Annotated in this window: 49 protein-coding genes (2 of these 49 cut by a window edge); 24 read left to right on the forward strand and 25 right to left on the reverse strand. The window is 62.9% G+C overall.

What is annotated here, in order from left to right; genetic code table 11:
* The 3 genes from rpsD to GWE18_RS05455 all read right to left on the reverse strand — a co-directional run.
* Positions 1-561, reverse strand: partial view of a 30S ribosomal protein S4 gene (gene rpsD / locus GWE18_RS05445; RefSeq protein ID WP_275184780.1) — the 5' portion only. 57 nt of this gene lie to the left of the window's left edge; only the first 561 of its 618 coding nucleotides appear in the window; the start codon lies at positions 559-561; its stop codon lies off the left edge, out of view.
* 330 nt (positions 562-891) lie between these two features.
* Positions 892-1,671, reverse strand: coding sequence for an acyltransferase (locus GWE18_RS05450; RefSeq protein ID WP_275184781.1), 780 nt, complete (start codon positions 1,669-1,671; stop codon positions 892-894).
* Positions 1,672-1,869: 198 nt separating this feature from the next.
* Positions 1,870-2,649, reverse strand: coding sequence for an aldolase/citrate lyase family protein (locus GWE18_RS05455; RefSeq protein WP_275184782.1), 780 nt, complete (start codon positions 2,647-2,649; stop codon positions 1,870-1,872).
* Between the two features lie 377 nt (positions 2,650-3,026).
* Here GWE18_RS05455 and GWE18_RS05460 point away from each other — a divergent pair, with 377 nt between their 5' ends.
* Both GWE18_RS05460 and GWE18_RS05465 read left to right on the forward strand, forming a co-directional pair.
* Entirely contained in the window at positions 3,027-4,274 is a 1,248-nt protein-coding gene (locus tag GWE18_RS05460; RefSeq protein WP_275184783.1) for a serine hydrolase domain-containing protein, read from the forward strand.
* A 328-nt stretch (positions 4,275-4,602) separates the two neighbouring features.
* Positions 4,603-5,070, forward strand: a complete 468-nt coding sequence (locus GWE18_RS05465; protein ID WP_275184784.1) for a heme-binding protein — start codon at positions 4,603-4,605, stop codon at positions 5,068-5,070.
* Positions 5,071-5,117: 47 nt separating this feature from the next.
* On the opposite strand, the gene murI is transcribed toward GWE18_RS05465, so the two are convergent.
* Both murI and GWE18_RS05475 read right to left on the reverse strand, forming a co-directional pair.
* Complete coding sequence (murI, locus tag GWE18_RS05470; RefSeq protein ID WP_275184786.1) at positions 5,118-5,906, reverse strand: glutamate racemase; 789 nt, start codon at positions 5,904-5,906, stop codon at positions 5,118-5,120.
* Between the two features lie 250 nt (positions 5,907-6,156).
* Complete coding sequence (locus GWE18_RS05475; protein ID WP_275184787.1) at positions 6,157-6,555, reverse strand: RidA family protein; 399 nt, start codon at positions 6,553-6,555, stop codon at positions 6,157-6,159.
* Positions 6,556-6,715: 160 nt separating this feature from the next.
* Here GWE18_RS05475 and GWE18_RS05480 point away from each other — a divergent pair, with 160 nt between their 5' ends.
* Positions 6,716-7,312, forward strand: coding sequence for a TetR/AcrR family transcriptional regulator (locus GWE18_RS05480; protein WP_065732721.1), 597 nt, complete (start codon positions 6,716-6,718; stop codon positions 7,310-7,312).
* Positions 7,313-7,340: 28 nt separating this feature from the next.
* Here the strand turns inward: GWE18_RS05480 and purB are convergent, their stop codons facing one another.
* The 3 genes from purB to GWE18_RS05495 form a co-directional block, all read right to left on the reverse strand.
* Entirely contained in the window at positions 7,341-8,648 is a 1,308-nt protein-coding gene (gene purB / locus GWE18_RS05485) for an adenylosuccinate lyase (protein ID WP_275184788.1), read from the reverse strand.
* A gap of 165 nt (positions 8,649-8,813) precedes the next feature.
* Positions 8,814-9,467 (reverse strand): response regulator transcription factor, encoded by a 654-nt coding sequence (locus tag GWE18_RS05490; RefSeq protein WP_275184789.1) that lies wholly within the window; start codon positions 9,465-9,467, stop codon positions 8,814-8,816.
* A gap of 134 nt (positions 9,468-9,601) precedes the next feature.
* On the reverse strand, positions 9,602-10,972 hold the full coding sequence (locus GWE18_RS05495) for a histidine kinase (protein ID WP_275184790.1): 1,371 nt from the start codon (positions 10,970-10,972) through the stop codon (positions 9,602-9,604).
* A 223-nt stretch (positions 10,973-11,195) separates the two neighbouring features.
* Between GWE18_RS05495 and GWE18_RS05500 the strand changes: the two genes are divergently transcribed.
* The 6 genes from GWE18_RS05500 to GWE18_RS05525 all read left to right on the forward strand — a co-directional run bounded on the left by GWE18_RS05500 (position 11,196) and on the right by GWE18_RS05525 (position 17,850).
* The gene (locus tag GWE18_RS05500) at positions 11,196-11,951 is read left to right on the forward strand and encodes a MotA/TolQ/ExbB proton channel family protein (protein WP_275185149.1); all 756 of its coding nucleotides are present in this window, start codon (positions 11,196-11,198) and stop codon (positions 11,949-11,951) included.
* On the forward strand, positions 11,948-12,622 hold the full coding sequence (locus tag GWE18_RS05505; RefSeq protein WP_275184791.1) for a hypothetical protein: 675 nt from the start codon (positions 11,948-11,950) through the stop codon (positions 12,620-12,622). The genes GWE18_RS05500 and GWE18_RS05505 overlap by 4 nt, the downstream gene beginning before the upstream one ends.
* Positions 12,615-13,223, forward strand: a complete 609-nt coding sequence (locus tag GWE18_RS05510; RefSeq protein ID WP_275184792.1) for a hypothetical protein — start codon at positions 12,615-12,617, stop codon at positions 13,221-13,223. The genes GWE18_RS05505 and GWE18_RS05510 overlap by 8 nt, the downstream gene beginning before the upstream one ends.
* A 341-nt stretch (positions 13,224-13,564) precedes the next feature.
* Positions 13,565-14,161, forward strand: a complete 597-nt coding sequence (locus GWE18_RS05515) for a TetR family transcriptional regulator (RefSeq protein ID WP_275184793.1) — start codon at positions 13,565-13,567, stop codon at positions 14,159-14,161.
* Positions 14,162-14,313: 152 nt separating this feature from the next.
* On the forward strand, positions 14,314-15,984 hold the full coding sequence (locus tag GWE18_RS05520) for a LuxR C-terminal-related transcriptional regulator (protein WP_275184794.1): 1,671 nt from the start codon (positions 14,314-14,316) through the stop codon (positions 15,982-15,984).
* 666 nt (positions 15,985-16,650) lie between these two features.
* Entirely contained in the window at positions 16,651-17,850 is a 1,200-nt protein-coding gene (locus GWE18_RS05525) for an NAD(P)/FAD-dependent oxidoreductase (protein WP_275184795.1), read from the forward strand.
* Between the two features lie 18 nt (positions 17,851-17,868).
* Here the strand turns inward: GWE18_RS05525 and GWE18_RS05530 are convergent, their stop codons facing one another.
* From GWE18_RS05530 to GWE18_RS05540, 3 genes are all read right to left on the reverse strand, one after another.
* Positions 17,869-18,123 carry a hypothetical protein gene (locus GWE18_RS05530; protein WP_275184796.1) on the reverse strand — a complete coding sequence of 85 codons (255 nt, stop codon included), beginning with the start codon at positions 18,121-18,123 and terminating at the stop codon, positions 17,869-17,871.
* A gap of 116 nt (positions 18,124-18,239) precedes the next feature.
* Complete coding sequence (locus GWE18_RS05535; RefSeq protein WP_275184797.1) at positions 18,240-18,467, reverse strand: hypothetical protein; 228 nt, start codon at positions 18,465-18,467, stop codon at positions 18,240-18,242.
* 180 nt (positions 18,468-18,647) lie between these two features.
* Positions 18,648-19,589: a hypothetical protein gene (locus GWE18_RS05540; protein ID WP_275184798.1), complete on the reverse strand. Its 942-nt coding sequence runs from the start codon at positions 19,587-19,589 to the stop codon at positions 18,648-18,650.
* 903 nt (positions 19,590-20,492) lie between these two features.
* Between GWE18_RS05540 and GWE18_RS05545 the strand changes: the two genes are divergently transcribed.
* The gene (locus tag GWE18_RS05545) at positions 20,493-21,233 is read left to right on the forward strand and encodes a metallophosphoesterase family protein (RefSeq protein WP_275184799.1); all 741 of its coding nucleotides are present in this window, start codon (positions 20,493-20,495) and stop codon (positions 21,231-21,233) included.
* A gap of 64 nt (positions 21,234-21,297) precedes the next feature.
* Here the strand turns inward: GWE18_RS05545 and GWE18_RS05550 are convergent, their stop codons facing one another.
* Positions 21,298-21,687, reverse strand: coding sequence for a DNA-directed RNA polymerase subunit N (locus GWE18_RS05550; protein WP_275184801.1), 390 nt, complete (start codon positions 21,685-21,687; stop codon positions 21,298-21,300).
* A gap of 164 nt (positions 21,688-21,851) precedes the next feature.
* The gene (rpe, locus tag GWE18_RS05555) at positions 21,852-22,553 is read right to left on the reverse strand and encodes a ribulose-phosphate 3-epimerase (protein WP_275184802.1); all 702 of its coding nucleotides are present in this window, start codon (positions 22,551-22,553) and stop codon (positions 21,852-21,854) included.
* Positions 22,554-23,121: 568 nt separating this feature from the next.
* On the opposite strand from rpe, the gene GWE18_RS05560 reads away from it, so the two are divergent.
* The 4 genes from GWE18_RS05560 to GWE18_RS05575 all read left to right on the forward strand — a co-directional run bounded on the left by GWE18_RS05560 (position 23,122) and on the right by GWE18_RS05575 (position 29,289).
* Positions 23,122-23,661, forward strand: coding sequence for a hypothetical protein (locus tag GWE18_RS05560; RefSeq protein ID WP_275184803.1), 540 nt, complete (start codon positions 23,122-23,124; stop codon positions 23,659-23,661).
* Between the two features lie 110 nt (positions 23,662-23,771).
* Positions 23,772-24,674 carry a hypothetical protein gene (locus GWE18_RS05565; RefSeq protein WP_275184804.1) on the forward strand — a complete coding sequence of 301 codons (903 nt, stop codon included), beginning with the start codon at positions 23,772-23,774 and terminating at the stop codon, positions 24,672-24,674.
* Between the two features lie 255 nt (positions 24,675-24,929).
* Complete coding sequence (locus GWE18_RS05570; RefSeq protein WP_275184805.1) at positions 24,930-28,262, forward strand: adenylate/guanylate cyclase domain-containing protein; 3,333 nt, start codon at positions 24,930-24,932, stop codon at positions 28,260-28,262.
* Between the two features lie 277 nt (positions 28,263-28,539).
* Positions 28,540-29,289, forward strand: a complete 750-nt coding sequence (locus GWE18_RS05575; protein WP_275184806.1) for an EF-hand domain-containing protein — start codon at positions 28,540-28,542, stop codon at positions 29,287-29,289.
* Positions 29,290-29,448: 159 nt separating this feature from the next.
* Here the strand turns inward: GWE18_RS05575 and GWE18_RS05580 are convergent, their stop codons facing one another.
* The 9 genes from GWE18_RS05580 to GWE18_RS05620 all read right to left on the reverse strand — a co-directional run bounded on the left by GWE18_RS05580 (position 29,449) and on the right by GWE18_RS05620 (position 46,969).
* On the reverse strand, positions 29,449-30,444 hold the full coding sequence (locus tag GWE18_RS05580; protein ID WP_275184807.1) for a P1 family peptidase: 996 nt from the start codon (positions 30,442-30,444) through the stop codon (positions 29,449-29,451).
* A 69-nt stretch (positions 30,445-30,513) separates the two neighbouring features.
* Positions 30,514-33,294, reverse strand: coding sequence for a PAS domain S-box protein (locus GWE18_RS05585; protein WP_275184808.1), 2,781 nt, complete (start codon positions 33,292-33,294; stop codon positions 30,514-30,516).
* 271 nt (positions 33,295-33,565) lie between these two features.
* Entirely contained in the window at positions 33,566-35,059 is a 1,494-nt protein-coding gene (locus GWE18_RS05590) for an HWE histidine kinase domain-containing protein (RefSeq protein ID WP_342804231.1), read from the reverse strand.
* Positions 35,060-35,073: 14 nt separating this feature from the next.
* The gene (locus GWE18_RS05595; protein WP_342804232.1) at positions 35,074-41,271 is read right to left on the reverse strand and encodes a HAMP domain-containing protein; all 6,198 of its coding nucleotides are present in this window, start codon (positions 41,269-41,271) and stop codon (positions 35,074-35,076) included.
* 336 nt (positions 41,272-41,607) lie between these two features.
* A complete protein-coding gene (locus GWE18_RS05600) occupies positions 41,608-42,726 on the reverse strand; it encodes a branched-chain amino acid ABC transporter substrate-binding protein (RefSeq protein ID WP_275184811.1) in 1,119 nt (372 codons plus the stop codon).
* A gap of 290 nt (positions 42,727-43,016) precedes the next feature.
* On the reverse strand, positions 43,017-43,751 hold the full coding sequence (locus GWE18_RS05605; RefSeq protein ID WP_275184812.1) for an ABC transporter ATP-binding protein: 735 nt from the start codon (positions 43,749-43,751) through the stop codon (positions 43,017-43,019).
* A gap of 139 nt (positions 43,752-43,890) precedes the next feature.
* A complete protein-coding gene (locus tag GWE18_RS05610; RefSeq protein ID WP_275184813.1) occupies positions 43,891-44,724 on the reverse strand; it encodes an ATP-binding cassette domain-containing protein in 834 nt (277 codons plus the stop codon).
* The gene (gene livM, locus GWE18_RS05615) at positions 44,721-46,040 is read right to left on the reverse strand and encodes a high-affinity branched-chain amino acid ABC transporter permease LivM (RefSeq protein WP_275184814.1); all 1,320 of its coding nucleotides are present in this window, start codon (positions 46,038-46,040) and stop codon (positions 44,721-44,723) included. The genes GWE18_RS05610 and livM overlap by 4 nt, the downstream gene beginning before the upstream one ends.
* Before the next feature lie 11 nt (positions 46,041-46,051).
* A complete protein-coding gene (locus GWE18_RS05620; protein WP_275184815.1) occupies positions 46,052-46,969 on the reverse strand; it encodes a branched-chain amino acid ABC transporter permease LivH in 918 nt (305 codons plus the stop codon).
* Positions 46,970-47,334: 365 nt separating this feature from the next.
* On the opposite strand from GWE18_RS05620, the gene GWE18_RS05625 reads away from it, so the two are divergent.
* Positions 47,335-47,505, forward strand: coding sequence for a hypothetical protein (locus GWE18_RS05625; RefSeq protein ID WP_275184816.1), 171 nt, complete (start codon positions 47,335-47,337; stop codon positions 47,503-47,505).
* Between the two features lie 123 nt (positions 47,506-47,628).
* Here GWE18_RS05625 and GWE18_RS05630 read toward each other — a convergent pair whose 3' ends face one another.
* The 3 genes from GWE18_RS05630 to GWE18_RS05640 all read right to left on the reverse strand — a co-directional run bounded on the left by GWE18_RS05630 (position 47,629) and on the right by GWE18_RS05640 (position 50,391).
* The gene (locus GWE18_RS05630; protein WP_275184817.1) at positions 47,629-48,021 is read right to left on the reverse strand and encodes a carboxymuconolactone decarboxylase family protein; all 393 of its coding nucleotides are present in this window, start codon (positions 48,019-48,021) and stop codon (positions 47,629-47,631) included.
* A gap of 107 nt (positions 48,022-48,128) precedes the next feature.
* Positions 48,129-48,911 carry a 3-oxoadipate enol-lactonase gene (pcaD, locus tag GWE18_RS05635; RefSeq protein WP_275184818.1) on the reverse strand — a complete coding sequence of 261 codons (783 nt, stop codon included), beginning with the start codon at positions 48,909-48,911 and terminating at the stop codon, positions 48,129-48,131.
* Between the two features lie 124 nt (positions 48,912-49,035).
* Positions 49,036-50,391 (reverse strand): 3-carboxy-cis,cis-muconate cycloisomerase, encoded by a 1,356-nt coding sequence (locus tag GWE18_RS05640; RefSeq protein WP_275184819.1) that lies wholly within the window; start codon positions 50,389-50,391, stop codon positions 49,036-49,038.
* Positions 50,392-50,549: 158 nt separating this feature from the next.
* Here GWE18_RS05640 and GWE18_RS05645 point away from each other — a divergent pair, with 158 nt between their 5' ends.
* The 9 genes from GWE18_RS05645 to GWE18_RS05685 all read left to right on the forward strand — a co-directional run.
* Positions 50,550-50,996, forward strand: a complete 447-nt coding sequence (locus GWE18_RS05645) for a carbon monoxide dehydrogenase subunit G (RefSeq protein ID WP_275184820.1) — start codon at positions 50,550-50,552, stop codon at positions 50,994-50,996.
* A gap of 199 nt (positions 50,997-51,195) precedes the next feature.
* Positions 51,196-51,675 carry a (2Fe-2S)-binding protein gene (locus GWE18_RS05650; protein ID WP_275184821.1) on the forward strand — a complete coding sequence of 160 codons (480 nt, stop codon included), beginning with the start codon at positions 51,196-51,198 and terminating at the stop codon, positions 51,673-51,675.
* A gap of 43 nt (positions 51,676-51,718) precedes the next feature.
* Entirely contained in the window at positions 51,719-52,522 is an 804-nt protein-coding gene (locus GWE18_RS05655; protein WP_275184822.1) for a xanthine dehydrogenase family protein subunit M, read from the forward strand.
* Between the two features lie 49 nt (positions 52,523-52,571).
* Positions 52,572-53,480 carry a MoxR family ATPase gene (locus GWE18_RS05660; RefSeq protein ID WP_275184823.1) on the forward strand — a complete coding sequence of 303 codons (909 nt, stop codon included), beginning with the start codon at positions 52,572-52,574 and terminating at the stop codon, positions 53,478-53,480.
* Positions 53,481-53,608: 128 nt separating this feature from the next.
* Positions 53,609-54,811, forward strand: coding sequence for a VWA domain-containing protein (locus GWE18_RS05665; protein ID WP_275184824.1), 1,203 nt, complete (start codon positions 53,609-53,611; stop codon positions 54,809-54,811).
* Positions 54,812-54,822: 11 nt separating this feature from the next.
* On the forward strand, positions 54,823-55,152 hold the full coding sequence (locus tag GWE18_RS05670) for an XdhC family protein (protein ID WP_247836237.1): 330 nt from the start codon (positions 54,823-54,825) through the stop codon (positions 55,150-55,152).
* Positions 55,149-55,853 (forward strand): XdhC family protein, encoded by a 705-nt coding sequence (locus tag GWE18_RS05675; RefSeq protein WP_275184825.1) that lies wholly within the window; start codon positions 55,149-55,151, stop codon positions 55,851-55,853. Before GWE18_RS05670 ends, GWE18_RS05675 begins: the two co-directional genes overlap by 4 nt.
* On the forward strand, positions 55,850-57,454 hold the full coding sequence (locus GWE18_RS05680) for a molybdopterin-binding/glycosyltransferase family 2 protein (protein WP_275184826.1): 1,605 nt from the start codon (positions 55,850-55,852) through the stop codon (positions 57,452-57,454). Before GWE18_RS05675 ends, GWE18_RS05680 begins: the two co-directional genes overlap by 4 nt.
* A gap of 161 nt (positions 57,455-57,615) precedes the next feature.
* Positions 57,616-57,671 carry the beginning of a DUF4189 domain-containing protein gene (locus GWE18_RS05685; RefSeq protein ID WP_275185150.1) on the forward strand. Its footprint extends 334 nt past the window's final position, so only the first 56 of its 390 coding nucleotides appear in the window; it begins with the start codon at positions 57,616-57,618; its stop codon lies beyond the right edge, outside the window.

Raw genomic sequence — 57,671 nt, forward strand, 5'->3', positions numbered from 1 at the left:
GTCCGACAGCGCGGGGATGCGGCTGAACTTCGCGGTCATCTTGGAGTGATCGACTTCGAGGAAGTCGGGCACGTCGCGCTCGCCGAGCTGGCTTGCTTCCAGAACCGGGGTGAGCTGCTTGGAGGATTCCTTGATCTCGATGACGTCGCCGGGCTTGAGCTTGTAGCTCGAAATGTTGACGCGGCGGCCGTTCACCTTGATGTGGCCGTGGTTGATGAACTGGCGGGCGGCGAACATCGTCGCCACGAACTTGGCGCGATAGACCACGGTGTCGAGGCGGCGCTCCAGGAGGCCGATCAGGTTCTCGCCGGTATCGCCCTTCATCCGGCCGGCCTCGACATAGATGCCGTGGAACTGGCGCTCGGAAATGTTGGCGTAATAGCCCTTCAGCTTCTGCTTGGCGCGGAGCTGCACGCCGAAGTCGGACAGCTTGCCCTTGCGGCGCTGGCCGTGCTGGCCGGGACCATATTCACGGCGGTTCACGGGGCTCTTGGGGCGGCCCCAGATATTCTGGCCCATACGGCGATCGATCTTGTATTTCGCCTCACTGCGCTTTGTCATCGCGTCCTCTGCATAGAGTTGGAGTGTTGAGGAAACGCGCCCTCCTGTGCACCGGCATTGCCGGGGCCGACAGATCCGCCTCGAAAGCTCGGGGAAGACCACGGGTCGCGAAACGCAACGCGGGCCGAAACCGGCCCGCGAGCAAGCGGGTTCTTAAGGAGAAACGGCGGTTCTGTCAACGAAAAGGGGCTGGTTTGGCTCCGTCATTCCGGGGCGCGAAGCGAACCCGGAATCTCGAGATTCTCAGGTGCGCAATTGCGCACCGTAGTTCGATGCTTCGCATCGCCCCGGAATGACTGCCAAAGGTCCGGAATGACGACCAAGAGGCCGTCAGGTCGCGACCGCCCGGACCGGTTTGGGCTCGGTTTGCTGCCGATTGGCGCGCAATTCAGCGGCAATTTCGCCGTTCAGCACCTGTTCCAGCCGGTTTAGCGCCCTGGCCATCGGGGCGGCATCGGTAATCCGGTGATCCCAGCGCAGCACGACGTCGATGGTCTGGTCGGGCTTTTCCACCCCATAGCTCAGGACGAATGGCCCGGGGCTGATGGCATGGAGCTGGCCGGCGCCATAGGCGGCCACTGAGGTCACCCCAAAACTGCCGAAATAATTGGCCCGCTGGCGGCCGAAATTCAGTCCAATCGCCCAGAACAGCCGGCGTAGCGGCAGCGGCAGCCGGGTCGTCCGCAGGATCTTCCGGAACGCCGGCACCTCGTTAATCGGCGCCGTCTTGGCGTGCCGGATCAGCGCATCGACCTCCGCCAGCGGCATTTCATCGGGGGCGGCGACCTTTTGCGGCAGCACGCATTCCTGGCCGTGTTCGATCCGGGCGATCGCCACCATCGCGACGCTGCGCGGCAGTTCATAGAAGGCCGGCAGCGGCCATTTGACGTAGAGCGTGCGCAGGATCGGCTCTTCCTTTGCCACCAGCGCGAACGCCTTGACGAAGATCGCGGCCCAGCCTGGGCGCTGCGCAGCCTGTCCCCGGGCCTCCAACAGGCCGCGGATGGTGAGGGGGCGCGTCAGCGAAACAAAGGGCACGCGGAGCGACGCATGCATGAGGTCGGCGACCAGGCGGCGCGGTAGTGTGATTTTTCGAACCGTTCCGCGCATCGCTCCGCCCGAGTTTCGCGATAGACAAATCAGAAAGCCGGCATGCTGCCTTGGCAGCCTGCCAACCCCTCATCTAGCACGAACAAGGCGTTTTGACGCCAAAAGGTTCGCATCCGGATCGCCCAATTAACCGCCAGAGCGCGCGCGAAGACGACGTAAACCCCAAGGACTTTGAAGGGTTTGCCGCCGTCTCGGAACCTATCGCTTGATCCCTTCAAAGCTCGCCGCCATGCCGCGTTGGAACAACGACCAGTCGAAGCCGAGCGCCAGCGCGACATAACCGCGCGCGATCATCCGATTGGCCTGCTCGGCGGTGCGCGCCACGCCGCCGATCGGCACGCCGCTCCTCAGGATGCCGGCTTCGGCGCGCGCCATCAGCTCCAGCACCTCGGGATCGTCGGGCAGGCCGCGCTTGTTGATGGAGGTGGCGAGGTCGCCGGGGCCGATCGCGGCGAGGTCGATGCCGGGCGTTGCCATGATCTCGTCGATGCGGTTGACCGCCTCGACATGCTCGATGGTGATCATGCAGATCATGTCGTCATCCGCGGTCGCCATGTAATCCGCCATCGACACGCCCCAGCGGAACGGCGCGTGAAACGGGCCCCACAGCCGGTCGCCTTTCGGCGGATAGCGCACGCTGCGCACCGCCTTCTCGGCATCCGCGCGGCTGCAGATCATCGGAAAATTGATGCCGAGCGCGCCGAGGTCCATCGGCGCCTTCGCAAGCCACGGCTCGTTGGCGGCAATCCGCACCATCGGTACGCAGGGCGTGCCTGCCGTTGCGGTGATCATCGCATGCGCCGAGCCAAGGTCGATCGGTCCGTGTTCGAGATCGATGATGATCCAGTCGATCCCGGAACGACCCATGATCTGCACGGTCTGGATCGAGGGAATGGTGGCGATCGCGCCGAAGGTCGGGCGCCCCTCGCGCCAGAGCTGGCGCAGACGATTGAGCGGCGCAGGTTTTGCGGAGGTCAAGACGGAAACTCCTTAAATCAAACGGCCGATTCAAAAATGGGTGGCCAGTATCATATGGATAAATCCGTGGCCTATCGAGCCACATTGTTTTTAACTCATTGCACTGGCCGGGCGTGTAAATCCGCGGATGCGCTTTGCGGCCGCCTGTTGGCTTCACCCCGAAAGCAGGTCCGCCCGGGCAGGTCGACCTGTCCGCCGCTGCTCTCGCCTGCGCAACCCGAGATCGAGGGAATTCGGGACTCAACGAACAGCGAGTGCTAATATCACAACACGAGAGGTCGAGGCGGCGCCGTGCCGACCGCGGTCATCGAACAAAGAATCAGCCTCGGGAGAGCTGCGCGGGCAATACCCGGGCTATGCACGACAGGGAGGCCTCCATGAATCGAAAGACGGCTGGAATTGTCTTCATGATGAGCGTTGGAATTGCGGCGTTGGCCGGCACCGCGAGTGCACAAAAATCACCAGGGAGTGCAGCTCTCGACACGAGCCTGCGCGAGGTGGTCGAGCGCAAGGACGTGCCGGGCGTGGTCGCGCTGATCACTGATCGCGAGCGGGTGCTTTATCAGAGCGCATTCGGCGTGGCCGACGTCGCGACCGGGCGGCCGCTCACGACCGACGCGCTGTTTCGTATCGCCTCGATGACAAAGCCGGTCACTTCGCTGGCATTGATGCAGCTCGTCGAGCAGGGCCGCCTCGGTCTCGATGACCCGGCCGAGAAATACCTGCCGGAGCTTGCGGGAATGAAAGTCTTTGAATCGTTCGACGCGGCGACCGGAGCCTACCAGCTCCGCCCGGCATCAAGACCGCCGACCGTCAGACACTTCCTGACGCACACGTCCGGATTGGCCTATCCGTTCACCAGCGCGATCTGGCGCGATTTCAAGCCGCGTGCCGGCGAAAATTATCCGTTCGGCGGACCGCTGCTGTTCGATCCGGGCGAGCGCTGGCACTACAGCACCAGCACCGATGTCGTCGGCAAGCTGGTCGAGGTGGTGTCTGGCCAAAAGCTCGAGGACTATTTCCGCCAGCACATCTTTGCCCCGCTCAAGATGGATGACACGTCCTACAACGTGCCGCAGGCAAAGGGGCCGCGCCTTGTCGCGCAGCAGCAGCGCGCCGGCGAGCGCATGGACGGCGCCATCGAATTGCAGAAGCAGCAACTTGGGCTCACCATAGCGGCGCCGATCGGCGGCGGCGGCCTCGCATCGACCGCTGAGGACTACGGGCGCTTCATGCGCATGCTGCTCAACGGCGGCGCGCTTGACGGGGTGCGCGTGCTCAAGGTCGAGACAGTGGCGCTGATGGGCCAGAACCACATCGGCGCGGTCTCGGTTCCCGCACTCAAGAGCGCACTGCCGCGTAGCGCCGACTTCACCTTCATCGCCGATGGCCGCGACAAATGGGGGCTCGGCTTTCTCATCACGACCGATCAGGTGCCCGGCAAGCGTTCCCCGGGCAGCCTGAGCTGGGGCGGCATCAACAACACGTTCTTCTGGATCGATCCGGCGCGCGGCATAGCCGGCGTGATCATGATGCAGTACCTGCCATTCGCAGACGCCAAGGCGCTGGCCGTCTACGACGCGTTCGAGCGCGGCGCCTATAAGCTCGTCAACGCCGAGCGGTAGAAAGGTTGCAATGCCAGGTCGGCTTTATGCCGACCACGGCTTTCGAGCAGCCCAAACTCGGACATTGGGTATCGCCGCCCAGGTTACTTGGGCGCACACGCAACCGGCGACTTACGCCGGGACGGGCACGCCGAAAAACGGCATCAAAGCAGTTCGAAGCGGTCTTCGCGGAAATTGAACGGATGGCAGGCCGGCAATTGGGCCAAGCGTGCACGCGTGCCGAGCGCTTGGCTGGCCCTAACCACGGGCTTGCGGCATCATTGACCGGACATCGACGTTTCGTCCCAGTATAATCCCTCGCACAATAAACCTGAGGGAGGAGACAAAGATGAGGACAATACTGGTCGCTGCCACACTTGCCGCCCTTACCGTCGGCGCATCCGCTCAAGACAAGCGCCCTGACTACGGCACGGCGGTCAATGCCGCAGGCGCAAAGAAGATCGCAGCCGGCGTCCTCGCCGAATGCCAGAAGAACGGGTGGAACGTGGCTGTCGCTGTCGTCGATAATCACGGTTTCCTGGTGTATTTCGAACGCATGGACAACACGCAGACGGGCAGCATGGACATCGCCGTCGGTAAGGCGAAGTCCGCGGCGACCTATCGGCGTCCGACGCGCGTTTTCATGGAGGCGATCAACAAAGGCGCGCCGGCCACAGCCACACTTCCCGGTGTCTTCGCCTCGCCGGGCGGACTGCCGATCATGGTCGACGGCAAAGTCACTGGCGGAGTGGGAGTGAGCGGCGTCACCGGCGACCAGGACGAGCAATGCGCCAAGGCGGGCCTCGGGACTACATGAGAAACTGCATCCTGCCCTCCAGCGTGCCGTGACGCGCCCGGGCGGCCTTACGCCAGCACGCGCCCGCCGAAGAACGGCATCAGCGCGCGGCTCAGCGCGTGCGGCCGCTGTGAGGTGAAGATCATCTCGGCCCCGGCTCGGTCGCTTTGCCGGCCGGGCGACCCGAGCAGGTCGGACACACGCCGGGCGATGGCGGGCGCGGGATCGATCCAGTCGACCGGCCACGGCGCGAGCCGTGTCAGCCGGTCGAGCAGCAGCGGATAGTGGGTGCAGGCCAGCACGACGGTGTCGGTACGGACAGCGCCATTTCCGACAAAGCAGGGGGCAAGTTCGGCTGCGATATCCGCGTCGCTCACGTCGTTGCCGTTGAGGGCGGACTCGGCGAGCGAGGCGAGTTCGGCCGACCCCACCAGCGTCACCTCGCAGCCCTGCGCGAAATCATTGATCAGGCGCTTGGTGTATTCGCGCCTGACGGTGCCCTTGGTGCCGAGCACCGACACGCGTTTGGTCTTCGAACTGGCGCAGGCCGGCTTGATCGCGGGTACGGTGCCGACGAACGGCACGCTATAGGCGCTGCGCAGATGCGACATCACCAGCGTGGAAGCGGTGTTGCAGGCAATTACCACCAGAACGGGGGAGTGGCGTGCGATCAACTCGCCGACCAGCGGCACCACGCGGGCGATGATCTCTTCCTCGCCGTGATGGCCATAGGGGAAGAACGCGTCGTCGGCGACATAGACGTAATGCGCGTCGGGCCTGGCGCCGACGATCTCGCGCAAGACCGTGAGGCCGCCAAGGCCGGAGTCGAAGACGAGAATTTTCGGCAATGATGACACGCTGCGACCTTAGCCGATTTGCGGTTACCGTCAGGTTGCTTCGAGGGTGCCGGCGGGGTCATGCGGCTTGTCGACGGCGGTTACGACAATTTGGAACCATCTAAATCGGCTTGGCAAGGCCGGAAAACTGCTGGGGTGGCATCCAGGACGCACAAGCGAAGGCTCGTCCGCTGCCCTTGCAGTCGGTGGAAGATGGGGTGTCCTGAGACGACGGACGGCCGTCGTCCCTTGCACGCTCGCCGCCAATCGATCAGGTGGACTGAGGAAGTCGCGCAATGACTTTGATTTCAAAATCGAAGCCCGCCAGCCAGTTCACGCCCACCGCAGTCCAGTTCGGATAGGGCGGCTCACCGATCTCCTTCATGCGAATTGCGTTGACCGCCTCCCACTGTGCAGCCGGATTGGTATGGAACGTGGTCACGTCAACGACGTCATCAAATGTGCAACCGGCAGACTTCAGCACGGCCGAGAGATTGTCGAACGCAAGCTGCACTTGCTTTTCAAAGATTGGCTCGGGCGACCCGTCATCGCGGCTGCCGACTTGGCCCGAGACGAACAGAAGGTCGCCCGAGCGGATCGCCGCCGAATATCGGTTGATCTCGTAGAGCGCCTGCCGGCCGGCAGGGAAGATTGCATCGCGTTTGGCCATGACGTCACTCCTGTTCACAGGCAAGCCAGACCTCCAGTGGTCCGGCTGTTTGCATCTTACTCGAGCGATAAATTGACATACGCTCCGTATGTTTCTATAGGCTACATACGCAGCGTATGTCAATTAGCATACGGAGCGTATGTGATTTGCGGAGATAGCGGTGGCCGCGAAGCGACGCGCACAGATGGTGGAGGAAACCCGGGCCAAGCTCATCCAGGCCGCCCGTAAGGCTTTCGCGACCAAAGGCTATGCGGCGGCGTCGATGGATGATCTAACCGCCGAGGCCGGCCTGACGCGCGGTGCGCTCTATCACAACTTCGGCGACAAGAAGGGTCTGCTGCAGGCCGTGATCGGCCAGATCGACGCGGAAATGGTGGCGCGAATGCGCGCTGCACAAAATCAGGCGGAGACCCGGTGGCTCGGCTTTCTCGCCGAGGGCGTCGCCTATATCGAAATGGCGCTTGAGCCGGAGATCCAGCGCATCATGCTGCTAGACGGGCCGGCCGTGCTCGGCGATCCATCGCTATGGCCCAATCAGACTGCGTGTCTTCGCGCGACCACGCAAACGATCCAGGCGCTTATCGACGAAGGAACGGTGAGGCCGATGGATGCGGAAGCTGCCGCGCGGCTCATCAACGGAGCGGCGCTCAATGCGTCGCTCTGGATTGCCGCAGCCGACGATCCGCACGCCGTCTTTGCAAAGGCTGTCGAGGCTTTCCGATATCTCGCGGTTGGGTTGCTGCAGACCGAGAGATGACCGTCAAGCGTTCCGACGGGGTGCGTAATCAGCTCTCGCCGAACACGCGCTTGAAGATCGTATCGACGTGCTTGAAGTGATAGCCGAGGTCGAACTGCTCCTCAATTTCGGCGTCGGTCAGGTGCTTCTTCACGTCAGGGTCTTTCTTTAGCAGCGTCTGGAAGTCGCCTTCGCCGCGCCAGACCGGCATGGCGTTGCGCTGGACGTATTTATAGGCGTCCTCGCGGCTGGCGCCCTTTTGCGTCAGCGCGATCAGCAGCCGCTGCGAGTGCACGAGACCGCCGAGGCGGTCGAGGTTCTTCTGCATGTTGGCGGGATAGATCAGGAGTTTCTCGATCAACCCAGCGAGACGCATCAGCGCGAAGTCGAGCGTCACGGTGGCGTCCGGTCCGATCATGCGTTCGGCCGAGGAGTGCGAGATGTCGCGCTCGTGCCAGAGCGCTACGTTTTCCATCGCCGGCATCGCGTAGGCGCGCACCATGCGCGAGAGGCCGGTGAGGTTTTCCGACAGCACTGGGTTGCGCTTGTGCGGCATCGCCGACGAGCCCTTCTGGCCCTCGGAGAAGAATTCCTCGGCTTCCAGCACCTCGGTGCGCTGCAGATGGCGGATCTCGATCGACAGCCGCTCGACCGAGGAGGCGATCACACCGAGCGTTGCAAAATACATCGCGTGGCGGTCGCGCGGGATCACCTGGGTCGAGACCGGCTCCGGCACCAGGCCCATCGCCTTGGCGACGTGTTCTTCGACGCGCGGGTCGATCTGCGCAAAAGTGCCGACGGCGCCCGAAATCGCGCAGGTCGCGACCTCCTTGCGGGCGGTGACCAGGCGGTCGCGGGCGCGGGAAAATTCCGCATGGGCATAGGCGAGCTTGAGGCCGAACGTCACCGGCTCGGCGTGGATGCCGTGGGAGCGGCCGATGGTCGGCGTCATCTTGTGCTCGAAGGCGCGCTTCTTCAGCGCCGCCAGGACCTTGTCGATATCCGCAATCAAAAGGTCGGCTGCGCGGGTGAGCTGCACATTGAGGCAGGTGTCGAGCACGTCGGAGGAGGTCATGCCCTGGTGGACGAAGCGGGCCTCGGGGCCGACGATTTCGGCCAGATGGGTCAGGAAGGCAACGACGTCGTGTTTGGTCTCGCGCTCGATCTCATCGATTCGGGCTACATCGAAGGTGGCATCCTTGGCCTTGGCCCATATCGTGTTCGCGGCTTCCTTGGGGATGACGCCAATTTCCGCCTGCGCATCAGCCGCATGCGCCTCGATCTCGAACCAGATCTTGAAGCGGGTCTGCGGCTCCCAGATGGAAGCCATTTCCGGGCGGGTATAGCGGGGGATCATCGAAAACTCCGGACGAGCAGGGCGGGGACGCGAGGCGGATCCCGGCCGATTTGTTTTTACGCCGCGCTTTAGCAAATCGTACCGGGCGAGGCCACCCGTACGGCGCCGCGAGCGGGGAAAACCTTGGGGCTCTGGCCGGACCAAAAGCCGCTGCTTGGGCCGCCGCTAAAGGCTGGCCAGCCCGCACTCGACGGCAAGGCGGACAAGCTGCGCGTCGGTTCGCATGCCGGTCTTGGTCTTGATCAGGTAGTGGTAGTTTTGAACGGTCTTGATGCTGAGATTGAGGTTTGCGGCGATCTGCTCCGCCGTCGCGCCGGCAGCCAATTGCCTGAGAATCTCGATCTCCCTTTCCCCCAACTGGTCGAGCACCGACGTCGACGGAGACAGGCTTTCCATCGCCAGAACATGTGCGATGTCATCGCTCATCGCATGTTCGCCGCGCGCCACGGCGCGGATCGCCTTGATGAGCACGGCCGGTTCGCTGTCCTTGGTAACATAGCCGCTCGCCCCGGCGCTGAAAGCGGCCTTCACCAGCGCCGCTTCGCTGTGCATGCTGAAGACCAGAATGCGTGAGGTGGAGTTCCTCAACCGGATGTTCCTGACGGCCTCGAGGCCACTGGCTCCGGGCATCGATATATCCATGACCACGATGTCAGGGGCATGGCTCTTGAACATACGGTAAGCATTCGCCGCGTTGTCGGCCTCCGCGACCACGCGGAAGTCACTCTGGTTTTCCAGTACGCGCCGATAACCCTGTCGCACGACCGGGTGGTCGTCGACCAGCAAGATCGAAATGCCCTTGGCCTGGGAAGCTGTCATCCGGGCACCATAGCGTTTTCGAGCAAAGCATGCCCTCGGACTTGATCCGGGGGCGGGTACCGGTTCGCATAGCGATCAAGCTTGCGCAGATTGCGTAGACTTATCTGCGGTACAAGCGCCTCAAACAAGGAGCGTCAGGCCGCGAGCGGAATTGTGGCGGCCACGCTTACGCCACGCCTCGCGCGCGCGATGGAAAGCGAGCCGCCGAGCGCGGCCACTCTCTCACGTATCCCGGTCAGGCCGAAGCCGGCGGACTGTGCCACCTTGGCCGCATCCCCGCCGCCGTCGTCCTCGACGTGGACCAGCAGCGCGTTTTCCGCGCCCGTCCGTCGCTCGATGCGGAGCACGATCTCCCGCGCTGCGCTGTGGCGCAACGAGTTGGTCAGGCATTCCTGGGCGACGCGATAGGCTGTTGCGGCAACGGTGCCGCGCACATCGGCGAGATCGCCCTGCAGGTCGAGCTGTATCATCGGTTGCGTCGCATGCTGTGATCGCCAGCTATCGACCAGGTCGACGAGGCAGGCTTCCAGCCCGAGTTCCTCGGCGGGCGGATGACGCAAACGGTTCAGGGTACCCCGCAAGCATGCCATTATGCGGCGGGTCGCTTGCGAGATCATCCGCGCATCCTGCGCGACATCGCTTTTGGCCTGTTCCCGCCCGGCGGTCGCCTCGATCGTGCTGGCGAAGGCGAGAATGGCGGAAAGGTTCTGTCCGAACTCGTCGTGCAGTTCTCGAGCCAGGGCGCGCCGCTCGTCGCTGCGGATTTCAAGAAGGCGCCGGGTCAGGACGGCTCGTTCTTCCGTCGCCTGCGCGAGGCGCTCACCGAGATCGCTGACGGCTTGCCCGATCATGGCAAGCTCCATCGACCGGAAGCGCGGGAGCGATGTCCGGTATCGGCCGTGCGCCATGCGCTGCAGTGCAGCTACAATCTGTTGCGCCGGCGCGAGCGTATGCGCGATCGCGAGCGATGCGAAGAAGGCGATGGCCAAGGCCATCAGCAGCGCGACGTGGATGTTATCCACGATGTGTTGCCAGGCCAGCGATATGGCGGCGTCCGGATCGGCGATGGCCGAGACGGAGCCTGCGGTGACGTTACGCGTGCTGATTGACCGGGCAACCGCCGCGTGATTGCCGAGGAACGTCTGCACAGAAGCGGCAAACCAGGCCGGCGGAGCCTTGCCGATCCCCTTGCTCTGGCCGCAGAGCGGTTTCTCGAACGCGCCCTCCGGCTCGAACTGGACGCAAATTCCAGGCGAAATGAGCTTCATCGTCTCGATGGTGCGCCATTCGGGGACTGGCACGAGATGTTCGCGCGTTCTGCTGCTGCGGAGCAGCAGCTCGCGCCAGTAGAGCGCCTCCAGCGCCTCGGAGACCCGTTCTGCGGATGCGGCCGTGGCGCGATCGACGCTGCGATAGGCGTCGATCGTGGCCCAGACGGTCGCCGCGCCCAGACATAAGGCGACGACGACGAGCAGGCGGGCGACGAGTTGAAGCACGAGGCGCATGCGATCACTCCACGGCTTGTCGATGACGCTAACAGCACCGCTATTTCACGCCAATTGCAAGCCGGGTGACGATATGCAGATTGGGAAATTTTCCCGGCCAACCGCGGGCATATGTCTTTGGACCAGGTCTGCCGCCTCTGATCTAACGAAGGGCAAGGGGCCTTTTGCGGGCAGGCTTCGGAGCAGCAGCCCTTGAGGGAGCTAACGCAGCATGAGTGCCAGAATGGGTGCCGAGACCGCATTATCAGGCACGGACACGCCGGAACGAGGCGTCTTGCTGCTCTGGATGATCTTTACCGGACTTTCAATCTTTGCCGTCTTCCTGCTGTGGCGGTACGGGTTGATTCATCTCATGGTCGCCTCCGATCGCACCTATATTTCGAGCCTGATCGCCGCGCTCTACATCATCACCTGCGGGCATTGCTTCTGGCGGACGCGAGCGATCGCGCGTGAAGGCGAGGTCGCAAGAGGCTGCCGCGCCGTGCTGTCGGCTCCGGACGGCGCGAAGGCGCTCAACGCCGATGCGCGCGATCTGCCGGGCGGGCTGGTCACGGATCACATCCGCAGCCTGGTGACGAAGGCGAGGGCGCAAGCCGCCGGCCGTATCGACCAGACGCTGCTGCTGCGGACGCTGGCCGACCGGTTGCGCGGCTCCAACGGATTCGGCGCATTCGTTTCCGACACGCTGATGAAGCTCGGGCTGCTCGGGACGATCGTCGGCTTCATCATCATGCTGGCGCCGATCGCGACCCTCGACGCGGCCGACAAGGCCGCCATGAAATCATCGATGGGCGTGATGAGCGACGGTATGGCGGTGGCCATGTACACGACACTGGCGGGTCTGGTCGGCTCCATCCTCGTCCGCATTCAATATTACATGCTCGATGCCGCGACCCAGCGGGTGTTTTCCGATGCCGTCATGCTGACCGAGACGCACGTCACTCCGGCCCTGGAACGCGATCGTGGAACGCCACCATGATGGATGACTTCGGTCTCTATCCACGCGAGGAAGCGTTCGACCCGCTCGGCGTGATGCTGTTCAAGGCGCTGCAGGTGATCGCCTTCCTGTTCTTCCTGGCGCTGCTCGCGGTCTCGCCGGACGCCAAGGATGGCAAGATCGATTCCAAGGCCGAGTTCATCATCACGATGGACTGGCCGGACAACCATCCTGACGACTTCGATCTGTTCGTGCAGGACCCTGCCGGCCACATCGCCTGGTATCGCCGCCGCGAAGCCGGCTTCCTCACCCTCGACCGCGATGATCGCGGCGGCGCGAACGATTTCATCGTCGTCAACGGCAAGAAGATTGCCTCGCCGATCCGGGAGGAAATCGTCACGGTGCGTGGCATCGTCCCCGGCGAATACACGGTCAACGTTTCGCATTTTCAGGCCACGACCGGGCAGCCGGTCGCGGTGAGCGTCAAGGTCCAGAAACTCAATCCGACCGCGCAGGTGATCTTCGACAACAAGCTGACGCTCGACCATACCGGGGAGGAAAAGACCGCATTGCGCTTCTGGCTCGATGCCGAAGGCAAGGTGGTCGACGTCCAGCAGCGGCAGAAATCGCTGATGGAGACGTTCCGTAACGTCCGGGCCAACGGTGCCGATCTGGACCCGAAGACAGGCGTCAGGATGCCGCGCCGTGAATAGTCTTCAATCCGTCATCCTGACGCTGGCAATCAGCTACGCGCTGATCGGCGCGCTGTTGCTTCTCGTCCTGGTGTATGCACGCTTGCCCTGGTCGGCCAAGGCGGTCGCCGTGTTAGTGACGAGCGCGTTCTACATTGCGAGCTTTGTCGGCGTGCGGGGATTGCTGGGCTGGGCCAGCGTCGACAGGCTGCCCGCCACCTTCAAATTGCTGCAGGCCCGCATCGTCGAGCCGCATTCGCTGGAGGGTGATCCGGGCTCGATCTATCTCTGGGTCGAGGCGCTCGACGACGGCAATCGGCCGAGCGGCGTCCCCCGGGCGTTCCGCATTCCCTACAGCGACAGCCTTGCGGAAAAGACCGACAAGGCGGCGGGCGAGATCGCCGCCGGCCGTCCGCAGGGCGGTCGCGCCGCCGATTTTGGCGATGGCGGCGGCAACCTGCTTCAGGCTGCCCGCGAATACATCACGCCCGGCATGATCCTGGACACGTCGGGCGGTGACCCCTCGACCGGCGGGGGATTGGTCGCGGTCCCGCGCGATGGCGACGGGGTGTCGTTTACGCCGCTGCTGCCGCCGCGGATGCCGCCGAAGGACGAGCCATAGGCTTCCGGCGAGGGGAGCCAGCCGGCCCCGACGATCACGCATTATTGACTGACAGATATTGAAATCTGTCAGCGAGACATGCTATATCCATTGCCGACGCCAAGACCAGGTGTCGCCCTGGTTCGCTGATTTGAGCCCGGGTACTTGCAAAGGACTATCGCTATGACCGCCTACCTCATTCATCTGACCGCCCAAATCCAGCGCTGGCTCGACCAGAGCGTCGCCCGTCATCTGGCCGCCCAGGCCGAGCGGCTGGAGCTGGTGGTGAAACATTAACCCGCCAAGGGGATTACAAGGGGGATTTAGATGACCACTCGTCCCATCGTTTCGCAGGTGCACGCATGAACGAAGTCGTGGTTCTGACCCCCGAACGGATTCTGGAGGTTACCGAGGACGTTCTGCGCCGCTACGGGCTGGCCAAAGCAACGGTGGTGGACGTTGCCCGTGCGCTCGATGTCAGCCACGGCAGCGTCTATCGCCATTTCCCCAGCAAGGCATCGCTGCGTGAGGCGGTGGCCAAGCGTTGGCTCGACCGTCTCAGCGCGCCTCTCCTGAAGATCGCAGAGGCCTCCGGCCCCGCGCCAGCCCGGCTCGAGAAGTGGCTGCGCACGATGTTCTCGATCAAGCACAAGCGGCTCAGCGACGATCCCGAAATGTTCGCGACCTACCTGGCGCTGGCCCGCGAGGCCTGCAGATCCGTGAGCTGCCACAAGGACTGCCTCGTCGATCAGATCGCACTGATCCTGTCCGACGGCGTGAAGCAGGGCGCATTCGACGTCGCCGACATCAAGATTTCGGCCCGCGCCATTTTCGACGCCACCAGCCGCTTCCACCATCCCGCGCATGCCGAGGAATGGAACGAGCCGGGTGCCCCGGCGCGGATCGATGCGCTACTGGCGCTGCTGCTCAAGGGGCTGGAAGCGCCGCCCAAGCGCTGACGATCCTTCTGAAACCGACTTGCAAGACAAAGCCCGTTTTCCCGCCATCGGAAATCCACCCGCAAAAGGCATCCTGCCTCTCGACTGTTCCGCATATGATGCTTTGGCAAATCTCATGGGTCCGCTTATCTCTTGGGGACTGGAGCAAACGCATGAAGCAGTGTCCGGGCCAGCAGAAGCGCGGAGGTGCGAACAAATCCGGCGACCTCAATCTGGCCCGTGAATATTATCGACAGCGCGCTTGGGCCGACGCTTACCAGGCGTTCTTGCGCGCCGACCAGGAAACCTCGTTAACTGCCGAAGCTCTCGAACTGCTGGCAATGGCCGCATACTTGGTCGGCCGGGACGAGGATTATCTCAAGGCGCTCGAACGGGCCTACAATGCGCACCGGGATACTCCCCGGCGCCTTCGCGCCGTCCGTTGCGCGTTCTGGCTCGGCTTTCGCCTGCTAATGCGCGGCGAGATGGGCCGTGCGAGCGGCTGGCTTTCCCGTGCTCAACGTTTGCTGGAGCGTGACACGCGCGAATGCGCCGAGCGGGGCTATTTGCTGCTGCCGGTCGTCGAGCAACGCCTCGGATCTGGTGAGTACGAGGCCGCGTTCGTCGCTGCAGCCGAGGCCGCCGCAGTCGGCGAGCGCTGTGGCGACCCGGACCTCGTCGCCTGTGCCCGCCACCAGCAGGGCCGCATACGACTGCAGCAGGCGCAGCTCGGAGCCGGACTCGCGCTCTTGGATGAGACCATGGTCATGGTCACTGCTGGAGAGCTGTCGCCGCTGGTTACTGGCTTGATGTATTGCAGCGTGATCGCGGCTTGTCAGCAGGTATACGCACTCGACCGAGCCCGCGAATGGACAGGCGCCCTGGCGCGGTGGTGCGAGGGCCAGCCCGATATGGTCGCCTTCGCCGGAGTTTGCCAAGTGCATCGCGCGGAGATCCTGCAGTTGCAGGGCGCCTGGCCTGAGGCGATCGAGGAAGCGCGGCGCGCCTGCGCGCGGTCGCAGGGCTTCGACCGGCGGGCTGCCGCCGGAGCGCTCTACCAGCAGGCAGAGGTCCATCGTCTGAAAGGGGAGTTTGCAGCGGCTGAAGAGGCGTATCGAGGCGCGAGCCAGCTTGGCCTGGAGCCCCAGCCGGGCCTAGCGTTGCTGCGCCTTGTGCAGGGACGCACCGACGCGGCCGCCACCGCCATTCGCCGCGTCGCAGGCACGACGGTGAACCGCCTGAAACGCATGGGTTTGCTGCCCGCCTATATCGAGATCACGTTGGCCGCCGGTGACGTTCAGGATGCACGCAACGCCTGCCGAGAACTCGAGGATATTGCGCGGAGCTTCGATACGAGCGTGCCGGCTGCAATTGCCGCGCAGGCCTGCGGAGCGGTGGACCTCGCCGAAGGGGACGCGCGGTCCGCACTCGGTTCGCTGCGCCGTGCCTTCGAGGTGTGGCAGGGGATCCCGGCGCCCTACGCGGCTGCACGCGTGCGCGTGCTGATCGGACAGGCCTGCCGCGCCCTCGGAGACGAGGACGCTGCCGATCTGGAGTTCGACGCGGCCCGGACCATTTTCGAGCGTTTAGGTGCCGGCCCCGATCTCACGCAGATCGGCTCACTGACGAAGGGCGTCGCTTCCAGCAATGTGCATCGCCTGACCCCGCGTGAGCTTGATGTTCTTCGCCTGGTCGCCGCCGGCGAAACCAACAAGGCGATTGCTGGCAGGCTCTCCCGAAGCGAGAAGACGGTCGACCGGCACGTCAGCAACATCCTCGCCAAGCTTGATGTCCCCTCGCGGGCCGCGGCGACGGCCTTTGCGTGCCGACACAAGCTGATCTGAATACTGAAATTAAGGTCGAAGGTATCTTCGATCAGCTTCGGACGGTCAAACAGGCGAGCCGGACGCGGCTTCCGGGTGCAACCACGGGAGCCTTTCGCCTGGAAACGCCTCTCCCGTGGGCTTGAGCTTCTCGGGTTCTTCGAACGCGCCGAGATGAAAGTGCGTCTCATTGGGCCGTCGCTGGTTCGCGCAGGTCAGGGTCGAGCCGCACCTTGCGCAGAACCCGCGCTCCACGCCCGGCGATGAATTGTATTTGCTGATCGCTCCGCTTGTTACCGTGACGGCGGAGTCGTCGAAGGCAACGAAGACGGATGCCGGCGCTCCGGTATGGCGCCGGCAACTCTCGCAGTGGCACCACAGGACCCATTTGGGGCGCCCAGCCGCACGGAAGCGTACGGCACCGCAAAGACAACGCCCCTCGAATGTATCGCTCATATCGTTTCTCCTTCCCGGCGGCTTACCGCCGACTTCAACACGTCGCGATCGTGCCATACCTACGGCGCCCGCGAATGGGGAAGATCACCCATACGTTTGCAAGGGCCCGATTGGGGCGTTCTCCCGAAGCGCCGGCTCCCGTTTCTCTCTAGCACCACAGCAATGGGTACGCCGCGGACCCGCGATGCGCCGAGCCCGCGTCTGATTTGTCAGCACAAGGAGAGAGCCGCGATGACCAAGGCATTCGACGCAATCGTAGTGGGCGCCCGCTGCGCGGGATCACCGACCGCAATGCTGCTGGTCCGGAAAGGATATCGGGTTCTCGTGGTCGACCGCGCAACTTTTCCGAGCGACACGGTCTCTACGCACATCTTGCATCCCCTTGGCGTAAGTGCCCTGTCCAGGTGGGGCCTTCTCGATCGTCTGACTGTGACCGGGTGCCCGCCGATCGACAGCTATGCTTTCGACTTTGGTCCTTTCACGATTGCGGGCGCGCCAGGCACGAGTGAAGCGCCGGTTGCGTACTGTCCGCGCCGCACAATACTCGACAAGCTGCTCGTCGATGCTGCGGCTCAGTCCGGCGCGGAAGTTCGCGAAGGCTTCGCCGTGGATGAAATCTTGATCGAGGACGGACGGGCGGTCGGCATCAAGGGCCGCTCGAAGCATGGCGGCCCTATCACCGAGCGCGCTGAAATCGTCGTCGGCGCCGACGGCAGACACTCGTTCGTGGCCGAAGCGGTCCGGCCTGAGCACTATGACGAGAAACCGATTCTGCTCGTCGCGTATTACACCTACTGGAGCGGACTGCCGATGTTCGGCAAGTTTGAGCAATATATCCGTGACGGGACCGGATTCGCCGCCGCTCCAACCCATGACGGGCTGACGATGGTGATCGTCGGTTGGCCATACGCAAGGTTCGACGATTGCAAGAAGGACATCGAAGGGAATTACCTGAAGACCATCGCGTTGGCGCCGGCGTTCGCCGACCGCCTGCACCAAGCCAAGCGGGAAGCGCGCTTCGTCGGTGCGGCGGTGCCGAACTACTTTCGCAAGCCCTACGGCCCCGGCTGGGTGCTCGTGGGCGACGCGGGCTACAACCGGGACTTCATCACTGGACAGGGAATCATGGACGCCTTCCACGACGCCGAGCTCTGCGCGGTCGCGCTCGACAGGGTCTTCTCGGGAGCGCAGCCGTTCGACGCGGCGATGAGCGAGTACCATCGCGCGCGCGATGCACGGGTGGCGGCAATGTATGAATTCACCTGCATGCTGGCGACGCTGGAACCACCGCCACCGGATATGCAGCACCTCCTTGGCGCGATTCACGGCAATCAGAGAGCTATGGATGCCTTCGCGCGGATGAATGCCGGAACAATATCACCCGCTGAGTTCTTCGCGCCGGAGAACGTCAATGCGATGACGGCCGCTTAGGGCAGGTCTTGAGCATGCTCAGTCGCGGGTCATCGCGATCAACTTGAAGTCCTTGTCGAGCTTGATGTCGTACTGACCGTCCTTGCATTTGGCATCATCGACTTCAAAGTAGCCGCTGGCCTCGGTCTCCTTTTCCATCTTGCCGCCCGTGCAGCCAAGGACTTCCAAAGCAGCCTTGATCTTCTCGGCCTCTGCCGGTGTCACTGGGGTGTCAGCAAGCGCGAAGGTGCTGCTTACAAGTGCTACTGCGAACGCCATCAAGAAGGGCTTCATCTGTGCATTCTCCAATCCAGCAATGAAGCAGCTTAAGCCAAGTCTGTTCCAACCGAAAGGCGTCAGGAGAGGCTGACCCATCCGTCATGCATCGCGGGCTAGAATTGAGCGGTGGCCTAGTTTGCTTGCGCGGCTCTTCTAAGCGTCAGCACATGGACCGCAGCAACGATGACTGAGAACAGCAACAAACCTATTTCAGCGCCGTGAACCTTTTCCGGAGCGTAAGTTGAGGCGACCCAAATCAGTAATCGAACTGCAAGGGCGAACGCCACCATGCCCCAAAGCCCCACTGCCTTGGGTGCGCCCCAGGTTGGCTCGCCGTCGAGCCCCCACTGCATGGCCATGCGAGCGCTCCTGATGCGAGGTCCAAAATAAAGATTGCACCCGGCAAGAACGGCGACGGCTGGCCAGAACATGAGGTCAGCAACCAACATGAGTGTACCTTCTAGGGCAAAGCCGCTCAGTTGGCGGCCCCTGATTTAGTCCTTTGACCCACAACGGACATTCGACTGCGAATCCTAGCATCAAGAGGCCCTGTCACGGTCTATTTTTCGCAACCGTACAAAGGCTGCCCACGCTTTCGGATAGGCCTCGTCTTTCGGATCGATTGCGAGCAGCGCGCGGCAGGCTTCTTGGATCTCATCTGATGAAGGACGCGAAATGGAAGCCCCGAAGTTCGATCGCTCCCAACGGTCCTCGACATCTTTGGCCAAGGCCATGGCTTGCGCCGCGGTCCTTTTTTGTGCTGGTCTCGCCATCGGGTGGTCAGAGGGAAACGTTGGCCAAGCGGCGGGTGGATGTTCGCTGCGCCACGCGCTCTCGTTTCGTAAAGCTGCCTTGAACGTCGAACTTGTCCCTTGCTGTCCCACTGATCCGGGCTGGCCTGCCGAACCGAGTTGGCTTGCCATCTGACCAACCTGTTGTTGCAGAGTTCCACCGGACGACTTTGCCCCTCCTGCTGACATATCCGGCGTCATGGTAGACAGAATCGTGGGATCCGCCGTCGGGATGATCGTTTGAATGGTTTTCACCATCGAGGCTGCACCCTCCGATATGGGCATCTTGCGCAGGGCTACGTCTTTTTCCTCCGAAATTGGGCATTTCCTGAAGGCGCCATGCCGATGTGCAATCCGACCGTCGTCGTCGATACGGGCAAAGTCGGTCGCTACTGTGTAAACGAAGGCGCGGTACTCGACGTAATGGCCGGATTTATCTTTCGCCCTGACGGTGCCGCAAACGTACTCGGCCGCGTCTTCCTCAACCGATCGCAACGCACTGAAATCCGCCGATGCCGGATCGATCAGTAAACGAGTGACTGCACTCCGAGCTTTCGAATGCTTCGTCGCGAACATCATCCCCAGCGAGTAGTCGGGTGTGATCAAAGAAGGCCGATACTGAAAGGCGTTCATCGCCGCGAATAATGCTGCTCCGATGCCGGCAGAGATGATTGCGGCGGGTATGTTCATATTGCGGCCCCAATATCCCGCGCCCGCAACCCATCATCGTGAAAGCATCGCTCCCGCCGTGGAGCAAGCGAGATGACGGCGATGTGACTGCGGTGGATTCGATAGTTGCAATGTCGTCTATCTGCGATCTAAAGGGGAGATTCTTAATGTACCGTAAAAAATGTACAACCTGACCAAGGAAACTCTCTGGTTGTGTTGTCTGATGAAAGAAGAGAAATCCTTGACCGACGAGTCGACGTGATGCGGCGAGTCCTTCCGATCGTTCTCTTGCTATGCGAAAATGGCGGTATGCGGAGCCTGCTGCAAGTTGTGAAGACGATAGCCACAGTCGTCGTTGGTCTGGGATTGCTTGTGGTCACGACGTGGTTTGGATTATCCCAGTTATACCGGGTGCTCTTCACGGGAGAGTTGTTCTCGCGCTTGTACGGCCCGGGTTACGTCGGCCGGTCAAGACTTATCAGCTTTGAGAGCGACCCGGTCCACTTTGTAGCGGCTCTCGGCGCGTCTGTACTGGTAACTGCCTTCGGACTATTCGTTTTCGCGCAACTGTTCCTTAAAGCCCGACGCCGGTGGCGCGCCAAGGTAGGCGCGACCAAATAAGCCCTGTTTTGCGTCAGACCGCCCGTGCCGGACGCGACGATGTCCTCTCTCGGGGATAAGGCAGACGCCAGTTTAACAAGTCCCAAGGTCCGCTACTAAGCTGAGAAATGATGTCTGGATAGCCCGCCCTCAGCACAGGATAGCGAGGGGCTCGTATCGGATTATCGCCCCACCGGCTAGATCCGATCAGCATGACGGCCTGCAGGCGCATCGGGCCCGATTGCACGTCACAAGCGGCCTGTTGTTTGATATCCATCAACGCAAGCGCAGGCACGGGCGCGATGATGGATCGGGAGGTGAGGCGTGCGGCTGGCCATTTTTGCCGATATCCATGCCAACCAGCAGGCGTTCAGTGCCTGCCTCGATGTCGCGCGCGCCCGCGGCGCGGAACGGATTGTCTGTCTCGGCGATGTCGTCGGCTACGGTGCCGATCCGGAATGGGCGGTCGATACGGTGATGGGCCTGGTCGATGACGGCGCCGTCGCCGTGATCGGCAACCACGATCAGGCGATAAGCACCCCGTCGGAGACCATGAATGCCGAGGCCCAGGCCGCGATCGAGTGGACCCGTGGCCGGCTCAGCGCGCCGCAACGGCGCTTTTTGGCGGAGCTGCCGCTGACACAGCGGGAAGATGATCGCCTCTATGTGCATTCCGAAGCATCGCACCCGGCGCGATGGCACTATGTGCGCGATACGCCGGACGCCGCGCGCAGCATCGAGGCGACCGACGCGCATGTCACCTTCTGCGGACACATCCACCGGCCGGCACTCTATTCGATGTCATCGGCGGCGAAGATGACGAGCTTCGTTCTGACAACAGATGTGCCGGTGCAATTGCTCGGCGGCCGGCGCTGGCTCGCCGTTCTCGGCTCGGTCGGGCAGCCGCGGGACGGCGACCCGGCGGCTGCATTTGCGATGCTCGATACGTCATCGCGCGAAATCACCTATTGCCGCGTGCCGTATGACGTCGAAGCGGCTGCCGACCGCATCCGCGCCAACGGGCTGCCGCACTGGCTGGCCGATCGCCTGCTGATCGGGAGATGACGGCGGTGCCGCGAGTTGCCGGCCGTGGCGCCGGCCGATAGCGCGTGACAGGTGGCGGGTTCGTTCAGTCGAGGGTCTGGACGGGCGGCAGCGCTGTTTTGGCGGAACGCGGCGGGTTCGGCACGGGATAGCTGGTGACGCGGGCACTGCGTTCGCTCGGGCCGGCCGAATTTGCTGCGGGGGCGGGGCTTACAGCTTCCGCCCTGGCGCCCCGTACGCTGTCCCGCGACGCCTGCCTGCGGTGCCGCGACGAGCGCGAGCCCTCCAGTCCCCACGACCGCGATATCGAGGGGCCAGCCGTATAGCCGACGAAAGCGCCGGCGACGGCCCCGATCGGCCCCAATACGACGGCACCGGCCACGGCGCCGAGTGCAGCGTCACCGGCGCGCTGCGCGAGCGCGGCAGAGGGCGCAAGTAGCAGGAGCAATGCGGCGGTGATGAAGGCCTTGATCATATTTTCGTCCCATCCGTGGAAGGCGGGATGCTGATCTGCCTTTATGGCGAGATGCGTGAAGTTTTGTGGCCGGAGTTTGGACTTTCAGGTTCCATGGCCTGCTGCACGCTCGGTGTGGCTTTCTTACCCGCTGTTTCGACGACGCGCGCGTTTCCAGATCCGCGTCAGATCGCTTCGCCGCGCGCCAGCGCCGCCGCGTTGCGGATCGCGGAAATGTTGGCCTTGTAGGCTTCCATCGTGCCGCCCTTGAACACTGCCGAGCCCGCGACCAGCGCATTCGCGCCGGCGGCGGCGAGCTGTCCGGCAACGTCGGGCGCGACGCCGCCGTCGACCTCGATGTCGATCGGACGTCCCGCGGCCATCGCCCTGACATCGCTGACTTTGCCGAGCGCGGACTTGATGAAGGCCTGGCCGCCGAAGCCGGGATTGACCGACATGACAAGCACGAGATCGATCAGGTCGATGACATATTCGATCGCGCTCACCGGCGTGCCCGGGTTGAGCGAGACGCCGGCCTTCTTGCCGAGCGCGCGGATCGCCTGCAGCGAGCGATGCAAATGCGGGCCGGCCTCGGCATGGACGGTGATGTGATCGCAGCCGGCTTTGGCGAACGCCTCGAGATAAGCGTCGCAGGGCGAGATCATCAGATGCGCGTCAAAGATCTTCTTGGTGTGCGGGCGCATCGCCTTGATGACGTCGGGGCCGTAGGAAATGTTGGGCACGAAATGTCCGTCCATCACGTCAAGATGGATCCAGTCGGCGCCGGCCGCGTCCACGGCGCGAACTTCCTCGCCGAGCTTGGCGAAATCCGCCGCCAGGATCGACGGCGCGATGACCAGGGGACGCGACGCAAATTGCTGGGACATGTGCGCTTTCCCAAATCTCTTCGAGGGGCGAAACGGCCCCGCGTAACATGCGGCAGGGCCGGGGGCAATGCTCGCAATCGCTCGGCTACGGAGGCGTTTCTCGTCTGAACAGCAGTCGACTGTCAAGATTGCCACGACACACCGTTCAATCGGGCTGCGATACGCAAAACCGTCGCGTGCGAGAAGCGACATTCGATGAAGGTTGGGACGACAAACAACGATAAATATCTGCAATCGCAGACGGGCAATCGGCGTTTCCGTCCGCAGACCGTGCGCAAGGCAATCGACATAAATCTACTCAGCAAGGTTCGCATCCAACTATTAGGGGAGGGCAAAGTACGAATCCGCCGGCGAAATTATCACGCGTGATGAGAAGCTGTGGCCGGCTGCGGGGCGGGTCGAAGCTTCATGCCGTTTGCAAGAAGCGGCAAGGGCGTACCGGCGCCAGCCGGCCTGTGGGGTCTATTTGGGCAGTGTTGCAGCAGCTTGTCAGGACGAAATCTTACAACTAAAATACGAGGTTGCGGCGGTAAGACACCGAACTGATTTCAGCAGGGAGGGATTGATCATGGCCTCGCACACCAAGTCGCAACCGAATTCCGGCTTCAATCGGCGTTTGTTCCTTGCAGGAGCCGCCGGCGGCGCAATGCTTCCGGTAGCAGCAGCGCACGCAGTAGGGTCAAAGAAAAAGCAAAAACGCGGTATTTATGCGGACGAAGCAGGCAAGGCGAAAGAAGACTTAGAAGATAAGGTGGCTGATTTCTCGTACCAAAATGATGTCCTCGCACAATGGATCGTCGATATATGGACAGGTCCCGCCGCCAATCCCCTGATCACGCCTAGTACAGGGTCCATATCCCTGTTGCAGTACCGAAACCGCTCGACTGCGGCAAAAGCAGATCTCGCGGCTCGGGGCATCTATTTGGAGAAACCCATCGTAATCACGGAAGACGAGTACGATGCAGGTTTCAGTTTGGAAGACGCAGGCCTAGACGCAACTATCGGGGTCGTCTTTGTGCTGCCGAGACCCACACGTCCGACTCTTGCTGGGCATCCTCTGCTCGAGACGGCCAAGATGCTGATGGCCATCACGCCGAACGGAATCTAGTGGTATTGCAATCCGTCTCGGATGCAGCAGGGTGTCTCTAGCTGGACGCGAGTTTTGGTCGCATCCAGCGAGAAACGACACGGGCGTTCACTCGGAAGTGGAGGTTTCCAATGGCACGGCTGGTCACGGAGTGGGTCAACGTCACGGGCGATATTTCGATCATCGCTCGCGAGTCGGGAGAGGTTTGGTTTCATGCCCCGGGAGGCACGGAAGAAAACGTAGATCCCTTTGCGACACCGATGACAAGTGTGGGCTCGGCGGGCAGCACGGTCGGGCTGCTCGACGGAGCGATAAATCTCGGATTTGCCGGAATCGAAAAGCGCCTCGCGCGCCCTGACCCGACGCTCGTCGGCTATATCGTAGCCTTGGTGGGCGCCTATCACACGTCTGTCGACACGCCTCGAAATCTCCGGCGCGCCGCCGGGCGCTTCAACGAGCTGGGGAGGCCCGAGGTCGCAGCCTACTTGGAAGAGCGTGCGCGCGAGGAGACCGGTCACGACCGGCTCGCGCTCAAGGATCTGCGTGCGCTGGGTGTGCCCGGCGAGCGACTCGTCGCCAACTTCATCCCAGAGGGCATCAAGCCGCTCTGCAAGCGCTTCGATGATCTTTGCGTCGAGGACTATCCTATCGGCTGCATCGGCTATTCGTACTGCCTGGAGCGCATTGCCGCGCTCAAGCAGAAGGCCGACGTCGAGAAGGTGCAGGCGATGTGTCCGGACGGTGTCGATGCGACCCGCTTCCTCAGAAGTCACAGCTCCCTCGGAAGCGAGGCCAGCCACGTCGAAGAAACGATCAAGTTCGTCGCCTCGCTTCCTGCAGATGACCGCATCAAGGTCGTTCGGGAGACATACCAATCGGCATTGATCCTGGCGGAGGGATATAATCACGAACTCCTCAAATCCGATGCGGAGATGCTCGAGGAGATTGAACAGGCGCTCGGAGAGGCGCTCCCGCACCGTCTCAGTTCACGTCCATTGCACGAGGAAGAGCGCGGGGCTCGGCCCGCGGCATGAGCGGAATTTCGCGATAGTTATCGCAGTTTGGCATAGCGTGAGACACGAGAAACAAGGCGCCGGTTCAGGGCGCGCGTCTTCATACGCGGTTGCGATTTTCAAACAACGATACCCGCGCGACTCCGCGATTCGCCTATCGTGATATCGGCAGACAAAACAACGCTCGTGTGTTATCGTCTACTGGAGAACGTGCTCTGATCGAAAGCAACAAAGGTAACCACATAGTGGTCTCAAGCCCGACTCGGGGCCTCTGCAATGGCGAAGTCGACCACCGAGTTAGCCGAGTGGCTGGCTAGACATGGTCTAGGTCAGTACGCCCAAGCTTTTGAAGAAAACAATATCGAATACTCCCTCCTTCCCGAATTGACGGAAAATGATCTCAAAAACCTAGGAGTTTCCTCTTTAGGTCACCGCAAGAAGCTGCTCAAGGCCATTGAAGCATTGACGGTAGTGCGCCAGCCCGCCGGCACTGTGCAACATCGCGAAGCTGAATTCCGTCAGATCACAGTGCTGTTCAGCGACCTAGTGGGATCTACGCAGCTTTCGGAAGAGTTAGACTCCGAGGATCTGCAAAAACTCATTGACGCTTATCGGAGGGAGTGCAGCACGGCAATCAAGCGCTATGGAGGCGAGGTCGCCCGCTATTTCGGCGATGGCGCGATGGCATTTTTCGGTTGGCCCTATGCACACGAGGACGACGCCGCTCGTGCTATTCATGCCGCCCTGGAGATTGTCTCCGGAGTTCCGAAGATTTCAGGGCCTGCAACCCTGACTTGTCGAGTGGGTGTTTCCTCGGGCCCGGTTGTTGTCGGTGAAATTGGAGACAGTGGCACGTGGTCGATGGACGCGGTGGGCGAGACGCCGAATATTGCCGCGCGTCTACAGGCCCTTGCCGCTGGCAACACGGTAATCATCTCGGAATCGACGAGGCGTCTTGTGTCGTCAGCTTTTGATTTCCAGGACCTCGGCCTTCAGAAGCTCAAAGGTGTAACTGAACCCCTCCATATCTACCGTGTGATCTCGGCAAAAAGTACAGCTAGCCGTTTCGAGGCTGCGCATGCGGGCTCGCTTACTCCGCTCATTGGACGCTCAAGCGAACTAAGCTTGCTGCTCGATAGGTGGCAGAAAGCGAAAGAGGGTGACGGCCAGGTCGTATTCCTTTCGGGTATTCCCGGAGTGGGAAAATCAAGGCTCCTCCACGAATTGAAATTGCATATTCAGCAGGAACCACGCGTCTGGCTACACCATCAGGGCTCGCCTTATCATAGTCAGAGCGCGTTCGTTCCGGTGATCGAGCAGATCGAACAAGCGGCCCAAATAACAGCTCGTGAAGCCGACGCAGACAAGCTTGCCAAGCTCAAGGCTTACCTTCCGCGCCCAACAGATAGTTCCAAAGAGGCGGTCCTGCTGATTGCCAAACTGTTATCCATCCCCTTGGAAAATCACCTCGAATTTTCTGACCTTACGCCACAACAAATAAAGAACAGAACGATAAGCACGCTCGTCGACATGCTCTTGGCGTTTTCTGTCCAACGCCCCACGGTCTGCATCTTCGAGGATGCGCACTGGCTAGATCCATCCACGCTTGAGCTGCTTGAGCTGATTATCAGCCGGATTCACCACGCCCGGGTGCTGCTTATTGTGTCGTGCCGGCCTGAGTTCCGCCCAACGTGGATCACTCATGCGAACGCCACCGTACATTCGCTCACTCGATTGTCACACGCCGAAGTGAGGGCGATGATCCGAGATCTCTTGAGGGGCGAGAGCATGCCCCAACCACTGCTTGACCAGATTATCGAAAAGGCCGATGGCGTCCCGCTCTTCATCGAGGAATTGACAAACAGTATGCTGGGCGCGCCTTTGCGGACTCGAGGCACCTTTGAGCGCGCAGCGCGACCAGAAACGCTCAGGGTTCCGGACACGCTGAGTGACGCATTTATGGAGCGGCTTGATCGTGTCGCGCCGAGTCGCAGACTTGCACAGATAGCGGCCGTGATTGGACGCGAGTTCTCCTATGATCTCTTGTCGGCAGCATCGCAAGTTGACGAAGACGATATGCTGTCGGCCCTCTCGCTGCTCGAACAGGCTGACATCATCTATCGAGTCGACATTTCGCCTTTCGTCCGGTTTGCTTTCAAGCATGTGTTGTTGCGTGATGCAATTTACGACTCTTTGCTTAGAGGTAAGAGGCAGCAGATCCATGCACACATCGCGGCAATCTTAAAGCGTGATTTCCCGGAGCTCGCCGAAAATCAACCCGAAGTTCTGGCCTATCACTATCAAGAAGCAGGCAACCACCAACTGGCCATTCGTTCCTGGTTTGAGTCTGGGCAACGCGCGCTCGCGCATTCCGCCAACGTTGAAGCGATTGCTAATTTTCGAAAGGCTCTTCAGCTCCTGAGCGCTTTGCCCGAAACGCCCGAGCGGACCAGACATGAAGTCGAGCTTCAACTGGCATTGGGAATACCGCTTATCGCTGTTCAAGGGTATGCCTCCGCGGAAACCTGCGAAGCGTTTTCTCGGGCGCGTGCTCTATGCCTGCAACTTGGCAACATCCCCGAATATTTCCAAGCCCTGTATGGGATGTGTATGCATTCCTGGATGTGCGCACGGCATGATGAAGCGCTTCCTATGGCCGAAGAGTTTCTGTCGCGGTCGCAAGCGTTGTCTGATCCCGTGCTGCTGATGGTGGCTCACAGAGTGATGGGCAGCACGCTATTGACTATCGGAGACTTCCAGTCGTCAGCGAATCATTTCGAGGAGACAATCAAGCTTTCACGTGGAAAAGGAAAACAGCCGCTCTCCGGCCTTTACATGGTGGAGCCTCAAGTAGCTTCACTGCTGCTCCTGTCTTGGGACTTATGGTTCCTGGGCCATCCCGATCAAGCGCTTTTGCGTGTTTCGGAAGCGCTCGCATTGGCACGAGATCTTGGTCACCCTTACACGCTAGCGTTTGCTCATTACATGACTTCCGTTGTGCACCTCCTGCGCGGGGATCCCGCTAGCGCCTTTGAAAGCGCCGAAAAGAGCTTCGAAATGTCGCAAGAACAGCGGTTTTCGTTGTACGTGATCTTGTCGAGAATATCGCGAGGCCGGGCAATCGGTGAACTGGGCCGACTTGGAGAGGCCCGGGCCGAAATGGCACTGGGTATCGACGAAGCGCGGCGCAACGGCCTCGGCTTCATGCTTCAAATGATGGATAGCTGGCTGGCGGACATGCACGCAAGGGCTGGCGAAAATGACCGTGCGCTATCCATTGTCGATGGGGTCTTGGCCAATATTGGTGACGTGACAGGCAGATCGTGGGAAGCGGAATTGCATCGGCAAAGAGCGCAAATTCTTTTGGTACTCAACCCCTCGAAGGTAAGCGAAGCCGAGTCCCATCTTAAGAAGTCTATTGAAGTAGCGCGCGGTCAAAGTGCTAGGTCCCTGGAATTGCGTGCCGCCATCAGCCTTGCAGAACTCTGGTGGACGCAAGGAAGGTCTGGTGAGGCGCGCGCGTTGCTAGAACCGATCTGTCGCTCGTTTGACGAAGGGGCCGAAACGGCTGACCTCAAGCGGGCGCGCGCCGCCATCCTGCACGGATAACCGCTTGACGCTGGCCTAGGTGGTTTGCCTACCCACCCCCAGCGAACCAACAAGGTTCGCCGCATTTCTCCACGAGAATATCTGGTTTCCCAGTTCGAGCCGCCACCAGGCAGCAAGGCAAAATCTGCCGCGGCGGGCATCTATTGCCGTGCTGAGCGGACCGGAAGCGATGCAGGAAAGCCCGGTTTTATTGGGTTTTTCATCATGGCACGGCGCTTGCTGAGGAGCATGCACGAGCTATCAGCCGCGACCGGCGCGGCGTTGTTGGAGTTTTGCCATGTTCCTTGCTTTGGGCGCCGCGTCGTCGGCGATCGATGCCCTCAAGGCGCTGACGTCGTCGAAGTCCTCGTCCGCGCAATCCACCGGCCTCAGCCAGGACGCCAAGAGCCCGTTCGATCTCATGTCCTCGGGTTCGTCGGCTTCGGTCGGCTCGGGCTCGGGTTTCGGCAGCGGCGGTTCGCAGATATCGCCGCAGACCATGAGTGCGCTGCTTGATGCACAGAGCCAGTCCAGCTTGAATGTATCGTCGCTGTCGATGCGCTCAAATTCGCTGAAGGAATGGTTCGCCAAGGTCGACAGCGACGGTGATGGCAAGATCAGCAAATCGGAGTTCGAGGCGCTCGGCGCCGACGCCAACAAGACCGCCCAAGCCGGCAATGCCTTCGGCAAGCTCGATACGGATGGCGACGGTTCGATCAGCCTCAAGGAACTGGCGTCGGCGTTGAAGGCCGGCAAGGGCCATCACCACGATCGTGATAAAGCCGCCGATGGCGACGGAGCAAGTTCCGATCCGTTCTCGCAGGCCCTGCAGGGTGCTTCCACTACATCCGTCACCAACAGCGACGGTTCGATAACGACATCGCTGACCTATGCGGACGGCTCGAAGGTAACGATGACATCGCCCGCGAGCGGAAGCTCGTCGAGATCAGCGACATCGTCCTACAATTTCATCGAGCAGATGATCCAGCGTCAGGCCCAGGCAATTTCATCAGGCACCACCACCGCATCGCTCTCGCTCAGCGCCTGACGGGATTAGCTGATCCCCTCATCCTGAGGAGCCCGCAGCGCGGGCGTCTCGAAGGATGTAGGCCAAAGACGGGGCCTCATGGTTCGCCCGGCGATGCGCAGCATCGTCCGGAGACGCGCTTAGCGCTCCTCACCATGAGGGGCTTGTGACGTAGTAATGCTAACCGAACCGGTTGCCCCACGCCGGGAGCGCACCTGGGAAGGGTAGCGCGGTCGCACTGTGAACGCCGCGCGCAATCGCGCGCGCGACCGTGTTGGCGGCGACCATGCCGAGTTCGGTGAGGCCGAACAGCGGATCGATCGGCTTCTTGCCGGTCGCGGCGGCAAACACCACGTCGCCATCCAGCGGCGCATGTACGGGGTAGATGGCGCGCGCCATGCCGGTGTGCGCGATCATCGCGAGCCGCTTGGCCTGCGCTTTCGTCAGCACCGCATCCGTGACGACGACCACCAGCGTGGTGTTCTCCGAAGGCGTGGCAGCCGAACCGCCCTTCAGCCGCGCCCGCAGCATGTCCGGTGTGAACGAAGGCGGCAGTCCGCGCCCGCCAAACTCGTTGCCGTTCTCGAACGGCGCCGCCCAGAACCACGGACCGTCGCCAACCGTCACGCTGCCGACCGCATTGACCACCGCGAGCGCGCCGACCGTGACGCCGCCTTCAGTCTGCGCCGAAGCGGAGCCAAGGCCACCCTTGAGATTGGCTGTTGTCGCGCCGAGGCCGGCGCCGACGCTGCCAAGCGCGAAATCGGCAGCAGCCGCATTCGCCGCGGCGTAGCCGAGATCGCGATAGGGCGGGAAGCGTCCCCAAGCCTTGTTGCCGCCGTTGAGCAGATCGAAGCAGATGGCGCCCGGAACGATTGGGATGACGGCTTCGCGCACCCGGAAGCCGCGACCTTGTTCGGCGAGCCAGGCCTGCACGCCGCCGGCGGCGTCCAGTCCGAACGCCGAGCCGCCGGAAAGCACGATGCCGTCGATCGCCTCGACCGTACTTTCGGGCTTGAGCAGGGCGTCCTCACGGGTGCCGGGGCCGCCGCCACGCACGTCGATCGAGGCGACGGCAGGAGAATCGAAAAGGATCGCGGTGACGCCGGAGGCAAGCGCCGCATCGTCGGCATGGCCGACGCTGACGCCGGATATATCGGTGAGGAGATTTCTCAAGGAGCCGATCCGTTTGGGCCGCAACTGGCCGAGCCGTCCTTAACCGGTATAGCAGCCGCGGAGGATGCTTCAACTGGCAAGCGCCAGGCGGATCATCCTTGCAAGCTCGGATTTGCGATAGGGCTTTGCCAGCAGCAGGACGCCGGAATCCAGCCGGCCGTGATGGACGATGGCGTTTTCGGTATAGCCCGAGGTGAACAGCGTCTTGAGGCCCGGCCGCCGCTTTAAGGCTTCGTCGACCAGTTGGCGGCCGTTCATGTTGCCGGGCATGATCACGTCGGTGAACAGCAGGTCGACGTTCGGGACATCGTCGATGATGCGCAAGGCATCGGAGGCGTTGGCCGCCTCGAGCGTGGCGTAGCCCAGGCTCTCGATCTGGGTCATCACATAGCGGCGCACCAGCGAATCGTCTTCGACGACGAGCACGATCTCATTGCCGCCCTCGACGTCAGCCGCGACCAGCGCTTCCGCGGCGGTCTGGTTCAATCCCGTTGCCCGCGGCAGGTAGATCTTGACCGAAGTGCCGTGGCCTTGCTCGCTGTAGATCTTGATGTGTCCGCCCGACTGCTTGACGAAGCCGAACACCATGCTGAGGCCTAGGCCGGTGCCCTTGCCGACTTCCTTGGTCGTGAAAAAGGGTTCGAACACCCGTTCGAGCAGTGCGGGCGGAATTCCGGAGCCGGTGTCGCTAACCGCGATCATCACATAATTGCCGGGTGCGACCTCGCTGTGCATGCCGGCGTAGTTTTCGTCGAGATAGACATTGCCGGTCTCGAACGCGAGCTTGCCGCCATTGGGCATCGCGTCGCGCGCGTTCAATGCCAGATTGAGCACGGCGGTAGTGAGCTGGCTCGGGTCGACCAGCGCGGTCCATGCATCCTCGGCCAATAGCGGCGTGATTTCGATGTGTTCGCCGAGCGTCGGGTGCAGCAGCTTGGCGGCCTCGAGCACCAGCGCATTGACGTCGACCTCGAGCGGCTGCAGCGGCTGCTTGCGCGCGAAGGCGAGCAGATGCCTGGTCAAGTTGGCGCCGCGTTCGGCGGCTTCGTCGATCAGCTTGGCGATGGCCGCGAGCTGGGGCTCGCCGGCGACGGCTTCTTCCAAGATACCTATGGTGCCGGTGATCACGGTCAGGATGTTGTTGAAATCGTGCGCCACTCCGCCGGTCAGTTGGCCGACCGCGTCCATCTTCTGGACGTGCCGTAACTGGGCTTCCGCGGCCTGCTTTTCGGTCAGGTCCCGGCCGATGAAGAAGTGGCGGCGGACCGGCTCCGACCACGTCCCGGTCCAGTTCAGCGTGACGGATTGGCCCTCCTTGTTGAAATAGCGCGTCTCGAAATTGCGCTTGCTTTGTCCGCGTCGCCCCGCCCGCATCTCCTTGCGGGTGTGTTCGAGATCGTCGGGGTGGATGAATTCAATCGCACTGCGTCCGACCATCTCGGAGGGCTCATAGCCGAGGATCGCGGTGACGCTCGGGCTGACCTGGATGAAATTCCCCACGCTGTCGGTGACGAATATGAGGTCGTTCGAGGAATCGAATATGCGCCGCCGCTCTTCGATTTCCTGGCTGAGCGCTTGCTGCGTCCGCTTGCTTTCGGTGATGTCGCGCGCGGCTTTGGAGATGCCGACGATCTCGCCCGAGACCGTGCGGATCGGGGAGATGCTCAGCGAAACATCGACGGCGCCGCCATCCTTGCGCATGCGTGAAGTCTCGTAGTGTGCAATCAGCTCGCCCCGGCTGATCCGCTCGATGATATTGCGTACCTCTTCGTGCCGGTCCGGCGGGACGATGATGCCGATGTGCCTGCCGATCGCTTCCGCTGCCATAAAGCCGAACAGGCGCTCTGCGGCTCCGTTCCAGCCGGTGATGGTGCCGTCAAGCAATATGGTGATGATGGCATCGCTGGACGATTCCACGACGGCGCTGAAAAGGCTGTCGCGTTCAGTGCGAAGGTCTCTTTCGGAGGCCGCTTGCAGACGCAACGATCCGAGCAGGCGGGCCAGCTTGGCCTGCAGGCCCATATTATCGAGCAGAAGCGCCGCCAGCACGAAACTGGCAGCACATAGCCCGTACAATCGACCGGCGTAGAAGCCGAGATCGAACCTGGCCGCGTTGACGACTCCCGACAGCGCGATGTCGAACAGCCAGGCGCACATCACGACCATGAGCCAGATGTCGAGCACCGAGTGCGGCCGCCGGAGCCACAGGATCAGCAGCGCGGCGAAGCTGAGCCATAGCTCGGTCGACAGGATGCCGATCAGGGTGGGCGTGAAGCGCCCTTCCGAGCCGCTCAGCAGCATCGGCAGAATGTCGTGCCTGACGGTCACGATCCAGGTTGCGACCGACAGCGTAACGCCGACGGCGACGATGCTTCCAAACAGCGCCCGGCTGACCGATCCCCCGATTTTGGGGCCGCCATCCTTGTCCTTGAGCACGGCGTAGCCGATCGCGAGAAGCGGAAATCCGGTATGCCAGATCTGGTAGAGCCATGCCGTCGTTTGCGGCCCGGAATTGAAGAACCCGGCCGGAGCAAACAGGCCCGGAAAGGTCAGGGCATGGATGATCGCCGCGGCCGCAGTGAACAAGTAACCGCTTGCGAGCAACAACAAGGCCCGCGACCGCAACAACGCAAATTGCGAAAACAGCAGGATGGCCGTGATCAGGTCGTTGATGGCGAGCGCGGATTGATAGCTCGCAATGAACGCCGGAATCGCAGGAAGCGGCATCGTGGCAAACGGGAGGGCGCATGCAAACAGCACCGCCGAGACGGCGACCACAACCAGCGCTGCCACGCGATCGCCGCGGGTCGCCGGCACGGTCGAAAGAAAGACGTTGCGCTCGTCACCCATTGTCGTCTCCGGCAAACTGGCAGCGAACGCGCCATGGCAGAAGCTTCAAACGCGCGAAAACAACGCATCCGACGCGGCCGGACATCCGGCCGATACCAGGGGGCCGCTGGAATCGCGCCCCCAAGGCTACGCTAGCGGCGCCTCGGAAGGAATCAACCCAACGTTACATGTTACCGGACGATGCCTGATAGAAACTCGACAGGCAGCGGCACGACAGGTCCTCCGGGATCCTGCAACGGCCTTCATCGCTGCCGACCCATCGAGCGCCAAGTTACAACTCGGCGCGTAGCAGGCCATTGCCCTCGACGACAACATCGCGGAGCGCAACCGGATCGGCGGTAAACTGCCGTCGCGACAAGGGGACCGACAGACGGCAAACCAGGCCTTCCGGGCGCCAATCGAATTCCGCGTGGCCCCCGAGCTGCGACTCGATGCTGGCAATCACGCTTCTGGTACCGAATCCTCGCGATACCGGCTTCTCGACCGGTGGGCCGCCGGTCTCCACCCAGATGATCTTGAGAACGCCCGCCGGGTTTTCCCAACTCACCGACAGCCGGCCCGACAGCGCCGACAGGGCGCCGTACTTCGCCGAATTGGTGACGAGTTCGTGCAGCGCCAGTGCAACGGTCTGAGCCGTCGCCGGTTCGAGTTGGACCTCCGGACCGGCGAGGTCGATCTGGTCGCCGGTGGAATAGGGCGCCAGCTCCTCTTCAATCAATTTCCTTATTTCGGCGCCTTGCCAGCTCGACAGCGAAAGCACGGTGTGCACGCGCGCCAGCGCATTGATCCGTCCTTCAACCGAACGGATGTAGGTCTTCACGTTCTCGCCGCGCGTCAGCCGGACGATGGATTGCGCGAGGGCCAGGGCGTTCTTGGCGCGGTGATCGACTTCCCGCGCCAGCAGGGTTTGACGCTCTTCGGCCTGCTTGCGCTCGGTGATGTCAACGGTGACGCCGCTGACGCGAATGACCCGGCCGCCCTTGTCGAGGGTGGCGGCCGCCGTGCCGACGCACCAGCGCACCTCGCCGTCGGGACGGATGATCCGGAACTCCGCCTCGTACGATTTGGCGCCCTTTGTGAACTGGGCGACCGCCTTGCGCAGTTCTTCGGTATCATCAGGATGCAGGAACATCTGGACGTTCGACGGGTTCACCACGAAAGTCTTTGGGTCGAGCCCGAAAATCTGGAACTGACCTTCGTCCCACATCCAGTCGCCATTGATCCAGTCCCAATCCCACGATCCCATCTTGCCCGCGGCGATCGCAAGGCTGCGGCGCTGCTCGCTCTCCAGCAGTCGCGCATGCGATTCCTCAAGCTCCGCGGTGCGGGCGCGCACGCGGTCTTCGAGTTCGGCATTGAGCCGTTCGAGTTGGCGGGTCTTGCGATAGAGCTCGGCGAATACCTTGATCTTGGCGCGCAACACCTCCGGCACGACGGGCACCGGGACGTAGTCGACCGCGCCCATTTCGTAGCCGCGCAGCCGGTCGATGTCGCTGACCTGTATCGCGGAGATGAATATCATCGCCGTCTTCTGAAAGCGGGGATGTTCGCGGATCATGGCGGCGAGTTCGAACCCGTCCAGCTCGGGCATGCAGACGTCGACCAGAATGATGGCGACATCGTTCTTGAGCAGGAACTCGAGCGCTTCGCGTCCGGACGTAGCCTTGACCAGGTTCTCGCCGAGTTCTTTCAGTATGACTTCGTAGGCGAGCAGCTTCGCCGGCTGATCGTCCACCAGAAGAATGTTTACCTTGTCCTGATCCATCATCTGTACGCCGATCAGCGGTGGAGCCACATTCGAATGGCGAGCAGCAACTGCTCGGTATTGACGGGCTTGGCGAGATAGTCCGAAGCGCCGGCGTCGAGGCATTTCTCGCGGTCGCCCTTCATCGCCTTGGCGGTCAGCGCGATGATCGGCAGGCGGCCGAACGAGGGGTTTTGCCGGATAACGCCGATGGTCTGATATCCGTCCATCTGCGGCATCATGATATCCATCAGCACGATCGCGATGTTTGGATTCGACTCGACCAGCGCGATGGCCTCACGGCCCGTCGTCGCGGTCAGCACCTTCATGCCGCGCCGTTCGAGCACGCTCGATAGCGCGAAGATGTTACGTGCGTCGTCATCCACCAGAAGCGCGGTCTTGCCAACGAGATCCTCATCGGAACTATTGAGCTTCTCGAGCATCCTCTGCTTCTCGACTGGCAATTCCGTGATCACACGGTGCAAAAACAGCGACGTTTCGTCGAGCAGGCGTTCCGGCGATTCGACGCCTTTCACGACGATGCTCCTCGCCATGGTGTGAAGTTCCGCATCCTCCTCGGCCGAAAGTTCCCGCCCGGTGAACACAACAACCGGCACGTTCGACAGGGATTCGTCGTTGCGAAGCCGGTCGAGCACCTCGAATCCGCTCATGTCAGGCAGCCGCAGATCCAGCACGACGCAGTCGCACGGCTGGTTCCGCAGCGTCGACAACGCGCCAGCGCCGGTGTCGGCGGTGAGGATCTCGATGTCGTCGTGGCCAAGCAATTCGGTGATGCTCATCTGCTCGGCGGCATTGTCCTCCACGATCAGAAGGCGCTTGCGTCGGGGCTTGGCATATTCCTTGATCTGCGACAGCGCCGCGCTGACGCCCTCGGTCGTCGTCGGCTTGTTGACGAAGGAAAACGCGCCGCGCGCCAGCGCGTGCTGACGGTCTTCATCCAGCGTAATGATCTGCACTGGAATGTGCCGCGTCAGCGGATTGTGCTTGAGCTGGCTGAGCACGGTCCAGCCCAGCATGTCCGGCAGGAAGACGTCGAGCGAAACCGCGGTCGGCTGGAACTGCTTGGCGAGTTCGAGCGCTTCGGCACCGCGGCTGGCGACCAGCACCCTGAAGCCCTTGTCGCGGGCCAGATCGATCAGCACCCGCGCATAGTGCGGATCGTCTTCGACGATCAGCAGGATGGTATCTCCCGGCGAGAGGTCGAGGCGGTCGTCCGGCAATTGCTCGACTGCGCGCTCCTGGGTCGCCTGCAGCGCCGGCGCAGGCGTGAATGCTGACGAGGCAGGGGAGCGCGGCGCGACGGTGGGGCCGGAATAATGCAACGGCAGGTAAAGCACGAAGGTGCTGCCCTTGCCGGGCGCGCTGCGCAGATGAATTTCGCCGCCGAGCAGGCTCGCAAGCTCGCGGCTGATGGCAAGGCCGAGGCCGGTACCGCCGTATTTGCGGCTGGTGCCGGCGTCTGCCTGCTGGAACGCCTCGAAGATCAGCTTCTGCTTTTCCAGGGGAATGCCGATGCCGGTGTCGGTCACCTCGAAGGCGACGACAGCGGGCGCCTGATTGAGGATCGGGTGCTCGGCGCTCCAGCCGCCAACGGCGGCCGATACGTTCAACTTCACGCCGCCCTCCGCGGTGAACTTGAATGCGTTCGACAGCAGGTTCTTCAGAACCTGCTGCAGGCGCTTGGAGTCGGTGACCAGGCTGCGGGGAAGGGTCTCGTCGACATTGATGTTGAATGAGAGGTGGCGATTTTCGGCCTCGTGCTTGAACGGCCGTCCGACGGTCTCGAGCAGGCTCGATGTCAGGATTTCCTCGGCATCGACGGTCACCGTGCCGGATTCGATCTTCGACAGGTCGAGGATGTCGCTGATCAGGTTGAGCAGGTCAGTGCCGGCGCCGTGGATGGTGCGGGCGAATTCGACCTGTTTCGCCGACAGATTGCCCTCCGGATTTTCGGTGAGCTGTTGGCCGAGGATCAGGATGCTGTTGAGCGGAGTGCGCAGCTCATGCGACATGTTGGCGAGGAACTCGGACTTGTACTTCGAGGTCAGCGAAAGCTCGGTCGCCTTTTCTTCGAGCGCGCGCCGGGCCTGCTCGATTTCCTGGTTCTTTCTTTCCACCTCGACGTTGCGTTCGGCGAGCTGCTGGGCCTTCTGTTCGAGCTGATCGTTGGTCTGCTGCAATTCCTTCTGTTGCGTCTGCAATTCCCCGGCGAGCTGCTGGGATTGCTTCAACAAGCCTTCGGTCTGCATCGTGGCCTCGATGGAGTTGAGAACGATGCCGATGCTGTCGGTCAATTGTTCGAGGAAGGTCATCTGCGAGGTGGTGAAAGAGGCAATCGATGACAGCTCGATGACGGCCTTCACCTGGTTCTCAAACAGGACCGGAAGCACGACGATATTCTTCGGGATCACACGCAACAGCCCCGAATTGATCGGCGCGGTATAGGCTGGGATGTCCGACACCAGCCGCTGACGCTTGTCCATGGCACATTGGCCGACCAATCCTTCACCGAACTGCACGACTTGCGGGTGCGGATTGGCGCCATCGCCGGCGTAGGAGGAGAGCAGGCGCAATTGCGGGCTCTCGGCGTTCTCCACCTGATAGATCACGCCCATATGCGCGTTGACCAGCGGCGCCAGTTCGGTCAGCAGCAGCCGGCCGACAGTGGAGAGCTCGCGCTGCCCCTGCAGCATGTTGGTGAACCTGGCGAGGTTGGTCTTCAGCCAGTCCTGCTCGGTATTCACCTGCGTGGTGAGGCGCAGGTTGCCGATCATGGTGTTGATGTTGTCTTTGAGTTCGGCCACTTCGCCGCGGGCATCGACCTGGATCGAGCGGGTCAGGTCGCCCTTGGTCACGGCGGTCGCCACCTCGGCGATCGCGCGCACCTGCGAGGTCAGGTTGGCGGCGAGCAGGTTGACGTTACCGGTGAGGTCTTTCCATGTGCCGGCCGCGCCGGGCACGTTGGCCTGGCCGCCGAGCCGTCCCTCGACGCCGACCTCGCGCGCCACGCTGGTGACCTGGTCGGCGAAGGTGGCGAGCGTCTCCGTCATGTTGTTGATGGTGTCGGCGAGCGCAGCGACTTCGCCCTTCGATTTCACCGTCAGGTTCTGTTTCAGGTCGCCGTCGGCGACCGCGGTCACGACCTTAACGATGCCGCGGACCTGTTCGGTCAGATTGGCCGCCATGAAGTTGACGGTGTCGGTCAGGTCCTTCCAGGTGCCGGCGACGCCGGGGACCTGCGCCTGACCGCCGAGCTTGCCCTCGGTGCCGACTTCGCGCGCGACGCGCGTCACTTCGCCGGCAAAGGCGTTGAGCTGATCGACCATCGTGTTGATGGTGTTTTTCAGCTCGAGAATTTCGCCCTTCACGTCCACGGTGATCTTGCGCGACAGGTCGCCGCGCGCCACCGCCGTAGTAACTTCGGCGATGTTGCGGACTTGCGTGGTGAGGTTTGCAGCCAAGAGGTTGACGTTGTCGGTCAGATCCTTCCAGGTGCCGCCGACGCCGGGCACCACGGCCTGGCCGCCAAGCCGCCCCTCGGTGCCGACCTCGCGCGCCACGCGCGTCACTTCGGCGGCAAACGAGCGAAGCTGCTCGACCATCGTGTTCAGGGTATCCTTGAGCAGCAGGATTTCGCCGCGGACGTCGACCGTGATCTTCTTCGAAAGGTCGCCCCCCGCAATGGCGGTGGCGACCTCGGCGATGTTGCGGACCTGCGCGGTCAGGTTCGAGGCCATGAAATTGACGTTGTCGGTGAGGTCCTTCCAGGTGCCGGCCACTTCAGGCACCTGGGCCTGGCCGCCGAGTTTGCCTTCGGTCCCGACTTCGCGCGCCACGCGGGTGACTTCCGACGCAAACGCGTTGAGCTGGTCCACCATCGTGTTGACGGTGTTCTTCAGCTCGAGGATCTCGCCCTTGACGTCGACCGTGATCTTCTTGGACAGGTCGCCCTTCGCCACCGCCGTCGTCACTTCGGCGATGTTACGGACCTGGCCGGTCAGGTTACCTGCCATCGAGTTGACGTTGTCGGTGAGGTCCTTCCAAGTGCCGGCGACGCCGGGCACGTTGGCCTGGCCGCCGAGCCGGCCCTCGGTGCCGACCTCGCGCGCCACGCGGGTCACTTCGCCAGCAAAGCGATTGAGCTGGTCGACCATCGTGTTGAGCGTTTCCTTGAGCTGCAGGATCTCGCCGCGCACGTCGACCGTGATCTTGCGCGACAGGTCGCCGCCGGCGATCGCGGTTGCCACTTCGGCGATGTTGCGGACCTGCGCAGTCAGGTTGCCGGCCATCGAGTTCACGGAGTCGGTCAAATCCTTCCAGGTGCCGGCGACGCCGGTCACCTGGGCCTGACCGCCGAGCTTGCCGTCGGTGCCGACCTCGCGCGCGACGCGCGTCACTTCGCTCGCAAAGGCGTTGAGCTGGTCGACCATCGTGTTCAGCGTTTCCTTCAATTGAAGGATTTCGCCTGAGACGTTGACCGTGATCTTCTTCGACAGGTCGCCCTTGGCGACGGCGGTCGCAACTTCGGCAATGTTGCGGACCTGAGCGGTGAGGTTGCCGGCCATCGAATTGACGTTGTCGGTAAGGTCCTTCCAGGTGCCGGCGACGCCGCGCACGTTGGCCTGGCCGCCGAGCTTGCCCTCGGTGCCGACCTCGCGCGCCACGCGCGTCACTTCGCCGGCAAAGGCGTTGAGCTGGTCGACCATCGTGTTGATGGTGTCCTTCAGCTCCAGGATTTCGCCGCGCACGTCCACCGTGATCTTCTTCGACAAGTCGCCGTTGGCGACCGCGGTCGTCACCTCGGCGATGTTGCGCACCTGTGCCGTCAGGTTGGAGGCCATCGAGTTGACGCTCTCAGTGAGGTCCTTCCAGGTGCCGGCGACGCCGAGCACGTTGGCCTGACCGCCGAGCCGTCCCTCGGTGCCGACTTCGCGCGCCACGCGGGTCACCTCGCCGGCGAAGGCGTTGAGCTGGTCGACCATCGTGTTCAGCGTTTCCTTCAACTGAAGGATTTCGCCCGACACGTTCACGGTGATCTTCTTGGAAAGGTCGCCGCCGGCGATCGCGGTCGCGACGTCGGCAATGTTGCGGACCTGCGCCGTCAGGTTGGAGGCCATGAAGTTGACGTTGTCGGTGAGGTCCTTCCAGGTGCCGGCGACGCCGGGGACCTGGGCCTGACCGCCGAGCTTGCCTTCGGTGCCGACCTCGCGGGCGACGCGCGTCACTTCCGAGGCGAACGAGTTGAGCTGGTCGACCATCGTGTTGATGGTGTCCTTCAACTCCAGGATTTCGCCGCGGACGTCCACCGTGATCTTGCGGGAGAGGTCGCCGCGGGCGACCGCGGTCGTGACGTTGGCGATGTTGCGAACCTGGGCGGTAAGATTGCCGCACATCGCGTTCACGGAATCGGTCAGATCCTTCCAGGTGCCGGCAACGCCGGGCACGATCGCCTGGCCGCCGAGCTTGCCGTCGGTGCCGACTTCGCGCGCGACACGGGTCACCTCGGAAGCGAAGGATCGAAGCTGGTCGACCATCGTGTTGATGGCTTCCTTGAGCTGCAGGATCTCGCCGCGGACGTCCACCGTGATCTTTTTCGACAGGTCGCCATTGGCCACCGCGATGGTGACCTCGGCGATGTTTCGCACCTGGCCGGTCAGGTTGTTGGCCATCGAGTTGACGCTCTCGGTCAGGTCCTTCCAGACGCCGGTCACTTCCGGCACCTGGGCCTGGCCGCCGAGCTTGCCCTCGGTGCCGACCTCGCGCGCCACGCGCGTCACCTCCGAGGTGAACACGCTGAGCTGCTTGATCATCGTGTTGACGATGTTGGCCGACTGCAAGAATTCGCCGCCCAGCGGGCGGCCGTCGACATCGAGCTTCACGGTTTGCAGCAGGTCGCCTTGAGCCACGGCGGCGACCGCGCGCGTGACTTCGCGGGTCGGCCACAGCAGGTCGTCGATCAGCGTGTTGACGGAGCCTTCCATGTCCGCCCAGGAGCCGCTTGAAAGGTCGAACTTGACGCGCTGTCTTGTCTTGCCCTCGCGGCCGACGACCTGGCCGACGTGCTCGAGTTGCTGCGCCATTCTCTGGTTGGCGGCGACGATTTCATTAAAGGTGTCTGCGATCTTGCCCTCGATGCCGAGGTGGTCGCCCGTCATCCGTACCGAGAAATCGCCCGCGCGCATCGCCTGCAATGCGTGCAGCAGATCCTGCATCGGATCGGACGTGCCGTTGGTGGTGGGTGGTTTGGATTTGGCGGCCTGGCGAGCGGAGGGTGATGCTCCAGGGGAAAGATCACTCATGGTGTTTCCTTGGCCAGTTCGCGCGAATCCGATTGGCTAAGATGCAATGTCACAGATAGAACCGCTGCCCCAGCGGCAGATCAAGTTGGAACAAGGGTTAAGGTCGTGAAATCAATGACATGGAACTCAGCCCAGCCCGGCTCAATTCGGCGGGAACCCAATTGTTCCCGGCGTTGCAAAATTATCTGGAACCGGAAATAGAAACGCCCCGGCGGACCGGGGCGTTGGAGGTTCTGATCGGGGAAGGGGTCAGGATCCCTTCGGATGGATCTCGGCGTAGTTGCCCTTGGCGTCCCACTTGTAGACGACATAGTCGATCACCTTGATGTCGCCCTTGGCGTCAAAGCCCAGCTTGCCGAGCACGGTGTCCCATTCGCTGGCCTTGATGGTCTCCATGACCTTCTTCGGGTCGGTGGTCTTTGCCTTCGCCACCGCCTGTGTCCAGACCTGCATCGCCGCATAGGTGTAGAGGGTGTAGCCTTCCGGATCGATGTTCTTGGCCTTGAACTTCTCAACGATCGCCTTCGCGGTCGCCTTGTTGCGCGGATCGGGACCGAAGGTGAACAGCGTGCCTTCGGCAGCCGGGCCGGTAATCGAAGCGAATTCCTTGTCGTTCATGGCGTCACCGGCCATCAAGACCGTCTTGAGGCCCTGATCGCGCATCTGGCGCAGGATCAAACCGGCTTCCTGATGATAGCCGCCGACAAAGACGAGATCGATGTTGTCGCGCTTCAGCCGCGACACGATCGAGTTAAAGTCCTTGTCGCCCTTGTTGTAGGACTCGAACATCTTCTCGGTGACGCCGGCCTTGTTGAGCGCCTTCTTGGTTTCGTCGGCAAGGCCCTTGCCGTAGGTGGTCTTGTCGTTGAGGATGGCGACGTTCTTGCCCTTGTAGTTCTTGACGATGTAGTCGGCGGCAACCAGGCCCTGCTGATCGTCGCGGCCGCAGACGCGCGCCACGTTCCAGAGCTTGCGCTCGGTGAACAGCGGGTTGGTCGAGGCCGGCGTAATCTGCAGCACGTTGCCGTCGGCGTAGGCTTCCGACGCCGGGATCGACGACGACGAGCAGAAGTGACCGGCGACGAACGGGATTTTCGCACTGGCGAACTTTTCCGCCACCGAGCGCGCCTGCTTGGGATCGCAGGCATCGTCGCCGACCTGCAGCGCGAGCTTCTTGCCGAGCACGCCACCGGCGGCGTTGAAATCGGTCACGAATTGTTCGGCGCCGTTCTTCATCTGCCGGCCGAATGCGGATTCGCCGCCCGTCATCGGGCCCACCACTGCGATGGAGATGTCCTGCGCCAGTGCTGTTGTCGACAACGCCAACGATGCGCCCAATGCCAGGCCGATGAGTTTCAGTGATTTCATGAGGTATCCTCGCAGGTAGTCGATTTCGGGAAGCACCCGGCAGGCCGGGTACGAAAATCACGCCTATTGTCGGCTGATTTTACGGCGAAGTCATCGGCAAATTTCGGGCAAATCCACGGTCCGTTCGCAGCATCTTGCCGCAGCACCGCTGTCGTCCCTGCGAAAGCAGGGACCCATAGCCACCGGCGCCGGCTATGGCAGAAGGTAACTACCCCGTCGCCCTAAACGGTGGGCCGCGGCGTATGGGTCCCCGCGTTCGCGGGGACGACCCGGGGAGATAGCCCACTCCGCTATTCCCGCCGGCCGCCTTCCAGATAGGCGGCGCGGATTTCCGGGCGCTGCAGCAATTCGCTGCCGGTTCCGGACAGGGTGATCAAGCCGTTGACCATGACATAGCCGCGATGGGCCAGTTTCAGCGCGTGGTTGGCGTTCTGTTCGACAATCAGGACGGTTAGGCCGTCCTGCCGGTTCAGGGTCCGGATCGCATCGAAAATCTGCCGCGCGATCAGGGGGGCGAGCCCCAGCGACGGCTCGTCCAGCATCAACAGGCGCGGCCGACTCATCAGGGCCCGGCCAATCGCCAGCATCTGCTGCTCACCGCCAGACAGCGTGCCGCCGCGCTGGGTCATGCGTTCCTTGAGCCGCGGGAACAATGCGAAGACGCGCTCCAGGCCGCTCGCCCGATCGGCCTCGCTGCTATCGGTCGCGTCGGCACCCATCTGCAGGTTTTCCGCGACGCTCATGCGCGGGAAAATGCGGCGGCCTTCGGGGGATTGAGCGATGCGCAGCCGCGCAATCTCATGTGTCGGCACGCCGGTGATGTCCTGACCGGCGAATTCGATCCTCCCTGCGCGCGCGCGCGGCCGGCCGAAGATTGTCATCATCAGGGTCGACTTGCCGGCGCCGTTGGCGCCGATCAGGGCGACGATTTCACCGGCGCTGATGTCGAGATCGACGCCCTTCAGCGCCTCGATCTTGCCGTAGGCCGCGCGCAGCGAGCGGATCGCGAGCAGGGGCTTTGTCATGCTGGTGCTCCCGTGTCCCGGGCGCACGCGTAGTGCCGCTGTGCAGGACCGGGACCTGCCGGGTCCGCAGCTATGGATCCCGGAACAGCGGAGCAGCGTTGCACGCTGCACCGCATCCGGGAAAAGCAGAGAGATCCCGTCACGTTCCGCTCTCCATCACCGCGATGGCTTCCTCCTCGTCGGCGCCGAGATAGGCGGCGATCACCTTGGGATCGTCGCGGATGTGCCGCGGCGTGCCTTCGGCGATCTTGACGCCATAGTCCATCACGACGACGTGGTCGGAGATTTCCATCACCACGCTCATGTCGTGCTCGATCAGAAGGATCGAGGTGCCCTGTTCGGAGCGGATCGAGAGCAACAATTCGCTCAAAGCGGCGCTCTCCCGCGCGTTCAGTCCGGCCGCCGGCTCGTCGAGGCACAGCAGCGCGGGCCGGGTGCACATCGCGCGCGCGATCTCCAGCCGCCGCTGGTCGCCATAGGGCAAATTGCCGGCGGCATCGTCGGCGCGATCCAGAAGTCCGATGCGATCGAGCCAGGTCCGCGACAGATCGATCGCGGCCTGTTCGGCTTTGCGCCAGGACGGCGCGCCGATCAGTCCGAGAAACGTCAACCCGGAGGCGCGCATCAGCGCGTTGTGTTGGGCTACCATCAGGTTCTCCAGCGCGGTCATGCCGGGAAACAGGCGGATGTTCTGGAAGGTGCGCGCGACCCGGGCCAGTTTGGCAATCCGGAAATCGTTCAGCCGCTGGAGCTGGATGGCGTGGCCGTCGTCATGTGTAAGCCGCATCGCGCCCGAGGTCGGCTTGTAGAAGCCGGTGATGCAGTTGAACACCGTGGTCTTGCCGGCGCCGTTCGGTCCGATCAGCGCGGTGATCTTGCGCCGCTCGGCGTCGAAGGAGAGGTCGTTGACGGCGACGATGCCGCCGAAGCGCATCGCCAGCCGGTCGACGGACAGGATGGGATCGCCGCTCATCCGTGGCCCTCCTTGACGAGGTCGGATGAAATGGCCTGGCTGTGCTTTAAGAACACTGTCGGCGCGCGATGGCCGATCAGGCCGCGCGGCCGCCAGATCATGAGCAGCACCATCGCCATGCCGAACACCAGCATGCGGTACTGGTCGAGCCCGCGGAACAGCTCGAAGCCGCCGATCATGGCGAGCGCCGCGAGCGCGACGCCGAGTTGCGAGCCCATGCCGCCCAGCACCACGATCGCCAGCACCAGCGCCGATTCATGGAAGGTGAAGGATTCCGGGCTGATGAAGCCCTGCCGCGTGGCGAAGAACGCGCCGGCAAGACCTCCGAACAACGCGCCCGTTGCAAATGCCGTCAGCTTGGTCGTGGTGGTGTTGATGCCGAGCGCGCGGCAGGCAACTTCGTCTTCGCGCAACGCTTCCCAGGCGCGGCCGAGGGGCAGGCGGCGCAGGCGGATTGTGACCCAGTTGGTGAGCAGCGCCAGCGCCAGGATAATGTAGAACAGAAATACGATGCGGTGCGTCGGCGAGAATTCGATGCCGAGCAGGGCCGCCAGCCCGTCATCGGCCGGCGTCAGCGGAATGCCGAACAGGGTTGGCCGGGGAATGCCGGTGACGCCGTTCGGCCCGCCGGTCAGGGTCTGCCAGTTGATGATGACGAGGCGGATGATCTCGCCGAAGGCCAGCGTCACGATGGCAAGGTAATCGCCGCGCAGCCGCAGCACGGGAAAGCCGAGCAGCACGCCCCAGAACGCGGCGAGAATGCCGGCGAGCGGCAGGCAGACCCAGAACGACAGCCCGAAATTGGTTGCCAGCAGCGCGTAGGAATAGGCGCCGACCGCGTAGAACGCGACATAGCCGAGGTCGAGCAGGCCGGCGAGCCCGACCACCACGTTGAGCCCCCAGCCGAGCATCACATAGGTCAGCACGAGGATGGCGAGGTCGAGAATATAGCGCTCGTCGTAGAACAGGACCGGCACCAGGAACGTGAAGACCAGCAGCACCGGCGCGATGCCGCGGCGCGCCACGGCGAGGGCGGTTTGCACGGAAGGTGGCACCACCCTGATCGTGTCGACCGGTCCCCACCATTGCCGCAGCAGCTCGACGAGGATGCTGCCGCCGAATACGGCCGCGACCATGATGGCGAGGTCGTCGAAGCGCGTCCAGTAGACCAATTGCCCCTGCGGGCCGGCCTCGGTACGCACGCCGATCATCAGCGAAAATAGCACCAGCGCCACGAACGCGCTGATCAGCGCTTTCTTGAGGATGAAGGCGGCGCCAGGTGCACGCGAGGTTTGGACGGCGGGGGGTGCGCTCACGCGGCCGTCCATCAGACTTTTTCGACTTCGGGCCGGCCAAGCAGGCCGGTCGGAAGGAAGATCAGGACGACGATCAGGATCGAGAACGCGGCCACGTCCTTGTACTCGACCGAGAAATACGCCGACCACAGCGTCTCGATCAGGCCGATCAGAAGCCCGCCCAGCATCGCGCCGGGCAGCGAGCCGATGCCGCCGAGCACGGCGGCGGTGAACGCCTTGATGCCGGCGACGAAGCCCATGAAGAAATCGACCAGCCCGTAATAGAGCAGGTACATCATGCCGGCGACGGCGGCGAGCGCAGCCCCGATCACGAAGGTCATGGAAATGGTGCGGTCGACGTCGACACCGAGCAGCGAGGCCATGGTCTGATCCTGCTCGCAGGCGCGCATGTCGCGGCCGAGCCGCGTGTTCGATACCAGCCAGGTAAACAGCGCGAGCAGCACGATGGTCGTGATGACGACGATAATCTGGATGTTGGAAAGCTGTACGACAAAGCCTTCCGCGCCCTCGTGCAGGGTGTAGCCGCCGGTAATGATCGGCGGCACCGGCTTGACGCGGGCCCCCTGGGCGACCTGCGAATAATTGGTCAGCACGAATGACATACCGATCGCCGAGAGCATCGGCGCCAGGCGGAATGAGTGCCGCAGCGGCCGGTAGGCGATACGCTCCACCGTCCAGCCATAGAGCGCCGTGATCGCCATCGATACCAGCAGCACCACCAGCAGGATAAGGGGAATGGCGGTCAGGCCGAACGAGACCAGGATCAGGAACGTGATCAGCGCGATGAAGCCGCCGATCATGAAAATGTCGCCATGGGCGAAATTGATCATGCCGACGATGCCGTAGACCATCGTGTAGCCGATCGCGATCAGGCCGTAGATCGAGCCGAGCACGAGGCCGTTGATTAGTTGCTGGGCGAAATAATCCATGCGCTGCCGTTCGAGCCTGTTCAGGAGTGAACAGGCTCTAGTTTTCCTTTTGACGCGTTTTCTTCACGCGAACCGGTATCCACTTCGCTCGAAAACGCTATGAAGAGCCAGCGACGCGGCGAGAGCTCCGGCAGCCCAAGACGATGCGTCGTGTCATTTTCTAACAGTGGGAACCGGGGGCGGCAACAGCGCCGGCTGCGGCTTATTTGGCTTGTACAGAGCTAGTTTTGCGGCAGCGGTTCCGGCGCCACAGTCCGAACACGGCCCTGCCGCGGAATGATCGCAGCGGAACCGGTGTTCCCTTGCAACGAATGCCGTGCCTTCTCCGTTTACTTCAGTTGTGGTCAAACAGCGGAGATCCCTCAATGGCCAACATGAACCAGAATCCGGGCCAGCAGAACCAGAACCCGAGTCAGAAGCCCGGCCAGCAGCAGCAGGGTGGCGGCCAGAAGCCGGGCCAGCAGCAGCAGGATCCGGGCCGTGAGAAGCCGAACCCCAACCGCCAGGGGAAGCAGATGCCTGATCAGGACCGCTAGGCCGGACTGGTGAGTGAGTAAAAGAAGGCCCCGCCAAGGTGGGGCTTTTCTTTTATGCGTACCAGTTCGTGTCCCGGACGCGGCGCGTCCGGGACACGAGTGCTGGGCACGGCGCCCGCCGGGCTATCCCTTCAGCAAACCTAACTCCGCGATAATCGCGCCTGCTTCCTTGACGGCGTGGTTGGCCGCCGGCACGCCGCAATAGATCGCCTGCTGCAGCAGGATTTCCTTGATGTCGTCGGGCGTGAAGCCGCCCTCAGTGAGCGCCGCGCGCACATGCAGGCGGAATTCATCCCATTGCCCGAGCGCGACCATGGTGCCGATGACAAGCACGCGGCGGGTGCGGTGATCGAAATGCGGCCGGGTCCAGATATCGCCCCAGGCGTAGCGCGTGATCAGGTCCTGGAAGTCGGTATTGAACGCGTTGCGGTTCTTGATCGACTTGTCGACCCATTCATTGCCGAGCACCTTGCGGCGCTGCGCCATGCCGTCGTCGCGGCGCTTGTTGTCGTCCATTGGTACCTCCCAGAGCCGTCATTCCGGGGCGATGCGAAGCATCGAACCCGGAATCTCGAGATTCCGGGGTTCGCCTCTTCGAGGCGCCCCGGAATGACGACGATCGTCTACCGTTGCGTCAGAAAACCGATTACCGCGTCGGTGAAGGCGTGCGGCTGCTCGACGTTCGAAATATGCGCCGCATCGAGGATGGTCATGCTGGCGCCGGGAATCCGGCTGCGCATGAATTCGGCGTCTGCGATCGTCGTCGACATGTCGTGGCGGCCGGCGATCACCAGCGTCGGGCTTTTGATCTTGGGCAGCAGCTCGCGCTGGTCGAGCGTCGACAACGCCTCGCAGCAGGCGATGTAGCCCTCGACCGGCGTGGTCAGCATCATCGCCTTCATGTTGGCGGTGATCTGCGGCTCGCGCTCGCGAAAATCCGCGGTCAGCCAGCCCGCCATCACGGTGTCGGCGACCGCGGCGATGCCGCCTTCCTTTACCGCCTTGATGCGTTCGTGCCAGCGCGCCGGGTCCGGGTAGTGGCAGGTGGTGTTGGACAGGATGATCTTGGCAAATCGGTCGGGCGCGTTGGCGCCCAGCCATTGCCCGACCATGCCGCCCATCGACAGGCCGCACCAATGCGCCCTGGCGATATTGAGGTCATCGAGGATCGCCAGCACGTCGCGGCCGAAACGCTCCAGCGAATAGGGGCCGGGCGGCACGCTTGACTTGCCGTGGCCGCGCCGGTCGTAGCGGATGACGCGGAACACCTGCGTCAGCGCCTTCATCTGCGGCTCCCACATCTGCATGGTCGAGCCCAGTGAATTCGACAGCATCAGCGTCGGTCCGCCGTCGCGGCCTTCGACGGATACGTTGAGCAGGCACCCGTCGGCGTCGATCATTGGCATGGTTCTAAACCTCCGCAGTCATGCGCGGGCTTGACCCGCGCATCCATCTAATAAGAGTCTTTTCAAGAGGATGGATTGCCGGGTCAAGCCCGGCAACGACACCTTTAGCGAGTCTCCGGCATCTTCATTTGTCGTCCAGCGAAGCGAGCAGGCGGTCTATCAGGGCTTGCGAAGCGCCCTGATAGGCCATCGGCTCGAACAGTTTTGTAATACTGTCGGCGCCGAGCTGTGCGGTGATTTTCGAATCGTGCATCAGCACGTCGCGCAGATGTTTCTTGTCCTTGACCGCCTTCTTGCTCGCCGCCTCGATTAGATGATGCGCGTCGCTCTTGCCGATCTTTTCGGCGAGCGCCATCGTCACGGCCTCGGCCATGATCAGCCCGTCGGTCGCGTCGAGATTGGCGCGCATGCGCGCGGCGTCGACTTCCAGCCCCTCTGCGATATCGACGATTGCCGCCAGCCCGCCCGAAGTGACCAGCAGCAGCGTCGGCAGCGTCGGCCATTCCGCGTGCCAGGGGCCGGCGCTGCGCTCGTGATCCTGCACCTGCGCGGCAAAGATCGTTGCGGCGAGATTGGGGGCCATAGTGGCCGCGGCCAGCGCGCTGGCCGCTGCCACGGGATTGCGCTTGTGCGGCATGGTGGAGGAGCCACCGCGGCCTTCGCCCGAGGGCTCGAACGCTTCGCCGACGTCGGTCTGCATCATCAGCGAAACGTCGCGCGCGATCTTGCCGCAAGTGCCGGCGATAATGGCAAGCACAGAGGCCGCTTCCGCGATGCGGTCGCGATGGGTGTGCCATGGCGCGTCGGGCAAGGGCAATTGCAGCTCCTCGGCCAGCTTCTCCGCGACCGGCAATCCCTTGTCACCGAGGGCGGCAAGCGTGCCGGCGGCGCCGCCGAATTGCAGCGCCAGCGTCTCGCCGCGCAGGCGCTTGAGCCGCGCGCGCGAGCGATGCATCGCGGCGGCATATTCGGCGAGCTTCAGGGCGAACGGCATTGGCAGCGCATGCTGCAGCCAGGTGCGGGCGACCACCGGGGTGTGGCGGTGCTGACGCGCCAGTCCGGCAAAGCCTGCGATCGCGCGATTGATATCGGTGAGCAGCGCGTCGATGCCGGCGCGAAGGCCGAGCATGGCGCCGGTATCGATGACGTCCTGGCTGGTCGCGCCCCAATGCACATAGCGCGCGGCTTCCGCGTTGACCCGGGCGACACTGGACGTCAGCGCCTTGACGAGGGGAATGGCGAGATTGCCGGACCTCGTCGCGGCGTCGGCCAGCGCCGCGAGGTCGAATGATTCGGCGCGGCACGCCTGTGCAATCGGGTCGGCCGTATCAGCCGGAATCACCCCGAGCGCGGCCTCGGCACGCGCCAGCGCGGCCTCGAAATCCAGCATGTTTTGCAAGGCCGCGACATCGTCGCAGATCGCGCGCATCGCGGCGCTCGACAGCATCGGGGCAAGCAATGGGGAGAGGGGCGTGCTCATCTCCGTGCGACCTAATCATCCCGGCCTGTCAATGCCAATGCCCTTGTCGCCATGCACTTGTTGCACTTGCGAATATGCATCGCTTATCGCCCTTCCTTTTGCCCCGGACGTGCTTTACTTGGGGAGACCAGGTTGAAGCGATCCAGGAGGCACCCCCCATGGCCATGACGATGAACGGCGAAGTCCAGCTTGCGGCGACGCGCGAGGCCGTGTGGGCCAAGCTGAACGATCCGGAAGTGCTGAAGGTCTGCATTCCCGGCTGCGAGGAGCTGGAGAAGACCGAAGACAACGGCTTCCGCGCCACCGCCAAAATGAAGGTCGGGCCGGTCTCCGCCCGCTTCAAGGGCAAGGTCATGCTGAGCGATCTCGATCCGCCCAACGGCTACAAGATCTCGGGCGAAGGCGAGGGCGGCGTCGCCGGCTTCGCCAAGGGGGGCGCCACGGTGGCGCTGACCGAAAAGGATGGCGGCACCCTGCTGAGCTATAATGTCGAGGCGCAGATCGGCGGCAAGCTGGCCCAGCTTGGACAGCGGCTGATCAATGGCGCGGCCAAGAAGCTGGCCGACGAATTCTTCGCCAATTTCGGCAAGGCCGTGCAGGGCTGATTCAGAGCCGGCTGATTCAGAGCCGGCTGATTCCTGCGCGCCGGCCCCGTCCGAACAGGTCGTCAAGTCTTTCAGGCCATGTCCCAGGCGAGGGGCTCCTGAGGTTGCTCATTACCGGGATGGCCCATATTATGGCCTTTGGAATGACTTTAAACGCCTGCGCGGCCGATATGCGGCAGTGCAGCTCAAGAGAGTGGTGATGGCCAAGATTTCCCTGATCGTGAACGGTAACCCCGTAAACGCCAATGTCGATCCCCGTACCTTGCTGGTCCAGTTTCTGCGGGAAAATCTGCGGCTGACGGGCACCCATGTCGGCTGCGACACCTCGCAATGCGGCGCCTGCGTCGTGCATCTCGACGGCAAGGCGGTGAAGTCTTGCACCGCGCTTGCGGTGATGGCCGACGGCCACGAAGTTCGCACCATCGAGGGCCTGGCCGCCGATGGCGCGCCGCTGCATCCGATGCAGGAAGCCTTTCGCGAACATCACGGCCTGCAGTGCGGCTTCTGCACCCCGGGCATGATCATGACCGCGGTCGATCTGGTCAACCGCAAGGGCCATGACCTCTCGGACCAGGTCATCCGCGAAGAGCTCGAAGGCAATCTGTGCCGCTGCACCGGCTACCAGAACATCGTTACCTCGATCGCCGCCGGCGCCAAGGCGATGGCCAAATCCGCTTAAAGGCAAATCGATTTCATCGCGACCCGCGATCAGGAAGTTCTCAATGTACGAATTCAAATATCATCGTCCGGCGACCGTGCGGCAGGCCGCCAATCTTCTGGTGAAGAACGAAGACGCCAAGGTGATCGCTGGCGGTCACACGCTGGTGCCGGTCATGAAGCAGCGGCTCGCCAGCCCGCCGCATCTGATCGACCTTTCCCATATCGAGGGGCTCGACGCCATCGAGATGAAGGGCCGTTCGCTGGTGATCGGCGCGACCGCCAAGCATGCCGACGTCGCGACGTCGCCGATCGTCGGCGAAGCCATCCCGGCGCTGGCCGAACTCGCGGGTGGGATCGGCGATCCCGCGGTGCGCCACAAGGGCACGCTCGGCGGCTCGCTGGCCAACAATGACCCGACCGCGGATTATCCCGCAGCCGTGCTCGCGCTCGGCGCCACCATCGTCACCAACAAGCGCCGCCTGAAGGCGGAAGAGTTCTTCCAGGGACTGTTCACGACCGCGCTGGAGAACGACGAGATCATCACCAAGGTGATGTTCCCGCTGCCGAAGAAGGCCGCCTATGTCAAATTCCGGAACCAGGCCTCGCGCTACGCGCTGGTCGGTGTGTTCGTCGCCAGGCGGCCGTCGGATGTGCGCGTGGCCGTCACCGGCGCGGGCTCGGACGGCGTGTTCCGCGCCACCGCGTTCGAGGAAGCCTTGAAGAAGCGCTTCTCGCACAAGGTGCTCGACGGTGTCTCGGCTTCTGCTGAGGGACTGAACAGCGATCTGCACGGCAGCGCCGAATACCGCGCGCACCTGATCGGCGTGCTGACGCGCCGCGCCGTAGAAGCCGCGACGGCGAAGTAAGTTTGCCGATTAATTTGCCGATTCCTCGCGCATCAAGATTGGCTATCCCATGAGTGCATCGGCGCTGCCCAAATCCGTCGATGGGATGCTCGAACTCCTGACCTCGCGCGGCTATCTGGCCGAGCGGTCGCTGGCGACGGTGACCTACCTGTCGCTGCGCATGGGACGGCCGCTGTTTCTCGAAGGCGAGGCGGGCGTCGGAAAAACGGAGATTGCAAAGGTTCTGTCGGAGGCGCTCGGGCGCAAGCTGATCCGCCTGCAATGCTACGAAGGGCTCGACGTTGCCTCTGCCGTCTACGAGTGGAGCAGCGCGGCGCAGATGATCGCGATCCGGCTCGCGGAGGCCGCCGGCGATACCGATCGCGAGCAATTGTCGTCGGACATTTTCGCCGAGCGTTTTCTGATCAAGCGTCCGCTGCTGCAGGCGCTGGAGCCTGACGTCGCCGGCGCGCCGGTGCTCCTGATAGACGAACTCGACCGCGCCGACGAGGCGTTCGAGGCGTATCTTTTGGAAATCCTCAGCGACTTCCAGGTCACGATCCCCGAATTCGGCACCATCAAGGCGCCGCATCCGCCGATCGTCATCATCACCTCGAACCGCACCCGCGAGATCCACGACGCGCTGAAGCGCCGCTGTCTCTATCATTGGGTCGATTATCCCGAGGCCGAGCGTGAGCTTGCGATCGTCAAGTCGCGCGTGCCTGACATTTCCGCAAAGCTGTCGCAGCAGGTCGTCCGTTTCGTTCAGGCATTGCGCGACCAGGATTTCTACAAGTCGCCAGGTGTGGCCGAGACCATCGACTGGGCCACCGCGCTGACCGAACTCGACGCCCGGTCGCTGACGCCGCAACTGGTCGGCGACACGCTCGGTGCGTTGCTGAAATACCAGGACGACATCGCGCGGATGCAGGGCGACGCGCTGCAGAAGGTTTTGAAGGACGCGACGAGCGAAACGTAGCTGTCGTCATTCCGGGGCGCGCATAGCGCGAGCCCGGAATCCATCGAGCTGCCTGGACCGCTGAGGAATGGATTCCGGGCTCTCGCTTCGCTCGCCCCGGAATGACGAGGTAGAGAGATCTTTTTTCGATGTCCATCGACCACCTCAATCCCCCCACCGGGCACATGGCCGACAACGTCGTCGGCTTCGCCCGTGCACTCCGCGCAGCCGGGATTCCCGTCGGTCCCGGTGCTGTCATCGACGCCCTGAACGCCCTGCAGGCGATCGAGATCGGCAACCGCGCCGACGTCTACGCCACGCTGGAGGCGATCTTCGTCAAGCGTCACGAGCATATGCTGATCTTTGCACAGGCCTTCGACCTGTTCTTCCGCGCCGCCGAAGACTGGAAGCACATGCTGGATTCGGTGCCGCTGCCGGACCATGCCAAGAAGAAGCCGCCGCCGGCCTCGCGCCGCGTGCAGGAGGCGCTCGCCCAGCCCTCGGTGCGCGACGAGGAGCAGCAGATCCAGGAGCAGGAACTGCGGCTGTCGGTCTCCGACAAGGAGATCCTGCAGAAAAAGGACTTTGCGCAGATGAGCGCGGCCGAGATCGCCGAGGTCACCCGCGCCATTGCCAATATGAAGCTGCCGCAGGCCGAGCTGCGCACCCGCCGCCACCAGCCGGACGCCAAGGGTCTCAAGCTCGACATGCGGCGCACGCTGCGCAGCTCCTTGCGCACCGGCGGCGAGATCATCGACATAAGAAAGCTCGGCCGGATCGAGAAGCCGGCGCCGATCGTGGCGCTGCTCGATATATCGGGATCGATGAGCGAATATACCCGCCTGTTCCTGCATTTCCTCCACGCCATCACCGACGCCCGCAAGCGCGTGTCGGTGTTCCTGTTCGGTACGCGGCTGACCAATGTGACGCGGGCGCTGCGGGCGCGGGATCCCGACGAGGCGCTGGCGAGCTGTTCCTCATCGGTGGAGGACTGGGCCGGCGGCACCCGCATAGGCACCTCGCTGCACAGCTTCAACAAATTGTGGGGCCGGCGCGTGCTCGGCCAGGGCGCCATCGTGCTCCTGATCTCCGACGGGCTGGAGCGCGAGGCCGATGCCAAGCTGGCGTTCGAGATGGACCGGCTGCACCGCTCCTGCCGGCGCCTGATCTGGCTTAATCCATTGCTGCGCTACAGCGCCTTCGAGGCCAAGGCCCAGGGTATCAAAATGATGCTGCCGCACGTTGACGAATTCCGCCCGGTGCATAACTTGACATCGATGGAAGGGCTGATCGAGGCGCTTTCGGCGCCGCCCCCGCCGCACCACATGAGCCGCATCCGTTCAGCAGCTTGAAAGGGCCCCATATGCTCAACCGCGACGAAGACATTCTGCAGGCCGCCGAGAACTGGCAGAAGGCCGGCCACGGGGTTGCACTCGCGACCGTGGTCGAAACCTGGGGCTCGGCGCCGAGGCCGGCGGGCTCCAGCCTCGTCATCAACGATGACGGCACGTTCTTAGGGTCGGTGTCCGGCGGTTGCGTCGAGGGCGCTGTCGTCACCGAGGCGCTGGACGTGATCGCCAGCGGCAAGCCCAGGATGCTGGAATTTGGCGTCGCCGACGAGACCGCCTGGAACGTCGGGCTGTCCTGCGGCGGCACCATCCGCGTCTTCGTCGAGAAGGTGGGCCAGTCGTGAAATTGGAAACTCTCACGCAGGTGAACGCCGAGCGCGCCGCGCGCCGTCCGGTCATCGTGGTGACCGATGTCGCCAATGGCGAGCAGCGGCTGGTGAAGGCCAAGGATATCGCCACCGATCCGCTAGGGGGCGAACTAGCCAAGCAGCTCCGCATGGGCAAGAGCGGCATGATCGAGTCCGGCGGCAAGAAACTGTTTCTCAACGTCTACGCGCCGACCGCGCGGCTCGTCATCGTCGGTGCGGTCCATATCAGCCAGGCGCTGGCGCCGCTGGCGCGCTCGCTCGATTACGATGTGACGGTGGTCGATCCGCGCACGGCCTTTGCAAGCCCCGAACGATTTCCGGACGTGCCGCTGATCGCCGAATGGCCCGATGTGGCGCTGCCGCCGCTCAATATCGATCATTACACGGCGTTCGTTGCCCTCACGCACGATCCCAAGATCGACGATCCGGCGCTGCTGCACGCCTTCGAACGCGACTGCTTCTATATCGGCGCGCTCGGCTCGCGAAAAACCCATGCCAAGCGTGCCGAACGGCTGAAGGCGCAGGGCGCATCCGACACAGACGTCGCGCGCATTCATGCGCCGATCGGCCTTTCCATCGGCGCGGTGTCGCCGTCGGAGATTGCGGTCGCGATCATGGCCGAGATCACCGCCGAGCTGCGGCTGCCGAAAGAAACCGCGAAAGAGCAGGCGGCATGAAGTTCGGTCCCGCCAGTCCGGAAGACGCGATTGGCGGCGTTACCGTCCATACGCTGCGGCAGGGATCGCTGGTGCTCAAGAAAGGCACCACGATCGGCCCGGCCGAAGTCGAGGCGCTCAACAAGGCCGGCGTTGCGGAAATCGTCGTGGTGCGGCTGGAGGAGGGCGACGTCTCCGAAGACGAGGCCGCCGCCAGCATCGCGCAGGCAGTGGCCGGCGAGGGCGTCACCGTCGAGCGAGCCTTTACCGGCCGCGCCAATCTGTTTGCCGCGCAGGCCGGCGTGCTGGTGGTGGACCGCGCCGCGGTCGATCGCATCAACGGCGTCGACGAGGCCATCACCTTTGCCACGCTCTCAGCCTTCAAGCCGGTCGTCGAAGGCGAGATGATCGCGACGGTAAAACTCATTCCGTTCGGCGTCGAGGCAAAGCTGCGCGACGCCGCCGTTGAAGTCGCGGGAAAGGACACGCTGCGGATTGCGCCTTACGTGATCAAGCGCGTCGGCGTGGTCTCGACGCTTTTACCGGGGCTCGCGCCCAAGGTGATCGACAAGACCTTGCGCGTGACGGCGGAGCGGCTGGCCCCGGCCGGTGCCAGCATCATCGCCGAGCGCCGCGTGCCGCACGACGAGACGGCGCTGGCGTCTTCGATCAAGGAGTTGCTCGGCCTCGGCGCCGAACTCGTGATCGTGTTCGGCGCGTCCGCGATCGCCGACCGCCGCGACGTGATCCCTGCCGCGATCACGGAGATCGGCGGCGCTATCGAGCATTTCGGCATGCCGGTCGACCCCGGCAATCTTCTTTTGATCGGCAGCGCCGGCGGCGTGCCGGTGCTGGGCGCGCCGGGCTGCGCGCGCTCGCCGGTGGAAAACGGCTTTGACTGGGTGCTGATGCGGCTGCTGGCGGGACTGAAGGTCACGCGCACTGAGCTGACCGGCATGGGCGTCGGCGGCCTCCTGATGGAAATCGTCACGCGGCCGCAGCCGCGCACCGTGGCCGATCTCGAAGCCAATCGAAACGTCACCGCCATCGTTCTGGCCGCCGGGCGCTCGACGCGGATGGGCGGTCCCAACAAGCTGCTCGCCGAGATCGACGGCAAGAAGCTGGTGCGGATCGTGGCCGAGCAGGCGCTGGCCTCGAAAGCGACTGACGTTATCGTCGTCACCGGCCATCAGGCCGAACTGGTCGAGCAGGCGCTGGCGGGGCTTAACGTAAAGTTCGTCCGTAACCCGGATTTCGCCGGTGGGCTGGCGTCCTCGGTCAAGGCGGGCATATCGGCCGTGCCTGAAAACGCCGACGGCGCCATCGTCTGCCTCGGCGACATGCCGCTGATCTCTGCCAAACTGATCGACCAGTTGATCGAAACCTTCGCGCCGGACCGCGGGCATCTGATCGCCGTCCCCGTCAGCGACGGCCGCCGCGGCAATCCCGTGCTGTGGTCGCGGCGTTTCTTCAAGGAGCTGATGACACTGGATGGCGACGTCGGCGCCCGCCACCTGATCGCCAAACACACCGAGGCGGTGGCTGAAGTCCCGGTCGACGGCCAGAGCGCCTTCCTCGACATCGACACCCCGCAAGCGCTGGAAGCGGCGCGGCGGGGGTAAATGCCGTAGGGTGGGCAAAGCGAAGCGTGCCCACCATGGCTCGGGCGTACCGGTGAGATGGTGGGCACGCTTCGCTTTGCCCACCCTACAAATTCTCCATTCACCAACTGGAAACTCGCCCCCGCTAAAATCTTCCCGTTACCTCGGGGGAGGGGCTCTTGATCGTTTCGACCGTCGCGGCGCAGCGCCGCGCGCTCTTTATCATTGCGCTGACGCT

Origin of the sequence: Bradyrhizobium sp. CSA112 (genome assembly GCF_029051645.1) — a bacterium.
Classification (GTDB): domain Bacteria; phylum Pseudomonadota; class Alphaproteobacteria; order Rhizobiales; family Xanthobacteraceae; genus Bradyrhizobium.

Excerpts from the sequence above, each read along its gene's own strand:
- GWE18_RS05650 (WP_275184821.1), top strand. The coding sequence starts at position 51,196 with ATGGCCAAGATTTCCCTGATCGTGAACGGTAACCCCGTAAACGCCAAT.
- GWE18_RS05655 (WP_275184822.1), top strand. The coding sequence starts at position 51,719 with ATGTACGAATTCAAATATCATCGTCCGGCGACCGTGCGGCAGGCCGCC.
- GWE18_RS05500 (WP_275185149.1), top strand. The coding sequence starts at position 11,196 with ATGGGTGCCGAGACCGCATTATCAGGCACGGACACGCCGGAACGAGGC.
- GWE18_RS05460 (WP_275184783.1), top strand. The coding sequence starts at position 3,027 with ATGAATCGAAAGACGGCTGGAATTGTCTTCATGATGAGCGTTGGAATT.
- GWE18_RS05570 (WP_275184805.1), top strand. The coding sequence starts at position 24,930 with ATGGCGAAGTCGACCACCGAGTTAGCCGAGTGGCTGGCTAGACATGGT.
- GWE18_RS05645 (WP_275184820.1), top strand. The coding sequence starts at position 50,550 with ATGGCCATGACGATGAACGGCGAAGTCCAGCTTGCGGCGACGCGCGAG.
- GWE18_RS05575 (WP_275184806.1), top strand. The coding sequence starts at position 28,540 with ATGTTCCTTGCTTTGGGCGCCGCGTCGTCGGCGATCGATGCCCTCAAG.
- GWE18_RS05520 (WP_275184794.1), top strand. The coding sequence starts at position 14,314 with ATGAAGCAGTGTCCGGGCCAGCAGAAGCGCGGAGGTGCGAACAAATCC.
- rpe (WP_275184802.1), bottom strand. The coding sequence starts at position 22,553 with ATGTCCCAGCAATTTGCGTCGCGTCCCCTGGTCATCGCGCCGTCGATC.
- GWE18_RS05490 (WP_275184789.1), bottom strand. The coding sequence starts at position 9,467 with ATGACAGCTTCCCAGGCCAAGGGCATTTCGATCTTGCTGGTCGACGAC.
- GWE18_RS05665 (WP_275184824.1), top strand. The coding sequence starts at position 53,609 with ATGTCCATCGACCACCTCAATCCCCCCACCGGGCACATGGCCGACAAC.
- GWE18_RS05530 (WP_275184796.1), bottom strand. The coding sequence starts at position 18,123 with ATGAAGCCCTTCTTGATGGCGTTCGCAGTAGCACTTGTAAGCAGCACC.
- GWE18_RS05640 (WP_275184819.1), bottom strand. The coding sequence starts at position 50,391 with ATGAGCACGCCCCTCTCCCCATTGCTTGCCCCGATGCTGTCGAGCGCC.
- GWE18_RS05620 (WP_275184815.1), bottom strand. The coding sequence starts at position 46,969 with ATGGATTATTTCGCCCAGCAACTAATCAACGGCCTCGTGCTCGGCTCG.
- GWE18_RS05560 (WP_275184803.1), top strand. The coding sequence starts at position 23,122 with ATGGCCTCGCACACCAAGTCGCAACCGAATTCCGGCTTCAATCGGCGT.
- purB (WP_275184788.1), bottom strand. The coding sequence starts at position 8,648 with ATGATCCCCCGCTATACCCGCCCGGAAATGGCTTCCATCTGGGAGCCG.
- GWE18_RS05540 (WP_275184798.1), bottom strand. The coding sequence starts at position 19,589 with ATGAACATACCCGCCGCAATCATCTCTGCCGGCATCGGAGCAGCATTA.
- GWE18_RS05565 (WP_275184804.1), top strand. The coding sequence starts at position 23,772 with ATGGCACGGCTGGTCACGGAGTGGGTCAACGTCACGGGCGATATTTCG.
- GWE18_RS05660 (WP_275184823.1), top strand. The coding sequence starts at position 52,572 with ATGAGTGCATCGGCGCTGCCCAAATCCGTCGATGGGATGCTCGAACTC.
- GWE18_RS05505 (WP_275184791.1), top strand. The coding sequence starts at position 11,948 with ATGATGGATGACTTCGGTCTCTATCCACGCGAGGAAGCGTTCGACCCG.
- GWE18_RS05495 (WP_275184790.1), bottom strand. The coding sequence starts at position 10,972 with ATGCGCCTCGTGCTTCAACTCGTCGCCCGCCTGCTCGTCGTCGTCGCC.
- GWE18_RS05625 (WP_275184816.1), top strand. The coding sequence starts at position 47,335 with ATGGCCAACATGAACCAGAATCCGGGCCAGCAGAACCAGAACCCGAGT.
- GWE18_RS05465 (WP_275184784.1), top strand. The coding sequence starts at position 4,603 with ATGAGGACAATACTGGTCGCTGCCACACTTGCCGCCCTTACCGTCGGC.
- GWE18_RS05605 (WP_275184812.1), bottom strand. The coding sequence starts at position 43,751 with ATGACAAAGCCCCTGCTCGCGATCCGCTCGCTGCGCGCGGCCTACGGC.
- GWE18_RS05670 (WP_247836237.1), top strand. The coding sequence starts at position 54,823 with ATGCTCAACCGCGACGAAGACATTCTGCAGGCCGCCGAGAACTGGCAG.
- GWE18_RS05450 (WP_275184781.1), bottom strand. The coding sequence starts at position 1,671 with ATGCGCGGAACGGTTCGAAAAATCACACTACCGCGCCGCCTGGTCGCC.
- GWE18_RS05535 (WP_275184797.1), bottom strand. The coding sequence starts at position 18,467 with ATGGCCATGCAGTGGGGGCTCGACGGCGAGCCAACCTGGGGCGCACCC.
- GWE18_RS05595 (WP_342804232.1), bottom strand. The coding sequence starts at position 41,271 with ATGCAGGATCTGCTGCACGCATTGCAGGCGATGCGCGCGGGCGATTTC.
- GWE18_RS05600 (WP_275184811.1), bottom strand. The coding sequence starts at position 42,726 with ATGAAATCACTGAAACTCATCGGCCTGGCATTGGGCGCATCGTTGGCG.
- GWE18_RS05550 (WP_275184801.1), bottom strand. The coding sequence starts at position 21,687 with ATGATCAAGGCCTTCATCACCGCCGCATTGCTCCTGCTACTTGCGCCC.
- GWE18_RS05630 (WP_275184817.1), bottom strand. The coding sequence starts at position 48,021 with ATGGACGACAACAAGCGCCGCGACGACGGCATGGCGCAGCGCCGCAAG.
- GWE18_RS05680 (WP_275184826.1), top strand. The coding sequence starts at position 55,850 with ATGAAGTTCGGTCCCGCCAGTCCGGAAGACGCGATTGGCGGCGTTACC.
- pcaD (WP_275184818.1), bottom strand. The coding sequence starts at position 48,911 with ATGCCAATGATCGACGCCGACGGGTGCCTGCTCAACGTATCCGTCGAA.
- GWE18_RS05610 (WP_275184813.1), bottom strand. The coding sequence starts at position 44,724 with ATGAGCGGCGATCCCATCCTGTCCGTCGACCGGCTGGCGATGCGCTTC.
- GWE18_RS05590 (WP_342804231.1), bottom strand. The coding sequence starts at position 35,059 with ATGGATCAGGACAAGGTAAACATTCTTCTGGTGGACGATCAGCCGGCG.
- GWE18_RS05585 (WP_275184808.1), bottom strand. The coding sequence starts at position 33,294 with ATGGGTGACGAGCGCAACGTCTTTCTTTCGACCGTGCCGGCGACCCGC.
- GWE18_RS05475 (WP_275184787.1), bottom strand. The coding sequence starts at position 6,555 with ATGGCCAAACGCGATGCAATCTTCCCTGCCGGCCGGCAGGCGCTCTAC.
- GWE18_RS05515 (WP_275184793.1), top strand. The coding sequence starts at position 13,565 with ATGAACGAAGTCGTGGTTCTGACCCCCGAACGGATTCTGGAGGTTACC.
- GWE18_RS05525 (WP_275184795.1), top strand. The coding sequence starts at position 16,651 with ATGACCAAGGCATTCGACGCAATCGTAGTGGGCGCCCGCTGCGCGGGA.